Below are 57671 nucleotides of genomic sequence, written 5' to 3' on the forward strand. Positions count from 1 at the left end.
ATTTTGAAATCAGAAAGGGAGCGAAGGCCGTCGATCCGCGAAGCGTCATCAGCGGTTAAGATCAGGGCCATGTGCGCTGATTGCGGTTCGCCGAGGCAGCCTGAAAGGCGGCGGCTTTTGAAGTGGATGGCGGCGTTGCCGCTCGCCGCCGCGCTGCCCGCTGTTGCGGCCGAAGCGGGACTTGAGGATTATCGTCCGGCCTTCGCGCCGGCCCGTACGGAGGATGGCCGCCCGCTCGTCGCCATCAGGCGCTTCCGGCTTGCGGGCAAACCGCATGTGCTGACGGTCGAAGTGCCGGATTTCAGAACGAGGATCAGACCGGAAGAATGGATCTCGTGGGAGCTGGGGCCGGACGCGGCCGCATCCTACGCGGCCTTGCTCGATGCGCTGACAGGGCCGCCCCATCCGGTCGAGAATGCGGGGCTCACCCATGCAAGAGGCGCGGCCGAGGGCTTCTTTCTCACCGTCGATATGTGCCCCTCGTCGAAGCCCTTCGAGGCGGGATTCTTCGCAGCGCTGGCGGCGCGGGCCGCGCACGACGGTCGGGCGATGCCGGTCGCCATTTCGATCAGCGGATATTGGGCGCTCGATCACGCGGCAGAATTCGCCTCGCTCATCGAGCGGCAGCGGCTGGGTCAGCTCGACATCACATGGGTCAACCACTCCTATGCGCATCGCTATCTGCGGGGCGTGCCGGACCGCGAAAATTTCCTGCTTCTGCCGCATACGGATTTCGAACAGGAAGTGCTGAGGACCGAGCGGCTTCTCATCGCGCGGGGGCTGACGCCCTCCGTCTTTTTCCGCTTTCCGGGCCTCGTGTCGAATGAGCGGCTCATGGCCGCGCTTCGCCGTCTCGGCCTCGTGCCGCTCGGCGCGGATGCATGGCTCGCCAAGCTGCAGAAACCGAGGCCGGGGAGCATCGTGCTCGTGCATGGGAACGGCAACGAGCCGTTTGGCATCCATGAGGCGCGGCACTATCTCGCCGACGCGACGCAGCGCTGGCTGCCGCTCAACGAGGCACTGGCCGGCTAGTCGAGCCCTTGGCCGAGGCGTCCGGCGAGATCCTGAATGAATTGCCAGGCGACGCGGCCCGAGCGGCTGCCGCGTGTGGCGGACCACTCGATCGCCTCGGCGTGAAGCGTTTCCCGATCGACCTTCAGGCCGTAATAGTCCGCATAGCCCTCGACCATGGCGAGGAACTCGGCCTGGCTGCAATTATGGAAGCCGAGCCAGAGGCCGAAACGGTCGGAAAGCGAAACCTTCTCCTCCACGGCCTCGGAAGGGTTGATCGCCGTGGAGCGCTCATTCTCCATCATGTCGCGCGGCATGAGGTGGCGGCGGTTCGACGTCGCGTAGAACAGGACGTTGCGGGGGCGCCCCTCGATGCCGCCCTCGAGCACCGCCTTGAGCGACTTGTAGCTCGTATCGTCGTGATCGAATGAGAGATCGTCGCAGAATATGAGCGCGCGCCGGGGCTGGGCGCGCAGGAGCGCCATGAGGCGCGGCAGGCTCTCGATGTCTTCCCTGTGAATCTCGATCAGGGCGAGGCTCCCCGGTTTCTCCGCGTTTATGACCGCGTGTGCCGCCTTGACGAGCGAGCTTTTGCCCATGCCGCGCGCGCCCCAGAGCAGCGCGTTATTGGCGGGGAGGCCATGAGCGAAGCGGCGCGTATTGTCGAGAAGGAGGTCGCGGACGTGGTCCACGCCCTTGATGAGCGAGAGATCTACCCGCGCCACTTCGGCAACCGGCTCCAGAACCGCCTTTTCCGCATTCCAGCTAAAGGCATCCGCCTCGTCGAGCCGCGCGGTGCGGGCAGGGGCGGGCGAGAGGCGCTCAAGGGCCTCGGCAATCCGGCGCAAAAGCTCTGAATCGGTTCCGTTCTGTGGCATGGGGCGATGTCTCCAGGCAGGCGAGGGGCGGACCCCGGCACGGGGCGAACCATCACAGAAAATGCTCGCGGGGACAAAGGTTAAGCGCGAAAAAGGCCGTTCAGGCCGGTTTGCAAATGCTTACCCTGCCGGTATATTCGCGCGCATTCACGCTCAGGTCCGCAGGCGGGCCCGGTGCCCATACTGCCATTGGAGACGTTTAATGTTAGGCCAGACCGGCGGCAGCAGCGATTTTCTGATCTCGCTGTTTCCCTTCATCGCTCTCTTCGCAATCATGTATTTCCTCGTTCTCCGGCCCCAGCAGCGGCGGGTCAAGGAACACCAGAACATGGTGGCGAATGTCCGCCGGGGCGACATGGTTGTTACCTCGGGCGGCATCATCGGCAAGGTTTCGAAGGTGGACGACACCGAGGTTCAGGTCGAAATCGCCGAAGGCGTCAAAATCCGCGTCGTGAAGAGCACGCTGGCCGAGGTCCGCTCCAAGTCCGAGCCGGTGCCCGCCAACGCAAATACGCCTTCGTGAACCACAAGCGTATGGCTGCCGCCGGGCGGATCTGAGACCGGGGCAGCGGGGGACGAGTCGACATGCTGCATTTCGAACGCTGGAAGATCACGCTCATCCTGCTGGTGACGCTTGCGGGCTTCCTCTATACCGCGCCGAACTTCCTGCCCAAGTCGACGCTGGAAGGCCTGCCGGCCATCGTCCCGCACAAGCAGATCAATCTCGGTCTCGATCTGCGCGGCGGTTCCTATCTGCTTCTTCAGGTGGATACGGCGACGGTCAATCGCGACCGGCTGCAGCAGCTCATCAACGACGTTCGCCGGGCGCTGCGCAGCGCCGATGTGCTCTATACGGGCCTCGGCATCAGCGGCGACAATGTCACCGTCCGCATCACCCGGCCGGAGGACATGACCAAGGCGGCCAAGGCCGTCCGCGATCTTTCATCGGTGGTAACGTCCAATCTCCTCTCCGGCGGCCTGCCCGAGCGGGACCTCGCGGTCAACACGTCGGGCAACCTCATCTCCGTTTCGGTCACGGACTCGGCCAAGATGGCGCGCGCTCAATCGGCGGTTCAGCAGTCGATGGAGATCGTGCGGCGCCGTATCGACGAGCTTGGCACGACCGAACCCGTGATCCAGCAGCAGGGCTCCGACCGTATTCTTGTTCAGGTGCCGGGTCTCGACGACCCGCAGCGTCTGAAGGCGCTGCTCGGCCAGACCGCGAAGCTCAATTTCCGCCTCGTCGATGTTTCGACCACGGCGCAGCAGGCGCTTGCGACGCATAATATTCCGGCCGGTTCGGAAGTCCTCTACATGACGGAAAATCCGTCGATGCCGCTGCTCGTGCAGCGGCGCGTCATGGTGGGCGGCGACAGCCTCATCGACGCGCAGCCGGGCTTCGATCAGCGCACGAACGAGCCCATCGTCAGCTTCCGCTTCGATTCGACCGGCGCGCGGCTCTTCGGCGAAGTCACGCGCGAGAATGTCGGCAAGCCCTTCGCCATCGTGCTCGACAACAAGGTCATCAGCGCGCCGGTCATCCGCGAGCCCATTCTCGGCGGTTCGGGGCAGATCAGCGGCAATTTCACCGTGCAGCAGGCCAACGACCTTGCGATCCTGCTGCGCGCCGGTGCGCTGCCCGCGCCTCTCAACGTGCTCGAAGAGCGGACTGTCGGACCGGGCCTCGGCGCCGACTCGGTGCGCGCGGGCGCCATCGCCTCCATCATCGGCTCGGTCGCGGTCATCATCTACATGGTCGCGTCATATGGTCTCTTCGGCGTCTTCGCCAATATCGCTCTCATCGTGAACATCGCGCTGATTATGGGCGCGCTGTCCTTGCTGCAGGCGACGCTCACGCTGCCGGGCATCGCGGGCATCGTGCTGACCATCGGCACCGCGGTCGACGCCAACGTGCTCGTCTATGAGCGTATCCGCGAAGAATTGCGGTCGGGCAAATCGGTGATCGCCTCTATCGAGGCGGGCTATCACCGTGCGCTCGCCACCATTCTCGATGCGAATATCACGCATTTCATTGCGGCCGCCGTGCTGTTCGAGCTCGGGTCGGGCCCCGTTCGCGGCTTCGCCGTGACACTCGCCATCGGCGTCGTGACCTCGGTCTTCACCGGCTTCACGGTCAACCGCCTGATCGTTTCGACATGGGTGCGCCGCCGCCGCCCGAAGACGCTTGTGCTGTGAGGGGATGAGATCCATGAAACGACTGAAGCTCGTTCCCGACAATACGTCGCTGCCCTTCATCAAATATCGCCACCTTGCGATCGGCATGTCGGCGGTCATCATGGTGCTCGCCTTCGTGCTGCTCTTCACGCACGGGCTCAATTTCGGCATCGATTTCGAGGGCGGCACGGTCATCGAGATCGAGACCCATGGACCGGCGGACATTGCGGGTCTCAGGTCGAAGCTCGGCGGTCTCGGGCTCGGCGATGTGCAGCTTCAGCGCTTCGGCCAGGACAACAACGTGCTGATCCGCGTCGGCGCGGCGCATGATTCCACCATCTCCACCGACGAGGCGGGGCAGACGGTGGTGCGGAAGATCAAGGGAGCGTTGGGCTCGTCGGTCGAATACCGGCGCGTCGAAAGCGTCGGACCGCAGGTCTCGGGCGAGCTTATCCATTCGGCTGTGCTCGCGGTCCTCGTCTCCATCGCGATGATGTTCGCCTATATCTGGTTCCGCTATGAGTGGCAGTTCGGCCTCGGCGCGGTGCTGTCGATTTTCCACGACGTGCTGGCGACGGTCGCCGTCTTCTCGTTCTTCCAGCTCGAGTTCAACCTGACCACCATCGCCGCGCTTCTCACCATCGTCGGCTATTCGATGAACGACACGGTCGTCGTCTTCGACCGAATCCGCGAGAATCTGCGCAAGTACAAGAAGATGGATCTCGGCGATCTGATCGACCTCTCGATCAACGAGACGCTCTCGCGCACGATCATGACCTCGGTGACGACGCTGCTCGCGCTGGTCGCCCTCTTCATCTTCGGCGGCGAGGTCATTCGCAGTTTCACCTTCGCCATGATCTTCGGCATCGTGGTCGGCACCTATTCCTCGATCTATGTCGCGGCGCCGGTGCTGATCTGGATCGGCATCAAGCGCGACTGGGGGACGGGCGGGCTCGGGCGCAGCAAGAGCGAATCGAGCGCCCAGAACAAGGCCTGAGGCGGTGCGTCCGCGCTTCGGAGGGCAGCCGCTGATCGACGCTTACGGCGATTTCGGTTTCCGCCTCGGCGAGCAACGCTTCGAAGGCTCGATCATCGTCACGCCGCACGGCCTCTATCCCTTGCCGGCGGCGGAGATTGGCGAGGTCACGCCCGGGTCGCTTCAGTCGGTCACGGAATGCGCTGGGGAAATAGATTTCCTCCTGATCGGCTGCGGCCCGAGCTTCGGACGCCTTCCTCCGGCATCCGCCGATTTCCTCCGCTCGTTGCGAATCACCCCGGATCTGATGGATACGGGCGCCGCCTGCCGGACCTATAACGTTCTGCGAGCGGAGGACCGCCGGGTCGCTGCCGTGCTGATTGCCGTGGCCTGACGGACGAATTCACAGGAATGCTTGGCATTTCCCGCCGAAACTCCTAGCTTTGCGCAGGGGCCGCGACTCATTGTCGCTACCGGTGCTCGATGGGTGGCGGTCGCGGCGATGGGCATACGGGGAAATCTTGGAGGTATTACCCATGGCGGCCATTCTGACGTCTCTGCGAAATACGGTGATCGCGGGCTTCGTGCTCTCGCTCGTGCTGATCCTCATGTTCCTGAACTGGGGCGGTACGCTCGACTACAATTTCTGCGCCTTCCTGGTGCGCTGGCTCCATGTGATCAGCGGTGTCATGTGGATCGGTCTGCTCTGGTATTTCAACTTCGTCCAGATACCGAACATGCCGAGCATTCCGGACGACCAGAAGCCTGCGGTGAGCAAAGTCATTGCGCCGGCAGCGCTTTTCTGGTTCCGCTGGGGCGCCATGTCGACGATCGTCTTCGGCATCATTCTCGCCTGGCAAAACGGCTACCTGCTCGACGCCTACACGCTGGGCGCGGCCGAGGGCTTCTCCGTTCACAAGAACATCGCCATCGGCATCGGCATGTGGCTCGGCACGATCATGTGGTTCAACGTGTGGTTCGTCATCTGGCCGAACCAGAAGATCGCGCTTGGCATCGTCGATGCCCCGGCCGATGCAAAGCCCAAGGCGGGCCGCACGGCCATGCTGTTCTCGCGCGTGAACACGATGCTCTCTGTTCCGATGCTTTTCGCCATGGTTTCGGCGCAGAACATCTACTAAGACATTGACCGCGCCGGGCGCGGTTTTGGGGACGGGGCCGCCGCACGCGGCCCCGTTTTCATTTGAGGCGGTTGCGATGAACGCGATCTCTGCGAGCGAGAGTCTTCATGCGTGCCTGGAGAATGTGCGCCGGCTCGACCACGACCGCTTTCTGACGCTGATCTTCGCGCCCGCGGCGAAGCGCGCGCGGCTCATCGCGCTCTATGCCTTCAATGCCGAGATCGCGCGCGTACGCGAGGCGGTGAGCGAGCCGATGCTCGGGCAGATCAGGCTGCAATGGTGGCGCGAGGCAATCGAGGCGATCGGGCGGGGTGAGGCGGCGGGGCATGAGGCCGCCATCGCACTCGGGGAGTCATTCACAGCGGCGGAGCTTCATGGCGATAAGCTCGTGGCGCTCATCGACGCGCGCGAGCGCGATCTCGAGGACGAGCCCCTTGTCGATATGGACGCTCTCGAAGCCTATGCCGATGCAACCTCGGCAACGCTGATGCTGCTTGCGGGTTTCGCGCTTGCGGGGCCCCGCGCCGCGAAGGCGCTGGCGGCCATTCGCCCGGCCGGCATCGCCTATGCCTTGACGGGGCTCATGCGGGCCTTGCCGCTCCATGCCTCGCAGGGGCGGCTCTACCTTCCGCTCGATCTCATGCGGGCCCATGAGATCGATCCGCACCGGATATTCGCGGGCGAAATGTCGGAGGGCCTGCGAGCCGCCATGAAGGAAATCACCGGACGCGCGCGGGCGCATCTCGGCGAGGCACGCCGTCATGCGGCGCTCGTCGATCGCGCGCTACTGCCAGCGCTTCTGCCGGCGGCGCTTTGCGATCGCTATCTTTCGATCATGGAAGCGGCGGATTTCGACGCCTTCCATCATTCGACGGAGGTTCCGGCGCTGGTCCACCAGTCGAGGCTCGCGGCGAGAAAGCTGCTCGGCCGCTTCTGAGGCGCGGGGCTTATTCCGCCGCTTCCGCCTGCGGAGCGAGCCAGCCGGCGAGATCGCGAAGTGCGCGCGACGTGTAGGCGCGCTTGCGGGCCGGACCTTTCGCCTTTCCGCGCGGGCGCTTGCCGTTCTCATCAAGCCCGATTTCGACAGGCGGAAAGAGGCCGAAATTCACGTTCATGGGCTGGAAGGTCTCGGCCACGGCATCGCCGGTGATATGGGCGAGGAGGGCGCCGAGGGCCGTCGTGCGCGGCGGCGCCGAGGGTTCGCGGCCCATACGTTCCGCCGCCGCGAAGCGGCCCGCGAGAAGGCCCATGGCAGCGCTTTCGACATAGCCTTCGACGCCTGTCACTTGTCCGGCGAAGCGCAGGCGCGGCTCCTTCTTCAGCCGCATCAGACGATCGAGCAGCTTCGGACTGTTGAGGAAGGTGTTGCGGTGCAGGCCGCCGAGCCGCGCGAATTCGGCGCGCTCGAGCCCCGGTATGGTGCGGAAGATGCGCGTCTGCTCGCCATGCTTCAGCTTGGTCTGGAAGCCGACCATGTTGTAGAGCGTGCCGAGCGCGTTGTCCTGGCGAAGCTGGATGACCGCATAGGGCCGGACGTCCGGCATGTGAGGATTGGTGAGGCCGACAGGCTTCATGGGGCCGTAGCGCAGCGTTTCGGGCCCGCGCTCCGCCATGATCTCGATGGGCAGACAGCCCTCGAAATAGGGCGTGTTGCGCTCCCATTCCTTGAAGTCGGTCTTCTCGCCTTCAATCAGTGAGCGGATGAATGTCTCGTACTGCTCCCGCGAGAGAGGGCAGTTGATGTAGTCCTTGCCTGTGCCGCCGGGGCCCGCCTTGTCGTAGCGCGACTGGAACCAGCAGACCGACATGTCGATCGTCTCGCGGTAGATGATGGGCGCGATGGCATCGAAGAAGGCAAGCTCCTCCGCGCCGGTGAGAGAGGCGATGGCCTCGCTGAGCGCGGCGGACGTCAGCGGCCCGGTGGCGACGATCACATTGTCCCAATCGGCGGGGGGAAGGCCCGCGACCTCGCCGCGCTCGACGCTGACGAGAGGGTGCGCGGTGAGCGCCGCCGTCACATGTTCCGAAAATATGTCGCGATCGACCGCGAGCGCACCGCCTGCCGGAACCTTTGCGACGGAAGCGGCCGCCATGACGAGCGAGCCCGCGCGGCGCATTTCTTCATGCAGAAGGCCGACGGCGTTCTGCTCGGCATCGTCGGAGCGGAAGGAATTGGAGCAGACGAGTTCGGCAAAGCCGTCGGTGTGATGCGCGTCGGTTTTCACCACGGGGCGCATTTCATGCAGCACCACGGGCACGCCTGCCTGAGCGATCTGCCAGGCGGCTTCGGAGCCGGCCATGCCGGCACCGATGACATGGACGGGTTTCAGGGAGGCGGGTTTCAGGTCTTCCTTCATGGGCGAGGGGATAGCACGAACGGCCGGTCCGCGTCAGCCCCGCCGGGACGCGGCCCCGCTCAGGCCCAGAGGGTTGGCCGCCGGTCCTTCCAAGGGCATTCCTTTTCAAGCTGAGCCGCCAGGCGGAAAAGCGTTGCCTCATCGGCATAACGCCCGGTGAACATCATGCCGATGGGAAGCCCGCCCGCGCTCTGCCAGAGCGGCAGCGACATGGAGGGCTGGCCGGTGAAATTGAAAGGAGGTGTGAACGGAAACACGATGCCCTGCCGCCTGTTCACTTCCTTGGGGTCGAGGTTCACCGGATCGACATAGCCGATCTCGGGCGGCGGCGTTCCCATCACCGGCGAGAGATAGATGTCGAACTCCTCAAAGATCGAGAGGATGTCGCGGTTCAGGAGGCGCAGCGTCTGCCAGCCCCACATCACCTGATCGCCTGTGAGCCTGCGGCCGGATTTGAGCGCGGCCCAGGTGAGCGGCTCGAGTTCATGGGGTTCGGGCTCGCGGCCCTTCTCGGCAATGCGGCGGCCCATGCCGGCGGCGAAATTGGCGGCCGAGACGCAGCCTTGTGCGCGATAGAGCGTGCGGTAGTCGATGCCGAGCCCGCGCGGCACAAGCTCATGGCCGAGGCCCTTCAGCAATTCGACCGTGCCTTCGAGGGCTGCCTGAACTTCCGGGTCGATGGCGCGGCCGCTCGGCGTTTCACTCGACCAGGCGATCCTGAGCCTGCCGGGGCTCCGGGTGATTTCGTCCATATAGGGCCGCGCCTTGGGCGGCGGCGCATAGGGCGAAGCGGGCTCGGGATAGCCCGTCGCATCGAGCATGGCGGCGCTGTCGCGCACGGTGCGGCTCACCACATGATCGACGCTGAAGCCGATGGCGCGGTCGTAATCGCCGGGGCCGTTCGGATTGCGGTCGCGCGTGACCTTGAGCCCCACAAGGCCGCAGCAGGCGGCGGGAATGCGGATGGAGCCGAGCCCGTCGCTCGCATGGGCGAGCGGAACGATGCCCGCCGCGACGGCGGAGGCGGCGCCGCCCGAAGAACCGCCCGCTATGTGGTTCGTGTTCCAGGGCGAGCGGCAGGGGCCGAGAAGCGCGGACTCGGTCGTGCCGGTGATGCCGTATTCCGGGGTGTTCGTCTTGCCGACAAGGATGACGCCGCTCGCCCGGAAGCGGCGGACAAGCTCGCTGTCCGTATGGTCGATGGTGTCGGCGACGAAGCGGCTGCCGCTGGTGCGCGGCCAGCCGGTGACTTCGGAACCGAGATCCTTGATGAGGAAGGGCACACCCTTGAAGGGACCGTCGGGCAGCGGCCCTTTCGAGGCGGCGCGGGCCTCGTCATAGGCCTTGTAGACGACGGCGTTCAGCGCCGGATTGAATTTCTCGATGCGGGAAATCGCTTCGTCGACGAGTTCCGTTGCCGTGACCTCGCCCTTGGCGACGAGGCCCGCGAGGTCGAGGCCGTCATAGCTTGCGTAGTCCGCTATCCCCATCGCCTGCTCCTCAATTCCAGATTTTCGGGTGCCGGTCCTTCCAGGGCTGAGCTTCTTCCAACTGTGCCGCGAGCCTGAGCAGGATCGCTTCCTCGCCGAACCGGCCGGCGAACATCATGCCGACCGGCAGCCCATCCGCCGACCAGTGCAGCGGCAGCGAGATGGCTGGCTGGCCGGTCGCATTCTCCAGCGCGGTGAAGGGCACATAGTCGATGATCGGCGCGAATGCCTTTTGAGGATCGCGCTCGTGAATGTCGACGGTTCCGAGCTTCAGGGGCGGCGCGCCGAGCGTGGGAGTGAGCCAGGCGTCGTAGCGCTCCATGAAGCGGGCGACCTGCCGCGACATGATCTGTATCTGGGCGATCGCCATCTGGTACTGGACGGCGGTGATCTCCTTGCCGGCGCGATAAAGGCCCCAGGTGAGACCCTCCATCTCGTTGTCGTTGGGCGTGCGCCCGGTCATCATCGCGTGCGCGTCGATCTGGAGCGCGAGGCCCGCGGCCCAGAGGCCCATGAAGGCGCCGGACAGCATCTCCATCGGCAGTTGCGGCGCGGCTTCCTCGACCTCATGGCCGAGATCGCGCAGGAGCTTCGCCGTCGCCTCGACGCCCTTCACACATTCCGGATCGAGCTTGCGGCCATCGAGATTGGTGACGCTGAAGGCGATGCGGAGCCGCGCCGGCTTCCGCGCGATCTCATCGAGGAAGGGCCGCTCGACGGGCGGCGCGTAATAGGGATCACCTACCTCGTGTCCATGCGTGCAATCGAGCATCGCCGCCGTGTCACGCACCGTGCGCGAAACGATGTGCTCATGAATGAGGCCGCCCATCATGTCGCCGAGATCGGGGCCGAGCGGGTTGCGTCCGCGCGTGGGCTTGAGGCCGACGAGCCCGCAACAGGCAGCCGGAATGCGGATGGAGCCGCCGCCATCATTGGCATGCGCGATCGGCACGATGCCGGCAGCGACCGCGGCCGCCGAGCCGCCGCTGGAGCCGCCGGTCGAATAATCCGTGTTCCATGGATTGCGCGCGGGGCCGTAAAAAGCGGACTCCGTCGTCGGCAGAAGGCCGAATTCGGGCACGTTGGTCTTGCCGAGGATAACGACGCCTGACTTCTTGAAGCGCGCGGTGAGCGTGCTGTCGCGCAGCGCGGGAATGCCGCTCGTGAAGCGCGAGCCCGATTGCGTCGGCACGCCCTCATAGTCGCCCATGATGTCCTTCAGAAGGAAGGGCACCCCCTTGAACGGGCCATCGGCGGGCGTCCTGGCGGCGGCGCGGCCCTGCTCATACATCGGCGTCACGACCGCGTTGAGCGCCGGATTGTGCTTCTCGATGCGGGAGATCGCCTCCTCGGCCAGTTCAACGGGCGAGACTTCCCCCGACTTCACAAGCGCCGCGAGCCCCAATCCGTCGAAGGACGCATATTCCGAAATCCCCACCCCGAAACCTCCATGCCGGTTTGCGGGCCCCTTGCGGCCCGCATCGCAGAAAGCTTAGGACGGGAAACGGGGAAAACGCAAAGGGGGCCTCAGACGCTTTCCGGCCTGTAGGGGAAGGATGGCTCGCCCTCGAATTCCGGTCCCTGAAGGGTCGGGTCTTCGCCTCCCTGCCAGCCCGGCACGCGGAAGCGGATGCGGCGGAGAGCAGGCGCGCCCTCAAGGCCCGGATCGCGCGACACTTCGCCCACATTGACGAGTTCCACCCGCATTTCCTCCGCGGTCAGCGTCGCGACGCCGAAGCCATGCGCGTTGGAATCGAGAAAGGAAAGTCCGGGGCTTGCGCGCTCGTTGCGGAACATGGCGCCGATCTTCACCGAATTGGTGTAATTGGCGATGAGCCCGGCGCGTAGCCCGTTCACGACCGTGTTGTTGAAATTCTCGAGCGTCTTTCCGTTCTCCTCGATGATCACCGCGCGGCGGAAGAAGGCGCTCTGCCTCGAGCTGCGTTCCGCGCCGCCGAACATCGCGCCGGAGCTGATGCCAGCGGTGACGAACTCAATGGCGGCGTAGGAGCGGGCATCGGCGTCGGGATCGACGGGAAGGCGTCCCGCAATATGGGCGTGGTAGTCGCCGGAGCAGGAGACGACGTTGCCGATCTTTTCTCTCTTCAGGAAATCCATCAGTTCACTGAGTTCGCCGGGATAGCCCTGCCAGCCATCTGTGCCGACATAGCCATCCTCGAGGCCCGCAAAGGGCAGGCTCGAGAAATCGAGCCGCATGGCGAGCGCGGGCACGCTGTTCGCCCAGATGCGCCAGTGCGCCTTCGACGCCTTCATCGCGGCCTTGAACCACGCTTTTTGCGGGCCGCCCAGATGCGTGCCATGCGGCGCGTCGCGGCGCGGATTTGCGATCTCGCGGTCGCCATAAACGAGTTTTTCGGGCGGCGCGCCATCGGCGGCCGTGCGGCCCTGATCGAGCAGCTTCACGATGCGAACCGGAGGCACGGGCGCGCCCTTGGTCAGCGCCTTGATTTCTTCCGTCATCACGGGCGGGCTGCGATAGCTCCGAAGATCGGTGATGATGAGGTCGAGCATGGAGCCCCACGAAAAGGCCCGATAGATGGTCAGGCTTCGTATGGCTTTCAGATTGTCCGCGCCCTGAAAGAGATAGTTTTCGTCCGGATCTCCCATCGGCGTGTCCGAAACCCGCGCGAGCCTGAAATCCGCCGCCTCGGACTTGATGCCGCCGAGGCCTGGCGCGTCGGAGAGCAGGGCGGGCACGAATTCGAACCAGGCCTGGTTCGCCGCGAGCTTTCTCGTCTGCGCGGGCGCGCCATCGCCGAAATAGGTGTCGTGCGCCTGCCATGCGTCGTTGGTGAATTCGTGATCGTCCCAGGTATGGATGAAGGGAAAGCGCGCGCGGGCGGCCTGAAGGTCCGGGTCCGTCAGGTAAGTTTTATAAAGGTGGCGGTAGTCGGCGAGCGTCAGCGGTATCTGCCCGCCACGCTGCCACCAGGGATGTGTGCCGTCGGGCTCCCAGGGCGTCGAACCATCGGGCAGCGGGCCGACGAGACGAGCGGGCGTCTCGTCTTCGGGCACGTCGCCCGTGTGCTCGTAGATGAAATCGCCCAGATGCAGAACGAACTCGATCCGGTCTTCCGGCCGCGCGACGATGTCATCGTTCACGAGGCGGCGATAGGCGCCGTAATAGCCCTGTTCGTAATTCTGGCAGCAGAGGAAGGCGAAGCGTACCGGCCGCTTTGCGTCGCGCGGCGGCGCGGTGCGCGTGCGGCCGATGAAGGGCAAGCTGTCGCTTCCGGCAAAGAAGCGGTAGAAATAGATCGTGTCCGGACGAAGCCCATCGACGAGAACACGCACCGTGTGATCGGCCTCGGGGCTTGCGCGAAGCGCACGCTCGACCACGAGCCGCGAGAAGCTCTCATCCTCCGAAACCTGCACGAAGAGGTCGATGCTGTCTCGCGCCGAGGGGGCGGGGCCGTCCGTTCCGCCCGCAAGCGGCTCGACGCGCGTCCAGAGCATGACGGCGTTGGGCTGCGGATCGCCGGAAGCGAGCCCTTGCGGGAAATGATAGCGGCCGGGCTCTGCATGAGCGCGATTGAGGCAGGAGGCGAAAGGAAGCGGCGAGGCGCTGATGGCGAAGCAGCCAGCCGTCGCGGCAAAAAGCTTCAGAAATTCGCGGCGGTCAAACCCGGACATGGAGCCCCCTCAGGCACGGCGCAGTGATCGGCCCGGCCTTTATAGGGGGTTTGGGAGGGACGAGGAACCGGCTTCGCAGCCAGTGGCGCATCCCGATGCCGGATCATTGATCCGCATTCGCCGCAATCGCGTGCGGAACAGCGCTCCGGGCGGCGCGGGCGGTTACTTCCCCCGAGCCGCCTTCTTCGGAGCCTTCGGCGCCGCGGCCGCGCCCGTCCGCCCCGGACGGCGCTTGAAGAGTTCGGCGAGATAGCGGCCCGTATAGCTGCGGGGCTCGGCGGCCACATGTTCGGGCGTGCCTGCGGCGACGATCTCGCCGCCGCCATCGCCACCCTCCGGCCCGAGGTCGATGATCCAGTCGGCGGTCTTGATGACTTCGAGATTGTGTTCGATGACGACGACCGTATTGCCCTGCGCCACGAGTTCGTGCAGCACCTCGAGCAGCTTTGCCACATCGTGGAAATGAAGACCCGTCGTCGGCTCGTCGAGAATGTAGATCGTGCGGCCGGTGGAGCGGCGCGACAACTCCTTAGACAGTTTCACGCGCTGCGCCTCGCCGCCCGAAAGCGTGGTGGCCTGCTGGCCGACCTTGATGTAGCCGAGGCCGACGCGCTGGAGGACTTCCATTTTCTCGCGGACGGCGGGAACGGCCTTGAAGAATTCCGCCGCCTCATCGACCGTCATGTCGAGCACGTCGGCGATGGACTTGCCCTTGAACTTCACTTCCAGCGTCTCGCGATTGTAGCGGTGCCCGTGGCAAGCATCGCATTCGACATAGACGTCGGGGAGGAAGTGCATCTCGATCTTGATGACGCCGTCGCCCTGGCAGGTTTCGCAGCGTCCGCCCTTGACGTTGAAGGAGAAGCGGCCCGGCTTGTAGCCGCGCGCGCGACTCTCCGGCAGTTCGGCGAACCAGTCGCGGATGAAAGTGAAGGCGCCCGTATAGGTGGCGGGGTTCGAGCGCGGCGTGCGGCCGATGGGCGACTGGTCGATGTCGATGATCTTGTCGAGATGTTCGAGGCCGAAAATCTCGTCGAATTCGCCGGGGTGCTCGCGCGTATCGGTGAGGCGGCGGGCGACGGCCTTGTAGATCGTCTCGATGAGCAGCGTCGACTTGCCGCCGCCGGAAACGCCGGTGACGCAGGTGAAGGTGCCGAGCGGAATCTGCGCCGTCACATTCTTCAGATTGTTCTCACGCGCGCCCGTGATCTTCAGCCATTTGCCGTTGCCCTTGCGGCGCTCGGCTGGAATGTCGATCTGGAGCATGCCGGTCAGATACTGGCCGGTGAGGCTCTTCGGGTTCGCCATCACCTCATCGGGCGTGCCTTCCGCGACGACCTCGCCGCCATGAACGCCGGCGCCGGGACCGATATCCACCACATGATCGGCGGTACGGATCGCGTCCTCGTCATGCTCGACCACGATCACGGTGTTGCCGAGATCGCGCAGACGCCGCAGCGTTTCGAGCAGGCGGTCATTGTCGCGCTGATGAAGGCCGATCGAAGGCTCGTCGAGCACATAGAGAACGCCGGTGAGGCCCGAGCCGATCTGCGAGGCGAGGCGGATGCGCTGGCTCTCGCCGCCCGACAGCGTGCCCGAATTGCGCGCAAGCGTCAGATAGTCGAGGCCAACATTGTTGAGGAAATGGAGCCGCTCGCGGATTTCCTTGAGCACGCGACCGGCGATCTCATTCTGCTTCGGCGTCAGATGCGGCGTGAGTTCCGAGAACCAGCGATCGGCCTCGCGGATCGACATCTCCGCGACCTCGCCGATATGCAGCTTGTTGATCTTGACCGCCAGCGCCTCGGGCTTCAGGCGATAGCCGCCGCAATCCTCGCAGCGCGTGATGCCCTGGAAACGCTCGATCTCCTCGCGCGCCCAGGAGGAATCCGTCTCGCGCCAGCGCCGCTCGAGATTGGGGATCACGCCCTCGAAAGGCTTGGTCGTCTTGTAGGAGCGCAGGCCATCGTCATAGGAGAAGGTCACCGGCTCGTCGCCCGTGCCATAGAGAATGATGTCGCGGGCCTTTTTCGGCAGTTGCGACCAGGGTACGGTGACGGAGAATTTGTAAGCCTTGGCGAGGCTGTCCAGCGTCTGCGTGTAATAGGGCGAGGTCGATTTCGCCCAGGGCGCCACCGCGCCGTCGCGGAGCGAAAGTCCGTGATCCGGGACGACGAGATCGGGGTCCATGTAGTGCTGGGTGCCGAGCCCGTCGCAGGCCGGGCAGGCGCCGAAGGGATTGTTGAACGAAAAGAGCCGGGGCTCGATCTCGTCGATGGTGAAGCCGGACACAGGGCAGGCGAAGCGCGACGAGAAGATGATGCGCTCCGGCTCCGCGCCCTTCTTCTGATCGGCGAATTCGATCACGGCGATGCCGTCCGCAAGTCCGAGCGCGATCTCGAAACTGTCGGCGAGGCGGTTGCCGAGATCGTCGCGCACGACGATGCGGTCGACGACGACATCGATATCGTGCTTCAGCTTCTTGTTGAGCGCCGGCACGCCGTCGATCTCATGGAACTCGCCATCGACCTTCACGCGCTGGAAGCCCTTGCGCTGAAGCTCGGCGAATTCCTTGCGGTACTCGCCCTTGCGGCCGCGCACGATGGGCGCAAGGAGGTAGAGCCGCGTGCCTTCCGGCAGGGCCATGACGCGATCGACCATTTGCGTCACGGTCTGGCTTTCGATCGGGAGCCCGGTCGCGGGCGAATAGGGCACGCCGATGCGCGCCCAGAGAAGGCGCATATAGTCGTAAATCTCGGTGACGGTGCCGACCGTCGAGCGCGGATTGCGCGAGGTCGTCTTCTGCTCGATCGAAATGGCGGGCGAGAGGCCGTCGATCTGGTCGACATCCGGCTTCTGCATCATTTCGAGGAACTGGCGCGCATAGGCCGAAAGGCTTTCGACATAGCGCCGCTGCCCCTCGGCATAGATCGTGTCGAAAGCGAGCGAGGACTTGCCCGAGCCGGAAAGCCCGGTGATGACGATGAGCTTGTCGCGCGGGAGTTCGAGCGAGATGTTTTTCAGGTTGTGCTCGCGCGCGCCGCGCACGGCGAGCACCTTTGAAGACGCCGGGGAAACCGGACGCGCCGCTTCGGCCATTGAGCGTGTTCTCGTTGACGTGCGAGGGGAAGGCATTCGACCTGCAATGTATGTTATCGCGCGCGGCAGACAAGCAGTCTGCTTTGCCGGTTCCCGGCTTTCGGGGAGAGACGGCAGACGGCGAGCCAATGCGCGATTCGTATTTTGACATTGGCGAGCGCCATGTCTAGAACGAAAATAGAACAAAGCCCGCGATGGCAGATGCGGTCCCCAGGGTGCTTTTCTGTGGATATTCGGCCGCCATGGGCATACGCGAACAGCGAATCCCGTCCGGCCGGGCTATGTTGCGCGGTATAGTCGATTTGGAAAGCGGCATGGGCGCGCAGGCGCCGATGCGGAGATTTGGAGCGAACTCATGGCAGGCAGCGTCAACAAGGTCATTCTGGTGGGCAATCTGGGCGCCGATCCGGAAATCCGCCGGACGCAGGACGGCCGGCCGATCGCCAATCTGCGCGTCGCAACCTCCGAAAGCTGGCGCGACAAGAACACCGGCGAGCGCCGCGAAAAGACCGAGTGGCATCGCGTGGTCATTTTCAACGAGGGGCTCTGCCGCGTCGCCGAGCAGTATCTGAAGAAGGGCGCCAAGGTTTACATCGAGGGCGCGCTTCAGACCCGCAAATGGACCGACCAGTCCGGCCAGGAGCGCTATTCGACGGAAGTCGTGCTGCAGGGCTTCAATTCCGTGCTGACCATGCTGGACGGCAGGAGCGGTGGCGGCGGCGCGGCGGGCGGCGGTGGCGGCGACTATGGCGACGAGGATTTTGGCGGCGGCCGGAGTTCCGGCGGCTCCAGGGGCAGCTTCTCGCAGGATCTCGACGACGAGATCCCCTTCTGAGGCGCGCATAGCGGCCAGGCATCCGTGCGGAGGGTATTGTCCATATCCTCCGCCACGCCGCGCGTGATCGTCAGGATGCGAAAGATGTCTGTCCGGTGCGCGGTCGCGATCTCGGCGCCGCTGGCCTCATGCGGCGCGGGAAGTGCGCGCGCACGGAGCTGTGACGGACCGTCCGGTGGGGCGGCCGCCATCCATTTCGAGGCGACGTCGCACAGTCCCTGAGGCTCACATCGACCGCTCCAAATTATCGTTTCTTTACAATGGGTTATTGGGCGACCCATAGTGCGTTTCATGTTGCCGTTTCGGGACGGAACTGGTAGTCTGCGCAACAGTTGAATGAGGAGATTCGGCGGCTGCCGTTCCACCCATTTTTGGTCCGTTCGGGCGCCCCGCGACACTCGTTTGCCAGCGTCCTCCAGCGTTAGAAAAACACTTGTCCGACACGCCAGACAGCGACATTCCGGGAGAAGAGCCGATCCCGGGCAGCGGAGACGGTTTGGGCGGTTCCGTGCCGCCCGCAGGCGGCGCCGGTGGCCCGCCGGAGCGCGACGTCGCGCCGATCACCATCGAAGACGAGATGCGGCGCTCCTATCTCGACTACGCGATGAGCGTGATCGTGAGCCGCGCGCTGCCCGATGCGCGAGACGGCCTGAAGCCGGTGCACCGGCGCATCCTCTTCTCGATGAACGAGAACGGCTACGAGTGGAACAAGCCTTATCGCAAGTCCGCCCGCGTCGTCGGCGACGTCATCGGTAAATACCATCCGCACGGCGACCAGTCGATTTACGACGCTCTCGTGCGTCTGGCGCAGGACTTCTCGATGCGGCTGCCGCTCGTTGACGGGCAGGGCAATTTCGGCTCGATCGACGGCGACCGCGCTGCGGCCATGCGCTACACCGAAGTCCGCATGGCGAAGGCGGCGCATGCGCTGCTCAACGACATCGACAAGGACACGGTCGATTTTCAGGACAACTACGACAATTCGGAAAGGGAGCCATCGGTTCTTCCCGCTGAATTGCCGAACCTGCTCGTCAATGGCGCGAACGGCATCGCCGTCGGCATGGCGACCAACGTGCCGCCGCACAATCTCGGCGAGGTCATCGACGCCTGCATCGCGCTCATCGACAATCCGGCGATCACCATCGACGAGCTGATCGAATATGTGCCCGCGCCTGACTTCCCGACGGGCGGCATCATGCTTGGCCGGGCGGGCGCACGCTCGGCCTACCATACGGGGCGCGGCTCTATCACGGTACGCGGCCGCGTGGAGATCGAGGAGGTCAAGCGCGACAGGACCGCGCTCGTCATCACCGAGATCCCCTATCAGGTCAACAAGACGACCATGATCGAGCGCTTCGCGGAGCTGGTGCGCGAGAAGAAGGTCGACGGGATCTCGGACCTTCGCGACGAGTCCGACCGCGATGGCATGCGCGTCGTCGTCGAGCTCAAGCGCGATGCGGTTCCCGATGTCGTGCTGAACCAGCTTTATCGCTTCTCTCCGCTGCAATCGACCTTCGGCGCCAACATGCTGGCGCTCGATCACGGCCGGCCGGAGCTGATGAATCTCAAGCAGCTTCTCCACGCCTTCACGAGCTTCCGCGAGGAAGTGGTGACGCGGCGGACGAAGTTCGAACTCGGCAAGGCGCGCGACCGCGCGCATGTGTTGGTGGGCCTTGCCATCGCGGTCGCCAATATCGACGAGGTGATCCAACTTATCCGCACGGCGCCGGATCCCGGCACGGCGCGGGAACGCCTGATGGCGCGCGACTGGCCGGCGGGCGACATCGCGCCGCTTGTCGAACTCATCGCCGATCCGCGTCACACGCTGTCTCCTGAAGGTACGTACCGGCTTTCCGAAGCGCAGGCGAAGGCGATCCTCGATCTGCGCCTGCAGCGCCTCACCGCGCTTGGCCGCGACGAGATCGGCGACGAGCTGACCCAGCTTGGAAAGAAGATCGCGGACTATCTCGAAATCCTTCGCTCGCGTGCGCGCGTGCTCGAGATCATTCGCAACGAGCTTTCCGCGATCAAGTCCGAGTTCGCGACGCCGCGCCGCACCGAGATCGCGGAAGCGGAAGGCGAGTTCGAGGATGAGGACCTCATCCAGCGCGAGGACATGGTCGTCACCGTCAGCCACCAGGGCTACATCAAGCGGGTGCCGCTTTCGGCCTATCGCGCCCAGCGCCGCGGCGGGCGCGGCCGCTCCGGCATGGCGACGAAGGATGAGGATTTCGTCACCCGGCTCTTCGTGGCGAACACACATACGCCGATGCTGTTCTTCTCCTCGATCGGCATGGTCTACAAGCTCAAGGTCTGGCGCCTGCCGCTCTCGACGCCGCAATCGCGCGGCAAGGCCATGATCAACCTTCTGCCGCTGAAGCAGGGCGAGACGATCACCACCGTCATGCCGCTTCCCGAGGACGAGGAGAGCTGGGCGAAACTTCACGTGATGTTCGCCACGCGCAACGGCCATGTGCGCCGCAATGAGCTTTCGGATTTCGTGCAGATCAACCGCAACGGCAAGATCGCCATGAAGTTCGAGGGCGCCAATGCGGGCGATGAGATCGTCGGCGTGCAGATCTGCACGGAAGATGACGACGTTCTGCTGACAGTGGCCAACGGACGCTGCATCCGCTTCCCCGTGACCGACGTTCGCGTCTTCTCCGGGCGCAATTCGACCGGCGTGCGTGGCATCAGGCTCGAGGATGGCGACAGGCTTATCGCCATGAGCATCCTGCGGCATGTGGATGTGCTGCCGGCGGAGGCGCGAGCCTATCTCAAGCAGGCGAGCGCCATGCGTCGCGCGGCCTCGGGCGAAGCCGAGGAGCCGGAGACCGTCGAGGTCGAAGAGGGCGAGGAGGAGACGACCGACGAACTGACCCTCTCGCCGGAGCGTTATGCCGAACTTGGCGCGCGCGAGCAGTTCGTGCTGACGGTCAGCGAAAACGGTTTCGGAAAGCGCAGCTCCTCCTACGACTACCGGACCTCGGGACGCGGCGGCAAAGGCATCATCGCCATGACCGTGACCGAGAGGAACGGAAAGCTCGTCGCCTCCTTCCCGGTCGAGGATCAGGATCAGATCATGCTCGTGACCGACCAGGGCCAGCTCATCCGCTGCCCGGTGGACGATGTGCGCGTGGCCGGGCGCGCGACGCAGGGCGTCACCATCTTCCGCACCATGGAGGATGAGCGCGTCGTCTCGGTCGAGCGCGTCGACGAGGCGGGCGAGAACGGCGATTCCGGCGAGAGCGAGGAATAGGGGGAGACATGGCGCCCAGAAGGAAGCGTGTGGGGCTCTATTCGGGCACCTTCGACCCGATGACCAACGGGCATCTCGACATCATCCGCCGCGCGCTGACGCTGGTGGACCATCTTGTCGTCGCCATCGGCATCAACGCATCCAAGGCGCCGATGCTGACCTTCGAGGAGCGTGCGGCGCTGATCGAGGCGGAGGCAAGGCCGATCGCGAAGCGGCTCGGCGCGACGATCACGACGGCATCGTTCTCGGGCCTGGTGGTCGATGCCGCCGACGAGCATGGCGCCAATGTGATCATCAGGGGCCTGCGTGGCGCCGTCGATTACGAATACGAAGTGCAGATGGTCGGCATGAACCGGACCATGAACCCGCGCGTCGAGACGGTGTTTCTGACGGCCTCGCCCGAAACCCAGTTCATCTCGTCGACGCTCGTTCGGCAGATCGCGAGCATGGGCGGCGATATTTCGCAGTTCGTGCCCAAGCGGGTCGAGAAAAAAGTCTTGGCGCGCAGCCGAAAGCCGCGCAAATAAACCGGTCGCCATTCAGGGAGTTGCCCCATGCGCCGTCTGATCAGCCTTGCCTTCGCGTTTGTCGCTCTCGTCGCGATGTCGCGCACCGCTCTGGCGCTCGATCCCGAAAACACGATCTATATGGAGCTCAAGGACGGCCGGGTGGTCATCGAGCTTCTGCCGCAGCTCGCGCCGAAAACGGTCGAGCGCATCAAGGTGCTGACGCGCAAGGGCTTCTATAACGGGCTTACCTTCCATCGCGTGATCGACGGCTTCATGGCGCAGACCGGCGATCCGACGGGCACGGGCATGGGCGGCTCCGACCTTCCGGACCTGCCGGCCGAGTTCACGACGAGCGAGTCCTTCACGCGCGGCGCGGTCGGCATGGCGCGCGCACAGAGCGTCAACAGCGGCAACAGCCAGTTCTTCATCTGCTTTGATGATGCAAGCTTCCTCGATGGCAAGTACACACTCTTCGGCCGTGTCGTCGAGGGCATGGATTATGTCGATTACATCAGGCGCGGCGAGCCGCCGGCAAATCCGGACAAGATCATCCGGATGGACGTTGCCGCCGACGTCGAACACAATTGAGGCATGAGATGACGGATCTCGAAAACACGCTTTATCTGGACTTGAAGGACGGCCGCGTCGTGATCGAGCTTCGGCCCGATCTCGCGCCGAAGCACGTCGCGCGGATCAAGGAGCTTGCGCGTCAGGGTTTCTATGACGGTGTCGCGTTCCATCGCGTCATCGACGGCTTCATGGCGCAGGGCGGCGACCCGACGGGCACGGGCGCGGGCGGCTCCGGCAAGAAGCTGCCGGCCGAGTTCTCGATCGAGCCGCATGTGCGGGGCGTGTGCTCCATGGCCCGCGCGCAGGACCCGAACAGCGCCGACAGCCAGTTCTTTATCTGCTTCGACGATGCGCGCTTCCTCGACCGGCAATACACGGTCTGGGGCAAGGTGACGTCGGGCATGGAGTTCGTGGACAAGATCAAGCGCGGCGAGCCCGTGCGCGATCCCGATCGCATCGTGAAGATGCAGGTGGCGGCCGACGCGGCCTGATCCCGAAGGCACATGCAAGCGCCATTCATGCCCCGCCCACAAGCGGGGCATGAGCGTTAGAGGGCACCCCGATGCGCGTCGACGAATTCGACTTCGAGCTACCCGAGGAGCTGATTGCGCTGCGCCCCGCGCGGCCGCGCGACAGCGCCCGCATGCTTGTGATCGGGCCCGGGCCTCTGGCGCTTGCCGATCGCGGTGTTCGTGACCTGCCGGATTATCTCAGGGAGGGCGATCTTCTCGTCTTCAACGACACGCGGGTCATCCCGGCGCGGCTCTTCGGACGGCGGCTGCGCGGCGAGGCGGAGGCGCGGATCGAGGCGCTCCTTCACAAACGCGAGGCGGCGGACCAGTGGCGCGCCTTTGTGCGTCCCGCCAAGCGCTTGAGGATCGGCGAGACGGTGGAGTTCGCCGAGGGCCTTTCGGCAATGGTCGCGGAGCGCGGCGAGGGCGGCGAGGTGCTGCTCAGCTTTTCGGCGGCGGGCGCCGCTCTCGACGAGGCGATTGCGCGCGCGGGCGAGATGCCGCTGCCGCCTTATATTGCGCGCAAGCGCCCTGCCGACGAAGCCGATCTCGCCGATTACCAGACGCTCTTTGCGCGGGAGCCGGGGGCGGTGGCGGCCCCGACCGCGGGGCTTCATTTCACGCCGGAGCTTCTGGCCGCAGTCGAGGCGAAGGGCGTCGGCACGGTGCGCCTCACGCTCCATGTCGGGGCGGGCACCTTTCTGCCCGTGGCCGCCGAGACGACCGAGGCCCACAGGATGCACGCCGAATGGGGCGAGATCACGCCGGATGAGGCCGACGCCATCAATGCGGCGCGCGCCAAGGGCGGGCGCATCGTCGCCGTGGGAACGACATCGCTCAGGCTGCTGGAATCGGCAGCCGGACCCGATGGCCGTGTCCGCGCCTTTCGCAACGAGACGGATATCTTCATCACGCCCGGCTACAGGTTCCGGGCGGTCGACATGCTGATGACGAATTTCCACCTGCCGCGCTCGACTCTTTTCATGCTCGTCTCGGCGCTCCGCGGCCTTGATGAGATGAAGCGCGCCTATGCCCATGCTGTGGCGGAGCGCTACCGTTTCTATTCCTACGGCGACGCCTGCCTCATTTATCGAATGGATGCCGCATGAGCCAATTTCGCTTTGAGCTGAAGGGGCGGGACGGCGCGGCGCGCACCGGCCTCATTCACACACCGCGCGGGCAGATCCGCACGCCGGCCTTCATGCCGGTCGGCACGGCGGGCACGGTGAAGGCGCTCTATCCCGATCAGGTGCATGCGGCAGGCGCCGATATCATTCTCGGCAACACCTATCACCTGATGCTTCGTCCGGGTGCGGAGGAGATCGCGGCGCTTGGCGGTCTCCATCGCTTCGCGAACTGGCCTCATCCGATCCTGACGGACAGCGGCGGCTTTCAGGTCATGTCGCTGACGAAGCTGCGCAAGATGACGGAGGAGGGCGTTACCTTTTCCTCGCATCTCGATGGATCACGGCACCTGCTGACGCCTGAGCGGTCGATCGAGATCCAGTGCCTGCTCGGCTCGGACATCCAGATGGTGCTCGACGAATGCACGCCATTCCCCGCGACCGAGGATCAGGCGAGGAAGTCGATGGAACTCTCGATGCGCTGGGCGAAGCGCTCCAGGGCGGCCTTCGAGGCGCAGCCTCACCGCAAGGAAGGGCAGGCGCTTTTCGGCATCGTGCAGGGAAGCACCTATGAGCATCTTCGCGCGCAGTCCGCGGCGGGCCTCCTTGAAATCGGCTTCGACGGCTACGCGATCGGTGGGCTTGCCGTCGGCGAGGGGCAGGTCGAGATGCTCCGCGTTCTCGATTTCACCGTGCCGCTGCTGCCGCAGGACCGGCCGCGCTACCTCATGGGCGTCGGCACGCCGGACGATATCGTCGAAGCGGTGCGGCGCGGCATCGACATGTTCGATTGCGTGATGCCGACGCGGAACGGGCGGCACGGTCTTGCCTTCACGCGGCGCGGGCGCGTCAACCTGCGCAATGCGCGGCATGCGGCGGATCCGCGTCCGCTCGATCCGGAAAGCTCGTGCCCGGCCGCGCGCGACTACAGCCGCGCCTACCTCCACCACCTCATCAAATCGGGAGAGATACTCGGCTCGATGCTGGTGAGCTGGATCAACGTCGCCTATTACGAGGAACTGATGACGGGGATTCGCTCGGCGATCGCCGAGGGGCGCTTCGAGGCATTCGTGGAGCAGTTCAAGGCCGATCAGGCGAGCGGGGATATTGCGCCATTCGACGGCGGAAAATGAGTTTTTCGTCCGGGCGGCGCGGCATGGTTGACCCGGAGAGCGCGCGCCGTTAGGTTCCCGCCACTTCCGCCGGACCACAGCATCCGGCCCCGGAGCGGACACAAGCGAGGCAACAAACGGTTTGCCGCAGATACCGCGCCGGAATAAAAGGGAATCGCATTCCGGGAGCCCGTAGCTCAGCTGGTAGAGCACTCGACTTTTAATCGAGTTGTCCTGGGTTCGAGTCCCAGCGGGCTCACCACCTCCTTCAATTCAGTCACGATCCTGCGCGAGGCGGATGCACAGCCGGGGGCGGAGTGCATGTATGCCCGTGCAATGGCGCAAACGAAAAAGCCTGACGCCTCATGAGAGCGTCAGGCTTTGGGTGAATCGGGTCCGGGGCCTTCGGACGCTGCGCGCGGGGCCCTCTCAGGCTTCCGGCGCCTGCCGCGAGATGAGCTTCAGCACCTTGACCGAGCGCAAGTCGCCATGGCGCGAAGACCAGGAAATGGTCTGCCCCGGCTTCAGGCCCAGAAGGGCGACGCCTACGGGCGACGCGATCGAAACGCAACCTGCATCGACCGTGTGGTCGCCGGGATAGACGAGGCGGAGCCTGTCGACGCGGCCGCGCGGACCCATGAGGAATTCGACCTCCGAGTTCATGGTCACGACATCGGACGGGACCCGCTTCAGCGGCAGGATGTCGGCGCGCGTGAGTTCCTCGTCAAGGAAGTCCGCGACCTCGGGCATCACGGTGCGCAGGCGCTCCGCGACATCCGACAGGGCGTCGAAATCCTCTTCCGCCACGACAATCGGCGGACGCTCATCCTGGTCGATCTGCTGAATCTGTGTGTTCATTTCACGCTGCCTCCGGGCCGTCGTCATGTGGCGGTTCAATCGTTCTCTTGCGGGCTTCCGCCTCAGGTTGGAACTCGACTGCAACCAGATTGATTTTGAGCGAACCGCCATCGGCGAGTTCGACATTGAATTTTTCACCCGCCCGTCTTCCGAGAAGCGCAAGGCCCACGGGCGTCAGTACACTGATAAACTGGCCTGTCGGCCGCGAATTTTCCGGCAGCGACAGAGTGCGCCGCTCGATGGCGCCATCCGCAATGCTGTAGCGTACGACACTGCCGATGGTGGCCACGTCGGGCGGCATCTGGGCGCTGTCCTTGATATGGGCAAGCGCCAGTTTGGCCAGGATAGCCTGGCGTGTGGGGCCGCTTTCCTGGAAACCGATGATTTCCAGTCTGGCGAAATCGGAAGACGCCAGCAAGGTAGCGGTCGCATGCTCACCATTTGACCGCGCTTCGGCCGCGCTGTTCCGCTCGTCGCGATTGCTCGTAGACATGGCACACCTCATCTCCGTGGCCCGGCTTGCGCCAGCCAACTGAATCACAACTGAATTGGTGAGGTAGATCCCCCGAACCTCCAGGCGTAACTGTGCCGGGCTCGGGGCTAGACTCCTGCGAGCAACGTGCCGGGAATTCGGAAATAGGGCGCGTGATGCGTGCTCATGGTAGCTGGATGATACCGTTTGTTCCCGTTTTGTCAACCAAGGGGAAGGCTCGACGGGATGCGGGTGGGCGCTGTGCGGCGCGCCACGAATCCGTTCAGAATGACCCCGTGAGAGCGTTCAAGGGGGGAACACCATGCCGAACAGCCCGAAACTTCTGTTGATCCTCATCGCCCTTCTGGAGGGGATCGTTGGCATATTGCTGATCGTGGCCCCGGCGGAGGTCATCGCGGGGAGCATTCCCGGCATCGCAGCCGGGGTCGATGGCGTGGCGATGGCGCGCACGGCCGGCACGGCGCTCGTCTCGCTCGGCGTCCTTGCCTGGCTCGCGCGGAATATGAGCGACCCCGCCACCTTGCGGCCCGTTCTCGGCGCGCTGCTCGCCTACAATGTGCTGGCAACGCTCAACCTGATTTATCAGGCATCGACCATTGCGCCGGGATCGCTCGTGCCCGCCCTCATTCATCTCGCCTTGAGCGGGGCGCTCGTTTTCTACTGGCGGAAGACGGCCTGAGCTTCAGGGCTCCTCGTCGGGCACGTCGACGAAGCGATCGAGCTTCGGGTCGTAGATCGAGAGCACGCCGGTGGCGATGCCGTAGAACCAGCCATGCAGCCGGAGCTTGCCCGCCTTCTCGCGCTCGCTCACGAAGGGGAATGTGCGAAGCATTTCGATCGAGCGGAGAACGGCACGCTGCTCCATCTGCCGGAGCACGGCGTCGCGGTCGAGATGTGCGTGCGTCTTGCGGACGTCGTCGGCCACGTCGCGAACAAGCGACATCCACCCGGCGATGAAGTCGCCTTCATTGACCTTGCCGTTGCCGTTCTCATAAAGGGCCTGGATGCCGCCGCAGCGCGCATGCCCCATGATGATGATGTCGGCGATGTTCAAACCCTTGACCGCGAACTCGATGGCGGCGCTGGTGCCGTGGAGATAGGCGTCCGGCTGGTAGGGAGGGACGAGATTGGCGACGTTGCGGACCACGAAAAGCTCACCGGGGTCGGCCGAAAAGATCATGGCCGGATCGGCGCGGCTGTCGCAGCAGGCAATGATCATCGCCTTCGGCTGCTGACTGTGGGTGCCAAGCTCGCGATAGCGAGCTTCGTTCTGGCGATAGAGACCCGTGTGAAAGTCCCTATAGCCTTTGATGAGGCTTTGGATGGCGTCCATTTGTGCTCTTAGTGACTACGCTTCAGGCCCGCAAACCGCGTTCCGTCTTCGGATAAAGGCGGGACGGGTAGAACCATCGGGAGGCATGCTTTGCCGGTCCGGCTGCATATTGCGATGGGTCGAAAGGTATCCATTCTTCCCTGTCTTCCGCAAGCCTGTCTGCTACCGCAAGGAGGACAAGAGGGTTCACGCCCATGCCGCAATGTGAACAGACGATCTCGATGTTCTCGCGCGGCACGTCGCCCTTGACGTTGAGGAAACGGTTCGGAATTCGCGTTGTCGGAGCCGGAGCAATGCCGTCATAGAGGCTGTAGATCGAGACGAGAGGCACGCCGGGCGGCGGCTCCGAAATATTGAAATTGCGGTCGCGGACCTCGCGCAGATGCTCGTCCACCGTGCGGCCCGTGTAATAGGTCATCACGCGCGCGACCATGGCGTTCACATGCTTCGGCGCTTCGCCGAAATGGGCGGGGCTGCCGAGCGTGATGACGCGATCGACCTCATCGGGGAAGCGGCGCGCAAGCTCGCGCGCGAAGACGCCGCCAAGGCTCTGGCCGACCAGCGAAACGGCTCGTCCGTGCTCGTCGGCAATCGACCGGATGCGGTCGCCGAGGGATGCGGCGATCTCCTCCATATGCTCCATGTCGCGGATGCCGCGATTGGTGCCGAGGCCCCAGGATTGCGCGACGTAACCGTTGGCTCGCAGAAACTGATTGAGCGGCTGAAGCGAGAATTCCGGCCCTGTGAAACCGGGCAGGGTCATGACGGGTGTATTGCCGTCGCCCTTGCGCGCTATGAGCTTCAGATAGGGCTCGGTGAAGATCTTCGCCGCGAATTCGCCGCTGGCCCAGAGCACGTCGCCCTGCAGGCGGAGTAGGTCGAATCCAGTCTCAAACGCCATGTGATGCAAGCTCCCTACAGATGGAGCCCCTCTTGCGGCGGGCCGGGCGAGCCGACTCACCTGACTTCGATCTATGGTGAGTCTGCCCGAATTCAATCGGCTAAACATCCCATAAATACGAAATGCCGGCTGTTTCGGGTTCGCCCGATGGTGCCCGCGCCGCCCGCTGCGAAACCCGGCGGGCCGCTAAATCATGGTAAAAACCCGTGGGATTTTCGGGTTTTTTACCTGTCAGGCGTCATATTCGGCCTTGCCGGCCCAGCTCCATCCGGGTGCGGCTTGCGGTTATGAGGGCGGCGGCTTCGGGCTATAAGAAGGGCCTGATTCTCCGCACGATTCCTGGAGTTCGACATGAGCGTTCTCGTCACCGGCGGTGCCGGCTATATCGGCAGCCATATGGTGATCGATCTCGTCAATGCGGGAGAGGAGGTCTTCGTCGTCGATGACCTTTCGACCGGCTTCGACTGGGCCGTGCAGGTGCCGGAGAACCTTCATGTCGGCGACATCGCCGATGAGGCGCTTATCGACAAGATCATTCGTGAACATCGCGTCGAGTCCGTCATTCATTTTGCCGGATCGGTGGTCGTGCCTGAATCGGTTGCGGACCCGCTCAAATATTATTTCAACAACACGGCCAAATCGCGCACGCTCATCGAACGCTGTGTGAAGGGCGGGGTTCGCCATTTCATCTTCTCGTCCACGGCCGCCGTTTACGGAATGACAGGCAGCGAGGCGGTGAGCGAGGATGTGCCGCTCAATCCGATCTCGCCCTATGGCCGCTCGAAGCTGATGACCGAGTGGATGCTGCGCGATGTGGCGGCCGCGCATGACATGACCTATGTGGCGCTTCGCTATTTCAACGTCGCGGGCGGCGATCCGAAAGGGCGCACGGGGCAGTCCACCGCCAATGCCACCCATCTCATTAAGGTGGCCTGCCAGGCCGCGCTCGGCGCGCGCCCCTATGTCGAAATCTTCGGCGAGGATTATCCGACGCCGGACGGTACCTGCATGCGCGACTATATCCATGTGAGCGACCTTGCGGCGGCTCATTCCGCGGCGCTCAACTATCTCCGCGACGGCGGCGAGAGCATGGTCGCGAATTGCGGCTATGGGCATGGCTTCTCGGTGCGTCAGGTTCTCGACTCGGTCCAACGGGTGGCGGGCCGCGCCATAGAGGTGCGCAGCGCGCCGCGCAGGCCCGGCGATCCGGCTTCGGTCGTTTCCGATCCGGCTCGGATCAAGGCGAGGCTCGGCTGGACGCCCGTCCATGACGATCTCGACACGATCGTCGGCCATGCGCTTGCCTGGGAGAAGAAGCTGAAGGAGCGCAATCGCTAGGCGGTGTGGCGCAACATACTGAAATATAAATTCATTTCTGCACTTGGCACGCGACGTGCCAAGTTCCACGCGGCAGAATAGGCAAGCCGCCTCGCCCGGCACGCCGTAACCGACATGAGCGAAACCAAGAGCCTGATGTCAGACGCAGTAACGACCGTCATTCTTGCCGCAGGCAAGAGCACGCGCATGAAATCGAGCCTGCCCAAGGCTCTCCATCCGATCGCCGGCCGGCCGATGCTCGGCCATGTGTTGTCGACAGTCGCCGCCATCGAAGGCGGGCGCGCCGTCCTCGTCCTTGCGCCGGGCATGGACGAGGTGGCGGAGTTCGCGCGACGGTTTTATCCCGCGCTCGACATCGCCATTCAGGAGCGTGCGCTTGGAACGGGCCATGCCGTTCGCGCCGCCGAGCCGCTCGTCGTCGAGAAGACAGGCGTCGTGCTCGTCATTTTCGGCGATACGCCGCTCGTCCGCAGCGAGACGCTTTCACAGATGATCGAAGCATGCAGCGGCGGCGCGCAAGGCGGAGCCGATGTGGTCGTGCTCGGTTTCGAGGCGTCCGACCCCACGCCTTACGGCCGTCTCATCCTCGACGCCCATGGCGCGCTGACGCGGATCGTGGAGCGCAAGGATGCGAGCGCGAACGAACTGCGGATCCATCTGTGCAATGGCGGTGCCATGGCGGTGCGGACGGAACATCTCTTCCGCCTTCTCGCTCACGTCACCAATGAGAATGCCAGCGGCGAATATTATCTGCCCGATGTCGTGAAGCTCGCCCGCGCCGAGAATTTGCGCTGCGCCGTCATCCGCGCGCCGGAAGAGGATATTCAGGGCGTCAACAGCCGGATGGAGCTTGCCTCCGCCGAGGCGGTGATGCAGCGCCGGTTGCGCCGCGCGGCGATGGAGAAGGGCGTGACGTTCTCCGATCCCGAAACCGTCTATCTCTCCTTCGATACGTCCTTCGGGCAGGACGTGACCGTGGGGCAGAATGTCGTCTTCGGCCCCGGCGTCACCATCGGCAGCAATGTCACGATCAAGCCCTTCTGCCATATCGAGGGCGGGCGGATCGAGGATGGCGCGCAGATCGGTCCTTTCGCGCGTATCCGGCCGGGTTCGGAAATCGGGCGCGACGTGCATATCGGCAATTTCGTGGAGACGAAGAAGGCCAAGGTGGAGGAGGGTGCGAAGATCAATCACCTCTCCTATATCGGCGATGCGCGCGTCGGCGCGAAAGCGAATATCGGCGCGGGCACCATCACCTGCAATTATGACGGGTTCGGCAAGCATTTCACGGATATAGGCGCGGGCGCCTTCATCGGCTCCAATTCGTCGCTCGTCGCGCCGGTCAAGATCGGCGACGGGGCCTATACGGGCTCCGGCAGCGTCATCACGAAGGACGTGGCCGCGGATGCGCTTGCGGTCGAGCGCAACAAGCAGTTTGAAAAGCTGGGCTGGGCGGCGGCATTCCGCGCCAGGCACGGCGGACAGAAGAAGGCAGGCGAATAGATATGTGCGGCATTGTCGGCGTCATCGGCTCCAGGCCGGCCGCCCCGATCATTCTCGAAGCGCTGAAGCGGCTCGAATATCGCGGCTATGATTCAGCGGGCATTGCGACGCTCGCGGACGGCGCCATCCTGCGCCGCCGCGCCGAAGGCAAGCTCTTCAATCTGGAGAAATCGCTCGACGGCGCGCCGCTCGACGGCACGATCGGCATCGGCCATACACGCTGGGCAACACATGGCGCGCCGACCGAACGAAACGCGCATCCCCATGCGACGGAGCGCGTCGCCATCGTGCATAACGGCATCATCGAGAATTTCCGCAGCCTGCGCGACAGGCTGACGGCCGAGGGAGCGAAGTTCGAGACGGAGACGGACTCGGAAGTGGTCGCGCATCTCGTGACCAGCTATCTCGACAAGGGGCTGGAGCCGCGCGCCGCCGCCGCTGCCGCGCTCAGGGAGCTTGAAGGCGCGTTCGCGCTCGGGATCATTTTCCGCCGCGACGAAAATCTCATCATCGGCGCCCGGCGCGGCAGCCCGCTTGCCGTGGGCCATGGCGACAATGCGATGTATCTCGGCTCCGACGCTTTCGCGCTGGCGCCGATGACGAACCGCGTCTCGTTTCTCGAGGAGGGCGACTGGGTCGAGATCACGCGGGAGGGCGCCGTCTTCCATGACGCACAGGGCCGCGTGGTGGATCGTCCCATCCGCATCACCGATGTTTCGACCGCGCTCGTGGACAAGGGCAACCACCGCCACTTCATGGCGAAGGAGATTTTCGAGCAGCCCGAAGTGATCGGGCACACGCTCGCCGAATATGTGAATGCGGTGGACGAGACGCTGCGCCTTCCCGCATTGCCGATCGATCTCGCATCGGTTCCGCGCATCACCATCATCGGATGCGGAACGGCCTATTACGCGGCTTCGGTGGCGAAATACTGGTTCGAGCGGCTTGCGCGGATTTCGGTCGATGTCGATATCGCCTCGGAATTCCGCTATCGCGAGGCGCCGCTGCCAAAGGGCGGGCTTGCCGTCTTCATTTCGCAATCGGGTGAGACGGCGGACACGCTGGCCGCGCTGCGCTACTGCAAGGCGGAAGGGCAGACGATCCTCTCGATTGTCAACGTGACCGAGTCCTCTATCGCGCGCGAGTCCGACGTCATCATGCCGACCTATGCCGGGCCGGAAATCGGCGTCGCCTCGACCAAGGCGTTCACCTGCCAGCTCATCGCTCTCGCGGCGCTCGCCATCAGAACCGGGCTCGCGCGCGGCGCGATCGCGGCGGAAGACGAGCCGCGCCTCGTGCGGGCACTTCTCGAAACGCCGCGGCAGGTCGCGGACACGCTGTCGAAGAACAGCGATATTCTCACCCTCGCGGCGGAGATCGCGAAGGTACGCGACGTGCTCTATCTCGGGCGCGGCCATTTCTATCCGCTGGCGCTCGAAGGCGCGCTGAAGCTCAAGGAGATTTCCTACATCCATGCCGAGGGCTATGCGGCGGGCGAGCTGAAGCATGGGCCCATCGCGCTCATCGACGAGGCGGTGCCCGTCATCGTGATCGCGCCGGTGGATGCGCTTTTTGAAAAGACGGCCTCCAACATGCAGGAGGTCATTGCACGCGGTGGCAAGGTCGTGCTGATCTCGGATGCGGAGGGGATTTCGCGGGCGGGGAAAGAAGCCTGGGCGACCATCGAAGTGCCGGCCGTGCCCGCGCTCATCGCGCCCATCGTGGCGGCGGTGCCGATCCAGCTTCTCGCCTATCACGCGGCAGTCTCCAAGGGCACGGATGTCGACCAGCCGCGCAACCTCGCCAAGTCGGTGACGGTCGAATAGGCGATTCGAGCGCGGTCAGCTCGATCAGAGGTTGAATTCAGGCGCTCAAGTACCTGATTTTTACATCATTTTGGAGATGTATGGCTTGCCCTCCCGTGGCTCGTGGTAAACTTGGCCGCGGGGAGGACAGGGCATGCGGCGAGATTATCTCAGACGGCTGACGGTCGGCGCGGCGCTCGCCATGCTGACGTTTCTGCCCGGCTCGGTCATTTCGGCTCCCCCCGATACACCGCCCGCGTCGGCCGCCGCGGATGCCGAAGCTCTCCGCATCGTCGACGAAGCCGCCGAGGCGATTGCGGCGGGACGACATGAGGAAGCGATAGCGGTGCTCGATGCCGCCATTAATGGCCACAAGCTCACAGGCATGCCATTGGCCGTCGCATATCATCATCGCGGCATGGCCCATCAGAAGTCCGGCGACGGCACGGCGGCGATCGCCGATTACACGAAGGCGATCGATCTCGGCACGCTACCCGAAGAGATGAAGGTGCGGGTCCACTACAACCGCGCGCTCGCGGAAGCGGCAACGGGAAACAAGATGGCGGCCGAACTCGATTATTCGCGCGCCATCGAACTTGCGCCGAGCTACGCGCCCGCCTGGCACAACCGCGCCAATCTCGAACGCGAGCGCCGCGACTATCCGACGGCGATCCGCGATTACGGCGAGGCCATGGCAAGGCTCGATGGCGACAAGCGCAAATTTCCGCTGCTCGGCCGCGCTCTCGCCTATGAGCGGAGCGGAAATCTGCCCGCGGCCGTGGCCGATCTGAGGGAAGCGCTGGCCATCGATCCGCAGTTTCAGCTGGCGCAGGCGAAGCTCGATGAATTCGAACCGATGCTGGCGGAGGCAGAAGCGGGTGCGGAGGGGCAGGAGAATCTCGCCACCGGCTCGATCGGCTCGGGCGAAATGGCGCCAGCCTCCCGGCAGGTGCCAGTCTCCCGACAGGTGATCGAGGTGGCACCGAAAAACGGCTGGACCACGCAAGCGCGCCGCTACGGGGCGGAACCAGTGGCTGAAACGGAGACGGAGAAGCCCCGGCGTCTCGCCTCCCTTCCGCCGGCGGAGCCCGTGGCGCGGCAAGCGGCGGCGAGCGGGAAGGGAACTTATCGCATCCAGCTCGGCGCCTTCCGCGCGCAAGGCGACGCCAGCAAGGCGTGGAACGACATGCAGGCCCGCCATCCCATCCTCGCGCCGCTCGATCATCGGATCGAGGAAGCCGATCTCGGCGAAAAGGGCGTCTTTTTCCGGCTTCAGGCGGGCAGTTTCAAAACCCGCGCCGAGGCCCGCGCCTATTGCGAGAGACTCAAGGCAAAGCGCCTCGATTGCCTCGTCGCGGGCGGGTGAGCCAGAATTGACGTAGCGGCCAGGCGGCTAAAGCCCCTCGCGCAGACGGGCTGTTGTCCCGCATGGCTTTTGGTCGCTAAACTCGGGCCAACAACAACACTTCGCAGCAAGGGGAAATGATGGCCCAGCAGTCAATCGGGCTTACAGCCTTTGGCGGTTACGTTCCGCGGCTTCGTCTGCAACGCAAGGCAATCGCGCAGGCCAATGCCTGGATCGCTCCGAACTTTCTCGGCAAGGGGAAGGGCGAGCGTTCCATGGCGAACTGGGACGAAGACGCGATCACCATGGCGGTGGAAGCGGCGCGCGACCTGCTCGGACCGGATGACGATCGCTCGCATGTCGATACGCTCTATTTCGGCTCGACGACATTTCCCTTCGTGGACCGCCTCAATGCGGGCATCGTGGCAGCCGCGCTGACGCTCGACGAGAATGTGCGCGCGGTCGATGTGGCATCGACGCAGCGCGCGGGCACCTCGGCGTTGCTTCAGGCGCTGACAGCGGTGAAGGCGGGAGAGGCGAAACACGCGCTCGTCCTTGCCTCCGACCATCGCAAGGCGCGGGCGGCAAGCGCGCAGGAGCTCGACTTCGGCGACGGCGCGGCGGCGGTTTCCATCGGCAGCGAGAATGTCATCGCCACCTATCTCGGGGGCACGAGCCTGACGGTCGATTTCGTCGATCACTATCGCGGCCAGGGCGAGGACTTCGACTACAACTGGGAAGAGCGCTGGATTCGCGACGAGGGCTACTCGAAGATCGTGCCGCGGGCGGTGAAGGCGGCGCTCGAGAATGCGGGCGTCAAGGCCGAGGACATCAAGCATTTCGTCCTGCCCTGCATGTTCGGCGACAAGTTCGTGCAACAGCTCGCCAAGCGCTGCGGCATCGCGCCGGAAGCGGCCCGCGACACGCTGGCGACAAATTGCGGCGAGACGGGCACCGCACATTCTCTCGTCATGCTCGTGCATGCCTTGCAGAAGGATGTGAAGCCGGGCGAGAAGGTTCTCCTCGTCCATTTCGGCGGCGGCTGCGACGCGCTCGTCTTCGAGGCGACCGACAAGCTCTCGAGCATGGCCGACAAGCGCGGCATCGTCGGGGCGCTTGCGAACCGCAAGGAGGAGACGAACTATCTCAAGTTCCTCACCTTCAACGGTCTGATCGAGTGGGAGCGCGGCATGCGCGGCGAGCAGGACAAGAAGACCGCGCTCACCACGCTCTACCGCAACGAGGACATGATCATGGGTCTCGTCGGCGGACGCTGCAAGGAAACGGGTGTTGTGCAGTTCCCGCGCTCGCGCATTTCGGTCAACCCGAACAATCACACCGTGGACACGCAGGAGCCTTACAAGTTTGCCGAGCGCAAGGCCAAGATCCTGTCCTGGTCAGCGGACTTCCTTTCGTTCAGCATGAACCCGCCCAATCATTACGGCATGGTCGTTTTCGACGAGGGCGGCCGGATCATGATGGACTTCACCGATGTGGAGCAGGGCAGTGTCGATAGCGGCATGGATGTGCGCCTCGCCTTCCGCATCAAGGACTTCGATGAGAAGCGCGGCTTCCGCCGCTATTTCTGGAAGGCCGTTCCGGTTACCGGCAGCAAATCGTCAGCGAAATCAGGGCAGGCCGCCGAATAGGTGCAGCCGAAGCGATCAGGGAAGGACAAAATCATGGCTTCAGGTATCAAGGACAAGGTTGCGATCCTCGGCATGGGCTGCTCGAAATTCGGCGAGCGCTGGGACGCGGGCCCCGAGGAACTGATGGTCGAGGCCTATCTCGAGGCGATGCAGGATGCGGGCATCGAGCCGACGCAGATCGATGCGGCATGGTTCTCGACGCATATCGACGAGGTCGGCACCGGCAAGGGCGGCACGCCGCTCTCGCTCGCGCTGCGCCTGCCGAACATCGCGGTGACGCGCGTCGAGAATTTCTGCGCTGGCGGATCGGAAGCGCTGCGCGGCGCCGTCTATGCCGTCGCATCGGGCGCGGCCGACATCGCTCTCGCGCTCGGCGTCGAGAAGCTCAAGGATACCGGCTATGGCGGCCTGCCGGTGGGTGCCGCCGGCACGCTCATTCCGCAATGGGCGCCTTCGGGATCGGCGCCGGGCAACTTCGCCCAGCTCGCCTCCGCCTATCGCGCGAAGCACGGCGTCGCCAAGGAAGACCTCAAGCGCGCCATTGCGCATGTCTCGGTCAAGAGCCATGCCAATGGCGCCAAGAATCCGAAGGCGCATCTGCGCAACGTCGTGACCGAAGAGCAGGTCATGAACGCGCCGATGATCGCCGAGCCGCTCGGCCTCTTCGACTGCTGCGGCGTCTCCGACGGCGCGGCGGCGGCCATCGTCACGACGCCGGAAATCGCCAAGGCGCTCGGCAAGAAGGACATCGTCACGGTGAAGGCGATGCAGCTTGCGGTGTCGAACGGGCTTGAGTCCCAGCACAATTCCTGGGACGGCAGCTATTTCCACACGGCGCGGATCGCGGCACGGAAAGCCTATAACGAGGCAGGCATCCAGAAGCCGCGCGAGGAAGTCAGCATGATGGAAGTGCATGACTGCTTCTCGATCACCGAACTCGTCACCATGGAAGACCTCTTCATCTCGCCGGAAGGCGGCGCGGTGAAGGACGTCATGGACGGCTTCTACGATGCCGATGGCAAGGTGCCTTGCCAGATCGACGGCGGCCTCAAGTGCTTCGGCCACCCGATCGGCGCTTCGGGCCTGCGCATGGCCTATGAGATGTATCTTCAGATCCTCGGCCGGGCGGGCGAGCGGCAGCTCAGGAATCCGCGGATCGGCCTGACGCACAATCTCGGCGGCGCGCCGTCGTCGAATGTGTGCTCGGTGACGATCATCGGCGCCTATGGTGCGTGATCGTATGATTGCGTGATGAGCGAGGGCCGGGAGAAATCCCGGCCCTTTTTTTGTTGCGGGGACGAATGCTTTTCAATTCGCCTGTCTTTCTCTTCGCCTTCCTGCCGGCAGTGACGCTGCTCTGCTTTTTCATCCGCTCCCGTCTCGGCCGGGAGGCGGCGCTCGGCTTTCTCGTCCTTGCATCCCTCTTTTTCTACGGCTGGTGGAACCCGGTCTATCTGCCGCTTCTGATCGTCCTCGCGATCTTCAATTTCGTTCTGGCGCGTTTCATTCTCGCCGAGCGGATAAAACCGGAAGGCGGGCGTGCGGCCGCTCTCGTGGCCTTCGGTGTGACGGTCGATCTCGCTGCGCTCGCCTATTTCAAATATACGGATTTCTTCATTGGTACGCTGAACAATATGGTGGGGACGGAATTTCCACTCCAGCACATCGTCCTGCCGCTCGCGATATCCTTCTTTACCTTTCAGAAAATCGCCTATCTGGTCGATGCCGGGCGTGGCCGGGTAGAGAAGCACAGCTTTCTCGAATATTGCTTCTTCGTGATGTTCTTCCCCCAGCTCATCGCCGGACCCATCGTTCATCATCACGAGATCTTCAGCCAGACGAAGCGGGAGCGGAGCTTTCGTTTCGACCGCATGAACCTCGCCGTCGGCCTCACGATCTTCTTCATGGGGCTCTTCAAGAAGGTCGTCATCGCGGACAATCTGGCGCCGCTCGCCAGCGCCGTATTCGGCGATGCCGGAAGCGGCCATGAAATCTCGTTCCTCCGCGCCTGGGAGGGAATGTTCGCCTACACCTTCCAGCTTTATTTCGATTTTTCAGGCTATTCGGACATGGCCATCGGCGCGGCCCGCATCTTCGGCATCAGGTTGCCGCTCAATTTCAATTCGCCCTATCAGGCCGTGAACATCACCGAGTTCTGGCGGCGCTGGCATATGACGCTGTCAAGGTTCCTGCGCGACTATCTCTATATCCCGCTTGGCGGCAACAGGCGCGGCAAGGCGCGGCGCTATCTCAATCTCTTCCTGACGATGGCGATCGGTGGACTCTGGCACGGCGCGGCATGGACCTTCGTCCTCTGGGGCGCGATGCACGGCCTCATGCTCATCGTCAATCATGGCTGGCGAGCGATCTGGACGAAGCCCATCGACAAATGGTGGTCGCGGGGCATCGCGCGCGCGATCACTCTGCTCTTCGTTGCGCTGGCATGGGTTCCCTTTCGCGCACCTGACCTCGATGCGGCAATCGCTATCTATCGCGGTCTGGTCACATGGTCGCCGGACGCGTCGTTTCAGGCGCTCGGAGGCGATCTCTTCTGGCTCATGTTCTGGGTGAGCGTCGCCTGGTTCTGGCCCAATACGCAGCAATGGATGGCCATGGCGCGGCCTGCCTTCAACTATTCGCTGAAGGAAAGGCGCAGCGACCCGCTGTTGCTGCCGTTGAAGGGTGCCGTTGCGCGGCGTCTCACCTATTGGCGGCCGGGCGCTGCCTATGCCGCCGCCATTGGCCTTTGTGCGGCGGCTTCCTTTCTCAGTCTCCAGCGTGTCAGCGAGTTCCTCTATTTCCAGTTCTGAACGATGACGAAGTTGCCGCTCGAAGCCAGATCCTATCTTCTCATGCTTGGCAGCGTGATCGCGCTCTCTCTTGGCGCTGTCCTCGCGCTCAACGCCCTGGTCGATCCGCTCTGGTATTTCGGCGGCAACAGGCTCGGATCGGTCAATTTCGCCTTCAACGAACGTATCTCGAAGGCGAACCGCATCGCCGGCCATGAAAGGGACTATGACTGCATCATCTTCGGCGACAGCCGCGTGACGCTGCTGCCGGAGCGCCTGATCGAAGGCTATCGCTGTTACAACATGGCCTTCTCGTCCGGCACGGTCAGCGAATTCGTGGACTACGCAAACTGGCTCCGCGGGCGCGGCTTTTCACCAAGGCTCGTCATCGTCGGATTGAGCGCGACCGATTTCCGCGTGTATGTATCGCCGCGCAATACGCCGGACTTCGTGCGCGAAGGGCGCGCGCCGCCATCTGCGGCCGTCTCCTATCTCTCGCTCGACGTGGCGGGCATGTCGCTTCGCTCGCTCTTCGGACGCTCCCCGGTCGATCGCGTCTATGATCGGGAGTTCCGCTGCCATGCGGCCTTTCCGGCTCTTCGCTACGATCCGCAAGTTCCTGTCCGCGATCTGCTCAAGGGGCGGTTCGACGAGCGCGCCCCTGTCGATCTCTACGGAAAATTGCGGGCGGTCTTTCCCGAGGCGCGGTTCGTGGGCTATGCGCCGCCCATCTCGGCCTGGGCTATCGCGACTTACGCGCGGATCGGCTGGCTCCAAAGCTACACCGCCGCGCTCCATGATGCGGCAGAGCCGTTCGATCGGTTTCTGGATTTTAGCGCGCCGTCGCCCATGACGGCCGATGCTTCCCAGACCTATGACGGGACGCATTATTCGGAGAGGGCGAATGAGGAGATCGCTGCGTCCCTGCTTGCGTGGCAGGGTGATGTCATCGACCTCAAGCAGGTGACGGCAAAGGAAATGCTCGCCATCTATCGCGAGCGGCTGGCGGCGCTTGCTCCGGCGCTCAGGCTCGCAGAGGAAGCGCAGCCATGAGCGCGCTTTCCTTCCGGCGCTGCGCCTCATGCGCGGCGACGACGAAGATGCGATCGGCCTCTCCGCCAGCGGTCGTCACCGGGAAGACGCCGCGATAGATGTGGATAAAGTCGCGCCCCTGAATGGGAACCTCGGTCCAGGAATAGATCGGCTCGCCGCTTGCCATGACTTGCAGAAATTCATTCCGCCTGATCTCGGCGCCTTCGGCCGTGAGCGCTTCGCCGAGAAGCTTCCCCGTATAGTCGACGCCGAAGATCTCGCGGCAGCCGGTGCCCGCGAGGCGGTAGCGGAACTCGGTGCGGCCATCGAGGCGCAGGGGCTCGAGAAGCAGCAGCCAGGGCACAAGGTCGGGGATGCTGGACGGGCCGAAGTCGGACCGGAGAGGCAGAGCGCCCGTTTCTCGCCCCCGGCTGTTCCAGTATCGGCCGAACAGGGCAACAGGGTGGCTTTCGGGAATGTCGATTGCGGAGAGTTGGCAATATGGCACGGTCGGCTCACCCGGCTGCTGGACGTAATTCGGGATGAGCCTAGGTGAAAAGCCTTACCAACTATCGCCTGCAAACCCTTCAAGTTTTAACAAAACCGGCGTCCGGCGACGAAGGCCGGGACGGAGGAAACGGGGGAGGGGGCGATGCCCGCGCCGCCGCCGGGTCCTTCAATTCGCCATTTCCTCGAGCGCGCGGCGATAGCCGGAATAGTTCGGCTGGTCGATGGCGAGCTTCGTCATGGTGATCGCCCAGAGATGATCGGCAAGGCCGGGCGTTGCCAGCGTGATTCCGCCGGATTCGATCCGTGCACAGAGTTCGCGATTAAGCTCCTCGAGCGAGCCGTCATGGCCGAGGAGCGCCTTCAGCCTTTCGTGCTCTTCGGCATTGGCCTTGGCTGCGACCTGCAACTCACGCTTCACGATGTCGAGCGCATTGGCGGCGACCCGCGCGTGAAAGGCCGCATGGCCCTGAAGCTGGGGCATCGCATGGTTGCGAATGAAATCGGCGACGATGTCGATGAGTTCGGCTGCTGTCGGCTGATCCTGCATGGCTCATTCCTTTCCGAGCGGCGCGAGAAGGCGCATCAGATCGACTTCGGTTTCGGAGGCGCGTCGCCCGATGGTGGCGCGTTCGACCGAGCGGTCGCCGGCCTTGAAGGCCATCACCATGGTCGTGCACATGACGCCCCATTTGAGCGTTCCGAGCACCTCCCAGAACTTCACGCGTTCGGGGTCGACCTTGTGGCCTCCCGCGGCTTCATAGCCTTCGTAGAGATCCTCGCGCCGGCCGAAGCCGCCGACCGGATTGTCGATATTGCCGAAGCGCCAGGAGTTGACGCAGATCCAGCCCAGATCCTCCATGGGATCGCCGATATGGGCGAGTTCCCAGTCGAGAACGGCGCGCACGCCGTCGGGACCGATCATCAGATTGCCGTGGCGAAAGTCGCCATGGACGAGCGTCAGTTCAGTCGTCTCCGGCGGCACGCGCTCCTTCAGCCAGCGGAAGGCCAGCTCGAAGACGGGATGCGGATGGTTGTGGGTCTTGTAGGTCTGGAAGTACTGGTCGATTTCCGCGCGAGCCGGGGAGACGCGGAGCGGCGGCAGCTTCGACTTGTCGACCTTGTGAAGGCGGGCGAGGATTTCGCCGCATTGGCGGGCGAGCTTCGGCCGCGCTTCGGCGAATTCGGGATCGCGGAGGATCTTGCGGGCGATGGTTTCGCCCTCGATCCGGTCCATGACGAAGCCATGGCCCATGGCATCCTTGTCGTCGAGGACGAGGCGCACGGGTGGCACGGCGACGCCAGCCTCACCGGCAAGCCGGATGAGTTCAGCCTCCGTTTCGAGCCCCGCCGCCGTGCCGGAGCGCCCTTGCGTCTGGCCGCCGCCGGGCGCGCGGCGCAGAATGAGGGGGATCGGCTCGCCTTCCGTCGTCGCGTCGAAAGACCATGTCTCCTGGCTCGCGCCGCCGGAGAGCCGGCGCAATCCGGCTATGCCGGTCGCGCCTGGAATCCTTCTGCGCACGGCGTCCGCGAGAGGGGCCGCGATCGGATTTGTCTCTGCACTCATCTCAACCCCCGATGCTCACCGGCTTGCCGTCGACGATCTGGTCGAGATACTCGGAAAGACCGTATCCTACCATGCCGTTGCAGCGATATTCGGTCATGCCTTCGGTGATCCGGGTGTGAAGCTCGCTTCCATCCGGCGCCTGACGGCGATTGCGAAGCGGGATGAGCGACAGAACCTTGCCCTCGACGTCATAGCTCGCGCCCGACTCGGTAACGACATGGGCGCGCAAGGCAGTCTGATACCAGTTCTCGTCCCAGTCGCTGTCGATCGAGACTTGCTTGATGAGATCGTATTTGCCGTCCTTGAGCACCATGCCACCCTGGCGCGGCTCGCCTTTTTCTCCGGCGACGATCGAAAGCATCATGCCGAAGTCGCGGCCGAAATTCATCGGACACCAGCGATACCAGTGGATCGCCTGCCAGTAGCGCGGTCCCCAGCTCTTGTCCCGAAGCCCGTAGCCTGAGGCATCGAATGCCTCATCGCCGATGATGAAGCGGCCGGTTGCCGCCACATGCTGCTCGTAATGCGCCTTGGCGAAGGATTTTTCCGGGTCGATGTCGAGCGCGGAGCCGTCTTCCTTCACGGTCTCGCCGCCGAACATGGGCGAGACGCCCTCATAATCGAGCTCGACCTTGCAGGCGACGACGGGATTGTTCCTGAAAGCGCGCGAAGGTTCTGCCATGTCGTTCGGATTCGAGAGCACGACGACCTTGCCGTCATAGGTCACGCGGAGGCGCTTGAAGGGTTCGATCACCTCGACGCGCAGACCACCGGCATTGAGTTCGCGGTTATGCGTGATCGCAGGCTTCGCATACATGAAGGCGACACGCCCGTCCGGTAGATAAAGGCAGACGGACATTTCGGCATAGCCTTCATTCGGCCGGTTGCCGATGCGGAACCAGCCGCCGATCTTTCGCGCCGGATCGAACATGTTGAAATACATGCTCTCGTTATAGTTCGTCGCGGCGTCGGGCGTGTGCGTGTACTCGTCTTCGGGAGCAAGTCTGATCTTGAAGCCTGCCGGGGCCTTGGCCATGGTTGTCCTTCCTGATCCTGCTTCGCGCGGGCCTTGTCTGGCCGGTCCGCCTGAAATGATAAATACCGGTTACTAATCCTGCCATGAGTGAAGCATGATAGTAAGGGAAACCTCTGGCGCGCGCGTCTTACGCAGCGTGCCGTAACGTCAATCATGGACCGTGGCCGAACATGACCGAACCGAGCAGCCCATCGCCTGAGGAACAAGGCCAAGGCGGCGGCGAGGCGCCGCTGATTCTGCCGCCGCGCAAGCACGGCCTCATGTTCCGCGTGAGGAACTATTTTCTGACGGGCCTCGTCGTCGCCGCGCCGATCGGGCTCACCGTCTACATCACGAGATGGTTCATTGATCTCGTCGACACATGGTTCGTGCCGCTCATCCCCGCGCCTTATCAGCCGGATCACTATCTTCCATTCGAGATCCCGGGCCTCGGGCTCATCATCGCCTTCGTGCTGCTGACAGTGCTCGGGGCGCTGACCGCAAATATTTTCGGCCGGGCGATCCTCGGCTACGCGGAACGGCTCGTCGATCGCATGCCCGTCGTCCGCTCTATCTATGGCGCGATCAAGCAGATATTCGAAACCGTCATCTCCCAATCGAACACATCGTTCCGCGATGTCGGCATCATCGAATATCCGCGCAAGGGAATTTACACGCTGGTCTTCGTGACCTCGCAGGCGAAGGCGCAGGTGGGCGAGCAGATGGACAAGGACCTCATCAGCGTCTTCCTGCCGACGACGCCCAATCCGACATCGGGCTTTCTGCTCTATGTGCCGCGCGAGGACGTGACAATTCTCGACATGACGATCGAGGAGGGAGCGAAGCTCATCATCTCGGCGGGTCTTGTCGAGCCGCCAAGGAAAGACCACGGAGACGCCGGGCCTATCCGGAACGCAGATATCTGATCGCCTCGTCGCGCTCGAAAAGATAGAGCAGGACGCGCAGCGCCTTGCCGCGCGGGCTCTCTAGTTCCGGATCGCGCTCGAGAATGAGCCGCGCATCGTCATAGGCAGCCGAGAGAAGTTCTCCGTGGCGCTCGAGATCGGCGAGGCGAAAGCTCGGCAGGCCGCTTTGCCGCGTGCCGAGCAGCTCGCCCGCGCCGCGCAGCCGCAGATCCTCCTCGGCGATGCGGAACCCGTCCTCCGTCTCGCGCATGATCTTGAGCCGCGCCGAAGCCGTCTCCCCGAGCGGCGACTGGTAGAGGAGGAGGCAGCTCGATTTGTCGAGCCCGCGCCCCACGCGGCCACGCAACTGATGGAGCTGGGCAAGGCCGAAGCGCTCGGCATGCTCGATGATCATGACCGTCGCGCTCGGCACGTTGACGCCCACCTCGATCACCGTCGTCGCGACGAGGATGCGCGTCTCGCCCGCCTCGAAGCGGGCCATGGCCGCGTCCTTCTCGGCCGCCTTCATCCGTCCATGCACGAGACCCACCGAGTTGCCGAAGACGGTCTGGAGGTGGCGATGGCGCTCCTCCGCGGCGGTCACGTCAAGTTCCTCGGATTCTTCCACGAGCGGGCAGACCCAATAGACCTGGGCGCCGCGGGCGAGCGCGCGGTGAAGCCCGTCCACGACCTCGTCGATGCGTTCGAGCGGCAGGGCGCGGGTGTCGACAGGCTTGCGGCCGGGCGGCTTTTCGGTGAGGCGCGATACGTCCATGTCGCCATAGGCGGTGAGGGTCAGCGTGCGCGGGATCGGGGTCGCGGTCATCACGAGAATGTCCGTGCCGGTGCCGCCCTTCGACTGGAGCTGTAGGCGCTGATGGACGCCGAAGCGGTGCTGCTCATCGACGATGGCGAGCGCGAGCGCCTTGAAAGCCACATCCTCCTGAAAGAGCGCATGGGTGCCGACGAGAATGTCGATCTCGCCATTCGCCAGCGCGTCCAGAATTTCCGCGCGGCGCTTTCCCTTTTCGCGGCCGCTGAGAAGGGCGAGCCGGACACCCGCGGCCTCACAAAGAGGTTCCAGCGAGGCGTGATGCTGGCGGGCGAGGATTTCCGTCGGCGCCATCATAGCAGTCTGAAAACCGGCCTCGACGGCCGACAGCATGGCGAGGAGCGCCACCACCGTCTTGCCGCTGCCGACATCGCCCTGGAGGAGCCGGAGCATGCGCCGGTCGGACGCCATATCGGCGTCGATCTCGCGCAGCGCCTGTTCCTGAGCGCCTGTGAGGGCGAAGGGAAGGGCGGCGATCACCTTGGCGCGGAGGCGGCCGTCGCCCTTGACCGGGCGGCCGGGCAGCTTCCGCATGCGGAGACGGACGAGGCCGAGGGCAAGCTGATTGGCCAGCAGCTCGTCAAAGGCGAGGCGCGCCCGCGCCGGGCAGTCCGGCGAGAGATCGGCATCGGATTGCGGTTCGTGGGCAGCCTTTAGCGCCGCGCGCCATGGCGCGAAGCCGCGCGCTTTCAGCCAGGCGCCGTCCTGCCATTCGGGGAGGTCGGGCGCGCGCTCCACCGCCGCCCGCGCCGCCTTTTGCAGAACCTTGAGCGGCAGGCCCGCCGTCAGCGGATAGATCGGTTCGAGGAGCGGCAGCGCGGCGAGGTCTTCCGGCGCGACGATGTGGTCGGGATGCGTCATCTGCGGCTCGCCCTGATAGAACTCGACCTTGCCGCTCACGATGCGCGTCGAGCCTTCCGGCAGGGCCTTCGCCGGATAGTCGCCATGCACGCTGAAGAAGACGATCTGCATCTCGCCGGTTTCGTCATGCACATGGACGCGATAGGGCAGCCGCTTGCTGCGCGGCGCGACGTGCAGCCCCACCTTGACCTCGATCGTCGCGATCTCGCCGTCGCGCGCCTCGGCGATCTTCGGCCGCTGGCGGCGATCGACGAGGCCGGCCGGCACATGCCAGCAGAGATCGACGACCTTCGTTTCGCCCGGCTTCGCGCCGACGAGTTTCGCCACCAGCGTCTCTATGCGCGGGCCGATGCCGGGCAGCGTACGGGCGGGGGCGAAAAGGGGGAAAAGGATTTCAGGGCGCATCGGGTCTTCGGGCTCGCGCTCTGAAGAAATCCGGAGCGCGACGGAGCCGCCACGGACCACGGCCTTGGGGCGGGCGGCAAGTGAGGGCGGCGGATGCGGCCGGGAAGGGGGATTCGCGCATGAAATCAGTCTATCGCGCCCGCCGCGATCCTTCGAGCCGCGCGATCAGGGTCCCCTCGTGATGGGTGAAGATTAGAAAAACGTGACAAACCATTGAGTTAAAATAAATAAATACAATTTTATGAGAATTGAGATTAAGTGCCGAGGGTGGGCTGACAGACGGAGCCCGCCGGTCTATACCCCCTTTCAAACGGGGATATGTGGAAATGACCGACAACGCATTGGATGATCGTGAAATTCGCCTGCGGCGCCTCAAGTTCCGTTCATGGCATCGCGGCATCAAGGAAATGGACCTGATCCTTGGCCATTTTGCCGATGGCGAGCTGGCGGGGCTTTCGCCCGAAGATCTCGATCTCTACGAGCATCTCATCGAGGTCGAGGACACAAGCCTTTACAACTGGATCACGGGACGCGAAAAAACACCCCCTGAATACGACACGGCCCTGCTTGAACGCATCCGAACCTTCAATCATCTGGAAGGGGCGCTCTGGCAGCCGAAGAGCTGAGCGTCACCCATTTGCGAGAACTGAACAGGATCACGACCGCGCCCGGGCGGCTTACGCTTGGCGAAGCGCCTGAAGGGTTCGACGCGCTTGTGCTCGCCGATATGGCACGCGCGCGCGCCGAGGCGGGCGACGGGATCGTGTTTCATATCGCGCGGGACGACGCGCGGCTCGCAGCGATGGAGGAGGCGCTGGCCTTCTTCGCGCCCGATGTGGAGACGGCATCCTTTCCGGCCTGGGACTGCCTTCCCTACGACCGCGTTTCGCCGAATTCGGAGATTGCCAGCCGTCGCATGGCGACGCTCTCCAGGCTTGCAAACCGGAAGGAGAGTTCGCGCCCGCTCATCCTGCTCGCAACCGTCAACGCAACTCTCCAGCGCGTGCCGGCGCGCCAGACCGTCAAGACCTGTGCGTGGTCGACCCGGGCCGGCAATCGCATCGACCTCGAGGCGTTGACGGCCTATCTCGCCGCCAATGGCTATGAACGGACGGGCACGGTGCGCGAGCGCGGCGAATTCGCGGTGCGCGGCGGCATTGTCGACATCTTCCCGCCGGGCTTCGAAGCGCCCGTCCGGCTCGACATGTTCGGCGACACGCTCGAAGCGGTCCGCACCTTCGATCCCGAGAGCCAGCGCACGACCGGGACGCTGCACGGGATCGAACTCGTGCCTGCGAGCGAAATCCATCTCGATGCCGAAGTCATCCGCCGTTTCCGCGCCGCCTATGTCGCGACATTCGGCGCCGTCACCGACAATGATCCGCTCTATGCGGCGGTGAGCGAAGGCCGCAAGCAACAGGGCATGGAGCACTGGCTGCCGCTTTTCCACGAGACGCTGGAAACGATCTTCGACTATGTGCCCGGCGCGCTCATCGCGCTCGACAGCCTCGCGGAAGAATCCCGCGCCGCGCGATGGGACCTCATCCGCGACTATTACGAGGCGCGTGTCGCCGCGCGCGAGGTCAAGACGCTGGAGGCCAGTTCATACAAGCCGCTGAAGCCGGAGGCGCTTTATCTCGCCGATGACGATTGGGCAGCCGCGCTCGAAAGCCATCCGGTCCGGCTTTTCTCGGGCTTCTCCGTACCCGCGCAGGACGCCGTCAATCTCGGCGGTCGGCAGGGTCGTAATTTCGCGCCCGAGCGCGCCCAGGAGGGCGTCAACATTTTCGCTGCGCTCGGCGCGCATATTGCCGGGCTTCGTCAGGCGAACAAGCGCATCGCCATTGCGAGCTGGAGCGAGGGCGCGCGCGACCGGCTTTCCCATGTGCTCGGCGATCACGGCATCAAACATGTGGCGATCGCCGATAGCTGGAGCGATGTAAACGCTGTTAACAAGGTCACGATTTCGCTGATTGTTCTCGGTCTTGAGGCCGGTTTCGAAACGGACGATCTCGCGGTCATCAGCGAACAGGACGTGCTGGGCGACCGGCTGGTTCGCCAGCGGCGCAAGAAGAGAGCGGAGAATTTTCTCACCGAGGCGTCGAGCCTCAGTCCCGGCGACCTCGTCGTCCATGTCGATCACGGCATCGGCCGTTTCGACGGATTGCAGACGATCGAGGTCATGGGCGCGCCGCATGACTGCCTGCTGCTCCTCTATCACGGGGGCGACAAGCTCTATCTGCCGGTCGAGAATATCGAGCTTCTGTCGCGCTACGGCTCCGACGAAACGAATGCGCAGCTCGACCGCCTCGGCGGCACCGGCTGGCAGGCGCGCAAGGCGAAGCTCAAGAGCCGCATCCGCGAGATGGCGCAGGAGCTGATCAAGATCGCGGCGGCGCGCGAGCTGAAAACCGCGCCGGTCATGGAGCCGCAGCCCGGCGTTTACGACGAGTTCTGCGCGCGCTTTCCCTTCCAGGAGACGGAAGACCAGGAACAGGCGATCGCTGCCGTTCTGGAGGATGTCGGAAAGGGGCGGCCGATGGACCGGCTCGTCTGCGGCGATGTCGGCTTCGGCAAGACCGAGGTTGCGTTGCGCACGGCCTTCGTCGCCGCCATGTCGGGCTATCAGGTTGCCGTCGTCGTGCCGACAACGCTGCTGGCGCGGCAGCATTTCAGGACCTTCGCCCAGCGCTTTCAGGGCTTCCCGCTCAAGATCCGGCAGATGTCGCGGCTCGTTTCCTCCAAGGAGATGTCGGAAACCAAGGCCGGGCTTGCGAGCGGCGATATCGACATTGTCATCGGCACGCATGCGCTTCTCGGCAAGACGATCAAGTTCAGGAATCTCGGTCTGATGATCGTCGACGAGGAGCAGCATTTCGGCGTCGGCCACAAGGAGCGGCTGAAGCAGATGCGCGCCGAGGTGCATGTGCTGACGCTGACCGCGACGCCGATCCCGCGCACGCTGCAGCTTGCTCTTTCCGGCGTACGCGAGCTTTCGATCATCGCGACGCCGCCGGTCGACCGGCTCGCCGTCCGCACCTATGTTTCGCCCTTCGATGCCGTGGTCATTCGCGAGGCGCTGCTGCGCGAGCATTATCGCGGCGGCCAGAGCTTCTATGTCGTGCCGCGCATCGCCGATCTTCAGGAGGCGGAAGAGTTCCTTTCGGCCTATGTGCCGGAGGTTAAGACCGTGACCGCGCATGGGCAGATGGGGGCGGGCGAGATCGAAGACAAGATGACGGCATTCTATGACGGCAAGTACGACGTGCTCGTCTCGACCACCATCGTCGAATCCGGCCTCGATATTCCGACCGCGAACACGCTCGTCGTGCATCGGGCGGATATGTTCGGCCTCGCGCAGCTCTATCAGCTTCGCGGTCGCGTCGGCCGCTCCAAGGCGCGCGCCTATGCCTATCTCACCGTGCCGCAGAACCGGACAATGACGTCGACCGCCGAGCGGCGCCTCAAGGTGCTGCAATCGCTCGACTCTCTCGGCGCGGGGTTCACGCTCGCAAGCCACGACCTCGATATTCGCGGCGCGGGCAATCTCCTTGGCGACGAGCAATCGGGCCATATCAAGGAAGTCGGCTTCGAGCTTTATCAGGAAATGCTCGAGGAGGCCGTTGCCGCGCTTCGCGGCGGTGGAACGGCTGCCGACGAGGAAGGCCAGTGGTCGCCGCAGATCAATGTCGGCGCGCCGGTTCTCATCCCCGAGAGTTACGTGCCCGATCTCGATGCCCGCATGGCGCTTTATCGCCGCCTCTCCGATGTCGAGACGAGGACCGAGATCGACGGCTTCGCGGCCGAACTCATCGACCGCTTCGGCAAGCTGCCGGAGGAAGTGGAGTTCCTGCTGAAGATCGTCGAGATCAAGGGCATGTGCCGCGCGGCCAATGTGGAGAAGATCGATGCGGGGCCGAAGGGCATCGTGCTCACATTCCGCGGCAACAGCTTCCCCAATCCCGGCGCGCTGGTCGAACTCATCAATGACGAGCGCGGCAATGCAAAGCTGCGTCCCGATCACAAGCTCGTCTTCAAGCGCGATTGGGAGACGGCCGTGGAGCGGCTTTCAGGCACCTATCGCCTCATGAAAACGCTGGCGACGCTCGCCCAGCCTGCCAAGGCAGCCTGAAACGGCATTTCTCTTCACGCGAACGCGATTTGTCGTGAGCCGCGGCTTTCTGCGATACTTGCGGGTGAAGGAGCGTTTCGCATGTTGATCGGAAAGAAGCCTGACATCGCCTCTTCGGAAATTACGCCGAAATCTCTCTGGCTCGATCGCCGCCGCTTCATCGCGGGCGCCGCGGCGCTCGGCGCGGGGCTCGCCATTCCTCGCGGTGGGGCGAATGCCGCGCCGCTCAAAGCGATGAAGAGCCCGCTTTCGACGCAAGGCGAAGAGCTGACGCCCTTCAAGGACGTGACCGGTTACAACAATTTCTATGAGTTTGGCCCGGACAAGGGCGACCCGGCTGCCTATGCGGGCGCGATGAAGACGCGGCCTTGGACGGTCGAGATTTCGGGCGAAGTCATGAAGCCGATGACGCTCGGCATCGAGGACATATTGAAACTCGCGACGATCGAGGAACGCATCTATCGCCATCGCTGCGTGGAAGCCTGGTCGATGGTGGTGCCCTGGAACGGCTTTCCGCTTTCGGCGCTTATCAAGCGCGCCGAACCGACCTCGAAAGCGAAATTCGTCGAGTTCACCAGCCTTGCCGACCGCGAAACGATGCCGGGTCTTGCCTATTCCTATCTCGACTGGCCCTATCGCGAGGGGCTGCGCATGGACGAGGCGATGCATCCGCTGACCATTCTCGCCGTCGGTCTTTATGGCGAGACGCTTCTCAATCAGAACGGCGCGCCACTGCGTCTCGTCGTGCCGTGGAAATATGGCTTCAAGGGCGCGAAGTCGATCGTTCGGATCAGGTTCGTCAGCGAGCAGCCGGCCACAGCGTGGAACACGGCAAACCCGCGCGAGTATGGCTTCTATTCCAACGTCAACCCGGAAGTCGATCATCCCCGCTGGACGCAGGCCAAGGAGCGCCGCATCGGCGACTTCTTCCGTCGCCCGACGCTGATGTTCAACGGCTATGGCGACGAGGTGGCGAGCCTTTACAAGGGAATGGACCTCAAGGTCTTCTTTTGACAGTGACCGAGAGAAACCGCCGCATACTCTGGTTTACGATCTTCGTCGGATGCCTGTTGCCGGCAGCGGATCTGCTGTGGCGCCTCATTGCCGGCGATCTCGGCGCCGATCTGGTCGAAACGCTGATCCGCACGACCGGCGACTGGGCGATCAAACTCCTTGTGGCGGGGCTTCTGCTGACGCCTTTGTCACGCATTCTAAAGAATCCGCTGCCGGTGCGCTTCCGGCGCATGGTCGGGCTCTATGCGTTTTTTTATGTCTGTCTGCACCTGACGCTCTATCTCGGCGTCGATCAGGGGCTCGATCTTTCCGCGATCATCAAGGACGTTCTCAAGCGGCCCTATATCACCGTCGGCATGAGCGCCTTCGTGCTGCTCGTCCCGCTCGCCATCACATCGACGAAGGGCATGGTCGCGCGCCTTGGGCCGAGAAGGTGGCGGCGGCTCCACCGCGCCGTCTATGCGGCCGCGACGCTCGGCGTCATTCACTACTATCTGCTGGTGAAGCTCGATGTCACCTGGCCGCTCATCTATGGCGCGATCCTCGCGGCGGCTCTGGGCTGGCGCGCCTACAATGCCATTCCGCAGCGGAAGGCGATGCGCGCCAGCGCGTGATGTCCGCTATTGCGCGGCGTCCTCGGCTTCCTTCGCGAGGAGCTTCTCGAACATGCGGACGAGCGCCTGCGTTTCCTGCGCGCCGACCATCACCCATTTCGAGTTGATAACGAAGCTCGGCACGCCCTGAATACCCATCTGCCGGGCCATGGCGTCTTCACGCTGAATGAGTTCGCGATCGGCGCCTTGCTCCAGCAGGTCGTTGACGATGTCTGTGTCCATGCCCGCTTCGGCGGCGGCGTCTATAAGCACGTCACGCCGTCCGATGTCTTCGGCATCGGTGAAGTAACGGCGGAAGAGGATATCGACCATCTCGCCCTGGCAGCCGGCCGTGCCCGCCCAGCGGATCAGGCGGTGGCTGTCGAGCGTGTTCGGAGAAATCTCGATCCGGTCGAAGTTGAAGGTGATGCCGAGCGCGTCGCCATATTCGCGGATCGCCTTGACAACGCCCTTCGCGCGGTCGGGATCGGAGCCAAACTTCTTCTCCATATAGGCCTTGCGGTTGACGCCCCCGTCGGGAATGGAGGCATCGAGCTGGAATGGGCGCCAGCGCAGCGTAATTCCTTCGCCGCCATGCAGCGCCAGAGCCTGATCGAGCCGCTTCTTGCCGATGTAGCACCAGGGACAAACCGTGTCCGATACGACGTCAAGCTGCATGGGGCCGCTCCCTTCTTTGATTATCGTTGGCCCGATTATGCGCCGCACCGGGCAGGGCGCAAGAGCGCCGTCTGCTTGACCCGGACGAGTTCGCTTCTAGGATGCGCTCAACCTCGGAATTGTCACATCGAAGCAACATCGGAAGACCCCATGAGCGACGCCAGCGAAATCGCACTTCCCTCGTTCAATCTCAGCGGCAAGACGGCCCTTGTCACCGGCGCGACAAGCGGGCTGGGGCGGCGCTTCGCGCTGGTTCTGGCCAAGGCCGGCGCTCAGGTCGCCATTACGGGCCGGCGCGTCGAAAGGCTTGCGGCGCTGAAAGACGAGATCGAGGCCAATGGCGGGCGGGCGCTCTCACTGGCGCTCGATGTGACCGATGCAAAAAGCATTTCGCAATGCGTCGAGGCTTGCGAGCGCGACCTCGGGCCGGTGGACATTCTTGTCAACAATGCCGGCATGAATGTGGAGGCGCTCCCGCATCAGGTGACGCCGGAAGGTTTCGACACCATGTTCGACACCAATGTCCGCGGCGCTTTCTTCATGGCGCAGTCGGTCGGTGTACGGATGATCGAGCGCGGCGCTGGCGGACGGATCATCAATATCGCGTCCATCGGCGCGCATACGGTTCTGCCGGGGCTCACCATTTACTGCATGACGAAGGCGGCGGTCGCGATGATGACGAAATCGCTGGCGCGGGAATGGGCGCGGGCGAACATCAACGTCAATGCCATGTGCCCCGGCTTCATCGAGACGGAACTCAACTCCGACTGGTTTCATTCCGAGGGCGGCCAGAAGCAGATCAAATCGTTCCCGCGCCGCCGCCTCGGCGTCGAATCGGACCTCGACGGAACGCTGCTTCTGCTCGCTTCCGACCATTCGAGATTCATCACGGGATCGCTTTTTACCGTCGATGACGGGCAGTCCTTGCGGCCCGCGTAAGGTCATGTGACCAATACCCAAGTAAAAAGCGCGTTTTTGTTTCAGTTTGATACGGGGAAATACAAACTACACAATCGCTTGCTTGTTATTTCCGCGCCCCAGCCGCAGACTGGAAACGTTGTTTCGTCCGTGAGTTCTTGGGTTGAGTGGCATGACCAATTTTGTGATTGGCGCCATCGTCGGGTTTCTGATCTGCGTGTGGGCGGTCGATACGACGCCCAATGCCGCGTTTTCGGCGCTGTGGACGAAGCTCGAGCGTGTGCAGGCGATGAGCGCGGCGGCCAACCAGGCTTATGATGCGATGAAGTCAGCTACGCAGGATGAGCGGCAAGGGACGCATCCCTTGCTTCTTCCTGCCGAGCCTAGGGCCGACCCCGCGGTCTATCGCTGAGGATTTCCGGCGCTCAAGGCGCGGCGCATGACCTTGCCGTTTGCCGTGCGTGGAAGCCCATCGACGAAGATGACTTCTCGCGGCCGTTTGTAGGCGGCGAGCTTCCTCTCCGCATGGGCGAGAATGGACGCCGCATCCGGCTCGGAGGCATCCTTCGGCACGATGAAGGCGGCGATGACGCTGACATCGTCGCGCACGCGCATCTCCGTCACCGCAACTTCAGCAACATCCGGATGATCGGAAAGCACCGCCTCGACCTCCGCTGGCGAGACGCGATAGCCCATCGCGTTCATCACATCGTCGGCGCGGCCATGGTACCAGAGATATCCGTCCTCATCGAAAGAGGCGAGATCGCCGCCGATGAACCAGTCGCCACGATAGACCTCGCCTTCTTCCTCCGGGCGCTGCCAGTAGCCGAGCATAAGGCCGGGATCGCTGCGGTGGACAGCGAGGAGGCCCGTTTCTCCGGCGGGCAGAGGTTCCGTTCCGCCTTCGAGAGGCAGGGCGGCGACAGAGCGGCCGGGCTGCGGCCTGCCGGGGCTGCCGGGGCGTATCTCCATGTCGGGCCCGGTCGAGATGTAGGTCGAACACTCGCTCATGCCGAGCGCTTCATAGAGGTTCTTGCCGGTCGTCTTTCGCCACAAGTCGAGTAGCGCGGGCGAAAGCGCCTCGCCCGCCGTCAGCCCGTGGCGCAGCGCTGAAAGGTCGTATGCTGACAGATCGCAATATTTGAGGATCTGGCGGTAGAGCGTCGGCACGGCGGCAAAGAGCGTCGCCCTTGTGTGCTCAAGAAGCTTCGGCCAGATCTGCACGTCTTTCGGGCCGTTATAGAGAACCGTCGTCGCGCCGTTCGCCCACGGATCCGTGAGTCCGACGCCGAGCGTATAGGTCCAGTTGAAGGCGCCCGCGTGAAGCACGATGTCGTCGGCGCTCATGCCGTACCAGCCCCGATACATGGGCCTGCGCCCCCAGGCGCTTCGCTGCGCGTGCAGCACGCCCTTGGGCCGGCCGCTCGTGCCGGAGGTGTAGACGAGAAAGGCCGGATCGTCCGCTTCCGTATCGGCATAGTCCGACATCGGCGCGTGCGATTTGAGGCGCTCGACCATCCGCTCGTCGATGACGCGCGCGGCGCCGGGCGCGACCGCCATGCCGCTTGCGACCGCCACGGCCGACGCGCGCGAATCCTTCAGCAGAAACTCCGCTTCCGCCTCGGTCAGTTGCGAAGACGAAGGCAGCGGCACGAGGCCCGCGGCGATGGCACCGAAGAAGAGAAGCGCATAGTCGCTCGTATTCGGCATGCGGATCATCAACCGCTCGCCGGGGAGAAATCCTTCGGCGAAGAGCCCGGCCGCAATCCGGCGAACGGCATCGTCAAGCGCGGCATAGGTCCAGCGCTCGGCTCCCTCGAGCGGCGCATCCGCGTCGGAAACGACGACGAGCGCAATCTTGTTCGGATGCTCGGCCGCGCTCCGCGCAAGGCAATAGCGCGCCATGTTGAAGTGCCGGGGCGGCTGCTCGCCGGTGAACCCGCGAGCCTGTTTCGGAGCGGAATGGGACATGAATGTCTTCATACGGTCGGCCGCCGATGGAGGCAAGCATATCCCCTCAAGGCCGACCCTACGTCAGTCCACCGGGCGTTTACGCCCCGCGCGTCTGCGGCTAAAAGAACGGACTACGAATAGCCAACCAAGGGAGCGAGATAATGGGTAGCGGGCCGCTGTCAGGCATCAAGGTCGTCGAATTCGCAGGCATTGGGCCGGGCCCGTTCTGCGGCATGCTTCTGGCGGATATGGGCGCGGAGGTCGTTCGCATCGATCGCAAGGGCACGCGCGGCGGCTCGAAGTTCGACATTGCCAGCCGCGGCAAGCGCTCCATCGCGCTTGATCTGAAGAAGCCCGAAGCGGTCGAAACCGCGCTCAAGCTGATCGAGAAGGCCGACATTCTCCAGGAAGGATTCCGCCCCGGCGTCATGGAACGCCTTGGCCTCGGGCCCGATGTCTGCCTCAAGCGCAACCCGAAGCTCGTTTACGGCCGCATGACCGGCTGGGGCCAGACGGGCCCCCTCGCGCCGACGGCGGGCCACGACATCAACTATATTTCGCTGACGGGCGCGCTTCACGCGATCGGCCGCCCGGGCGAGAAGCCGGTGCCGCCGCTCAACCTCGTCGGCGATTTCGGCGGCGGCGCGCTCTACCTCGCAATGGGTATGCTCGCGGCGCTTGTCGAGGCGAACAGGACCGGCAAGGGGCAGGTCGTCGATGCGGCGATGACGGATGGCGCCACCTCGCTGATGGCGATGTTCTACGGCTTCACCGCTTCGGGCATGTGGCAGGAGCCGCATGGCACGAACATGCTCGATGGCGGCGCGCATTTCTACGACACCTATGAGACGAAGGACGGCAAGTGGATTTCGATCGGTTCGATCGAGCCGCAGTTCTACGCCATCCTGCGCGAGAAGGCCGGGCTCACCGACGCCATCTGGGACGCGCAGATGGACCGGGCCAAGTGGCCGGAGCTGAAGGCGAAGATCGAAGCCGTCTTCAAGACCAGGACGCGCGACGAGTGGTGCGCGATCATGGAGGGCACGGATATCTGCTTCGCGCCGGTTCTCTCGATCACGGAAGCGAAGGATCATCCGCACAACAAGGCGCGTGAGACGATCGTCGTCGTCGATGGCGTGGCGCAGCCCAACATCGCGCCGCGCTTCTCGCGCACGCCCTCCAAGATTCAGGGGCCGGTGCCGCAGGTCGGCGAGAACACGCTCGAGGTGCTGAAGGGCTGGGGCTTCTCCGACGGCGACGTCGAGAGCCTGAAGAAGGCGGAAGCAATTTGACCGCCACGCCGGGGCTGACGGGCCGGCGGCGCATCTATCTGATGCGCCACGGCCATGTCGATTATTTCGGACCGGAGATCGCCGCCGCCGGCGGAGATACAAAGGTCGTTCCGTTGACATCGCGCGGTCAGGAGCAGGCGATCGCGGCAGGCCGGGCCCTGTCGCAAGTCCGCTTCGACCGGGCGATTTCATCCGGTGTTCCGCGCACGAGGGAGACGGCCGGTTTCGTGCTGGCCGAACAGCCCGCCGATGCGTGCCCGCAACTCGAGACGGAAGGCGAACTCGTCGAGATTCACGGCGGCCGCTTCGCCAATGTGAAGAGCCGCGCGGAGCTTGCCGCGCAGATGGCCTTTCATTTTTCCTATGCGTCGGACCCCGGCGCGCGAATGCTCGAGGACGGCGAGCTTTTCACCGAGGCCGAGCGTCGCGCCGTCGGCGTCATCAGGCGGCTTCTCGCGGAGCCGGGCTGGCAGACCATGCTGATCGCGGCGCATGAGGGCATCAATCGGCTGATCCTCGGCTGGGCGGCGCTTGGCGCCCGCGGCAGCGGGCTTGCCGCCGTTCACGCTTTCGAGCAGGACCCGGCCTGCATCAATGTCATCGATTTCGACATGGTACCGAATGCCGACGGAAGCCCCGGCACGGAGATCGAGCGGGCGCTCATCAAGGCCGTCAATGTCACGCCCTATAACTACGTGAAGCACGGCATGAACATGACGAGCCTCGAGGCGATCTTCGCACGCACGCCGCGCTGAGAAAGCGCGCCGCTTTCATCTCACGGCTGCGTCCCGATCCACCAGGCGTCGATCCGGTAGCCATAGAGCGATATGCGCGGGGGAACCTTCACCCGGTTCCAGAGCGCAACCCATTGCGTCGGCGAATAGAAGAGGGGAATGACGTAATTCCCGGCCATGAGCACGCGATCGAGCGCGCGGACGGCGGCCACGAATTCCTCATGCGTCCGGGCCGCCAGCATCGCCTCGATCATGGCGTCGACGGCCTTGCTCTTCACGCCCATATAGTTGCGCGTGCCGTTCTCGTCGGCGGCGGCCGAGCCCCAATAGAAGCTCTGCTCGTTGCCCGGCGACAGCGACTGCGACCACTCATAGAAGATCATGTCGTAATCATAGGCATCGAGGCGGCCCTGATACTGGCTCGCATCGACGTTCCGCACGCGCGCATCTATGCCGGCGCGGCGGACCATATTCGCATAGACGAGGGCGAGCCTCTCATCGGCCGGCGTCGCCACGAGG

50 protein-coding genes and 1 tRNA gene (1 of these 51 running past the window's edge) are annotated in these 57671 nt (G+C 64.0%); 33 read left to right on the forward strand and 18 right to left on the reverse strand.

Going from position 1 to position 57671, the window contains the following annotated elements; genetic code table 11:
* Positions 1-126 precede the first annotated feature (126 nt).
* Positions 127-1032, forward strand: a complete 906-nt coding sequence (locus PKA57_RS08990) for a polysaccharide deacetylase (RefSeq protein ID WP_324299702.1) — start codon at positions 127-129, stop codon at positions 1030-1032.
* Here PKA57_RS08990 and PKA57_RS08995 read toward each other — a convergent pair.
* Positions 1029-1889 (reverse strand): ATP-binding protein, encoded by an 861-nt coding sequence (locus PKA57_RS08995; RefSeq protein WP_324299704.1) that lies wholly within the window; start codon positions 1887-1889, stop codon positions 1029-1031. The genes PKA57_RS08990 and PKA57_RS08995 overlap by 4 nt on opposite strands.
* A 202-nt stretch (positions 1890-2091) precedes the next feature.
* Here PKA57_RS08995 and yajC point away from each other — a divergent pair, with 202 nt between their 5' ends.
* From yajC to PKA57_RS09025, 6 genes are all read left to right on the forward strand, one after another.
* Positions 2092-2412 carry a preprotein translocase subunit YajC gene (gene yajC / locus PKA57_RS09000; RefSeq protein ID WP_324299706.1) on the forward strand — a complete coding sequence of 107 codons (321 nt, stop codon included), beginning with the start codon at positions 2092-2094 and terminating at the stop codon, positions 2410-2412.
* Positions 2413-2474: 62 nt separating this feature from the next.
* Positions 2475-4085: a protein translocase subunit SecD gene (gene secD, locus PKA57_RS09005; protein WP_324299708.1), complete on the forward strand. Its 1611-nt coding sequence runs from the start codon at positions 2475-2477 to the stop codon at positions 4083-4085.
* Positions 4086-4098: 13 nt separating this feature from the next.
* Complete coding sequence (gene secF / locus PKA57_RS09010) at positions 4099-5061, forward strand: protein translocase subunit SecF (protein WP_324299710.1); 963 nt, start codon at positions 4099-4101, stop codon at positions 5059-5061.
* 4 nt (positions 5062-5065) lie between these two features.
* A complete protein-coding gene (locus PKA57_RS09015; protein ID WP_324299712.1) occupies positions 5066-5434 on the forward strand; it encodes an Mth938-like domain-containing protein in 369 nt (122 codons plus the stop codon).
* Positions 5435-5576: 142 nt separating this feature from the next.
* On the forward strand, positions 5577-6179 hold the full coding sequence (locus PKA57_RS09020; RefSeq protein ID WP_324299714.1) for a urate hydroxylase PuuD: 603 nt from the start codon (positions 5577-5579) through the stop codon (positions 6177-6179).
* A gap of 76 nt (positions 6180-6255) precedes the next feature.
* On the forward strand, positions 6256-7116 hold the full coding sequence (locus PKA57_RS09025) for a squalene/phytoene synthase family protein (protein WP_324299716.1): 861 nt from the start codon (positions 6256-6258) through the stop codon (positions 7114-7116).
* Between the two features lie 10 nt (positions 7117-7126).
* Here PKA57_RS09025 and trmFO read toward each other — a convergent pair whose 3' ends face one another.
* The 5 genes from trmFO to uvrA all read right to left on the reverse strand — a co-directional run bounded on the left by trmFO (position 7127) and on the right by uvrA (position 16779).
* A complete protein-coding gene (trmFO, locus tag PKA57_RS09030) occupies positions 7127-8536 on the reverse strand; it encodes a methylenetetrahydrofolate--tRNA-(uracil(54)-C(5))-methyltransferase (FADH(2)-oxidizing) TrmFO (protein WP_324299718.1) in 1410 nt (469 codons plus the stop codon).
* A 59-nt stretch (positions 8537-8595) separates the two neighbouring features.
* The gene (locus PKA57_RS09035) at positions 8596-10026 is read right to left on the reverse strand and encodes an amidase family protein (RefSeq protein WP_324299720.1); all 1431 of its coding nucleotides are present in this window, start codon (positions 10024-10026) and stop codon (positions 8596-8598) included.
* Between the two features lie 10 nt (positions 10027-10036).
* A complete protein-coding gene (locus tag PKA57_RS09040; RefSeq protein WP_324299722.1) occupies positions 10037-11464 on the reverse strand; it encodes an amidase in 1428 nt (475 codons plus the stop codon).
* An 89-nt stretch (positions 11465-11553) separates the two neighbouring features.
* A complete protein-coding gene (locus PKA57_RS09045; RefSeq protein ID WP_324299724.1) occupies positions 11554-13680 on the reverse strand; it encodes an alkaline phosphatase D family protein in 2127 nt (708 codons plus the stop codon).
* A gap of 162 nt (positions 13681-13842) precedes the next feature.
* Positions 13843-16779, reverse strand: coding sequence for an excinuclease ABC subunit UvrA (uvrA, locus tag PKA57_RS09050; RefSeq protein WP_324299726.1), 2937 nt, complete (start codon positions 16777-16779; stop codon positions 13843-13845).
* 355 nt (positions 16780-17134) lie between these two features.
* Between uvrA and PKA57_RS09055 the strand changes: the two genes are divergently transcribed.
* The 8 genes from PKA57_RS09055 to PKA57_RS09090 all read left to right on the forward strand — a co-directional run bounded on the left by PKA57_RS09055 (position 17135) and on the right by PKA57_RS09090 (position 24962).
* Positions 17135-17614 carry a single-stranded DNA-binding protein gene (locus PKA57_RS09055; protein WP_324299728.1) on the forward strand — a complete coding sequence of 160 codons (480 nt, stop codon included), beginning with the start codon at positions 17135-17137 and terminating at the stop codon, positions 17612-17614.
* Positions 17615-18122: 508 nt separating this feature from the next.
* Positions 18123-20873 carry a DNA gyrase subunit A gene (gene gyrA / locus PKA57_RS09060; RefSeq protein ID WP_324299834.1) on the forward strand — a complete coding sequence of 917 codons (2751 nt, stop codon included), beginning with the start codon at positions 18123-18125 and terminating at the stop codon, positions 20871-20873.
* An 8-nt stretch (positions 20874-20881) separates the two neighbouring features.
* On the forward strand, positions 20882-21400 hold the full coding sequence (gene coaD, locus PKA57_RS09065; RefSeq protein ID WP_324299730.1) for a pantetheine-phosphate adenylyltransferase: 519 nt from the start codon (positions 20882-20884) through the stop codon (positions 21398-21400).
* 27 nt (positions 21401-21427) lie between these two features.
* A complete protein-coding gene (locus tag PKA57_RS09070; protein ID WP_324299732.1) occupies positions 21428-21970 on the forward strand; it encodes a peptidylprolyl isomerase in 543 nt (180 codons plus the stop codon).
* A gap of 8 nt (positions 21971-21978) precedes the next feature.
* The gene (locus PKA57_RS09075) at positions 21979-22443 is read left to right on the forward strand and encodes a peptidylprolyl isomerase (protein ID WP_324299734.1); all 465 of its coding nucleotides are present in this window, start codon (positions 21979-21981) and stop codon (positions 22441-22443) included.
* 71 nt (positions 22444-22514) lie between these two features.
* Positions 22515-23573: a tRNA preQ1(34) S-adenosylmethionine ribosyltransferase-isomerase QueA gene (gene queA / locus PKA57_RS09080; protein ID WP_324299736.1), complete on the forward strand. Its 1059-nt coding sequence runs from the start codon at positions 22515-22517 to the stop codon at positions 23571-23573.
* Positions 23570-24721 carry a tRNA guanosine(34) transglycosylase Tgt gene (gene tgt / locus PKA57_RS09085; protein ID WP_324299738.1) on the forward strand — a complete coding sequence of 384 codons (1152 nt, stop codon included), beginning with the start codon at positions 23570-23572 and terminating at the stop codon, positions 24719-24721. Before queA ends, tgt begins: the two co-directional genes overlap by 4 nt.
* A gap of 165 nt (positions 24722-24886) precedes the next feature.
* Positions 24887-24962, forward strand: a tRNA-Lys gene (locus PKA57_RS09090).
* 167 nt (positions 24963-25129) lie between these two features.
* Here the strand turns inward: PKA57_RS09090 and rnk are convergent.
* Entirely contained in the window at positions 25130-25558 is a 429-nt protein-coding gene (gene rnk / locus PKA57_RS09095; RefSeq protein WP_324299740.1) for a nucleoside diphosphate kinase regulator, read from the reverse strand.
* Position 25559: 1 nt separating this feature from the next.
* On the reverse strand, positions 25560-26051 hold the full coding sequence (locus tag PKA57_RS09100; RefSeq protein ID WP_324299742.1) for a GreA/GreB family elongation factor: 492 nt from the start codon (positions 26049-26051) through the stop codon (positions 25560-25562).
* Positions 26052-26352: 301 nt separating this feature from the next.
* On the opposite strand from PKA57_RS09100, the gene PKA57_RS09105 reads away from it, so the two are divergent.
* On the forward strand, positions 26353-26730 hold the full coding sequence (locus tag PKA57_RS09105) for a hypothetical protein (protein ID WP_324299744.1): 378 nt from the start codon (positions 26353-26355) through the stop codon (positions 26728-26730).
* 3 nt (positions 26731-26733) lie between these two features.
* Here the strand turns inward: PKA57_RS09105 and PKA57_RS09110 are convergent, their stop codons facing one another.
* A complete protein-coding gene (locus PKA57_RS09110; protein WP_324299746.1) occupies positions 26734-27384 on the reverse strand; it encodes a carbonic anhydrase in 651 nt (216 codons plus the stop codon).
* A 22-nt stretch (positions 27385-27406) separates the two neighbouring features.
* Positions 27407-28285 carry an alpha/beta fold hydrolase gene (locus PKA57_RS09115; RefSeq protein ID WP_324299748.1) on the reverse strand — a complete coding sequence of 293 codons (879 nt, stop codon included), beginning with the start codon at positions 28283-28285 and terminating at the stop codon, positions 27407-27409.
* Between the two features lie 351 nt (positions 28286-28636).
* Between PKA57_RS09115 and galE the strand changes: the two genes are divergently transcribed.
* The 8 genes from galE to PKA57_RS09155 all read left to right on the forward strand — a co-directional run bounded on the left by galE (position 28637) and on the right by PKA57_RS09155 (position 39767).
* Positions 28637-29623: a UDP-glucose 4-epimerase GalE gene (gene galE / locus PKA57_RS09120; RefSeq protein WP_324299750.1), complete on the forward strand. Its 987-nt coding sequence runs from the start codon at positions 28637-28639 to the stop codon at positions 29621-29623.
* A 135-nt stretch (positions 29624-29758) separates the two neighbouring features.
* A complete protein-coding gene (gene glmU / locus PKA57_RS09125; protein WP_324299752.1) occupies positions 29759-31126 on the forward strand; it encodes a bifunctional UDP-N-acetylglucosamine diphosphorylase/glucosamine-1-phosphate N-acetyltransferase GlmU in 1368 nt (455 codons plus the stop codon).
* Between the two features lie 2 nt (positions 31127-31128).
* Positions 31129-32952: a glutamine--fructose-6-phosphate transaminase (isomerizing) gene (glmS, locus tag PKA57_RS09130; protein ID WP_324299754.1), complete on the forward strand. Its 1824-nt coding sequence runs from the start codon at positions 31129-31131 to the stop codon at positions 32950-32952.
* A gap of 133 nt (positions 32953-33085) precedes the next feature.
* The gene (locus PKA57_RS09135) at positions 33086-34297 is read left to right on the forward strand and encodes an SPOR domain-containing protein (RefSeq protein WP_324299756.1); all 1212 of its coding nucleotides are present in this window, start codon (positions 33086-33088) and stop codon (positions 34295-34297) included.
* A gap of 119 nt (positions 34298-34416) precedes the next feature.
* The gene (locus tag PKA57_RS09140; RefSeq protein ID WP_324299759.1) at positions 34417-35925 is read left to right on the forward strand and encodes a 3-oxoacyl-[acyl-carrier-protein] synthase III C-terminal domain-containing protein; all 1509 of its coding nucleotides are present in this window, start codon (positions 34417-34419) and stop codon (positions 35923-35925) included.
* A 33-nt stretch (positions 35926-35958) separates the two neighbouring features.
* Complete coding sequence (locus PKA57_RS09145) at positions 35959-37161, forward strand: acetyl-CoA acetyltransferase (RefSeq protein ID WP_324299761.1); 1203 nt, start codon at positions 35959-35961, stop codon at positions 37159-37161.
* Positions 37162-37226: 65 nt separating this feature from the next.
* A complete protein-coding gene (locus PKA57_RS09150; RefSeq protein ID WP_324299763.1) occupies positions 37227-38735 on the forward strand; it encodes an MBOAT family protein in 1509 nt (502 codons plus the stop codon).
* A gap of 3 nt (positions 38736-38738) precedes the next feature.
* On the forward strand, positions 38739-39767 hold the full coding sequence (locus PKA57_RS09155; RefSeq protein ID WP_324299765.1) for a hypothetical protein: 1029 nt from the start codon (positions 38739-38741) through the stop codon (positions 39765-39767).
* Here the strand turns inward: PKA57_RS09155 and PKA57_RS09160 are convergent.
* The 4 genes from PKA57_RS09160 to PKA57_RS09175 form a co-directional block, all read right to left on the reverse strand.
* Positions 39739-40254, reverse strand: coding sequence for a PAS domain-containing protein (locus tag PKA57_RS09160; RefSeq protein WP_324299767.1), 516 nt, complete (start codon positions 40252-40254; stop codon positions 39739-39741). The two genes, PKA57_RS09155 and PKA57_RS09160, sit on opposite strands and share 29 nt — an antisense overlap.
* Positions 40255-40422: 168 nt before the next feature.
* On the reverse strand, positions 40423-40803 hold the full coding sequence (locus PKA57_RS09165; RefSeq protein ID WP_324299769.1) for a DUF6285 domain-containing protein: 381 nt from the start codon (positions 40801-40803) through the stop codon (positions 40423-40425).
* 3 nt (positions 40804-40806) lie between these two features.
* Complete coding sequence (locus PKA57_RS09170; RefSeq protein ID WP_324299771.1) at positions 40807-41820, reverse strand: phosphotransferase family protein; 1014 nt, start codon at positions 41818-41820, stop codon at positions 40807-40809.
* A gap of 1 nt (position 41821) precedes the next feature.
* Positions 41822-42856: a hypothetical protein gene (locus PKA57_RS09175; protein WP_324299773.1), complete on the reverse strand. Its 1035-nt coding sequence runs from the start codon at positions 42854-42856 to the stop codon at positions 41822-41824.
* Positions 42857-43026: 170 nt separating this feature from the next.
* Here PKA57_RS09175 and PKA57_RS09180 point away from each other — a divergent pair, with 170 nt between their 5' ends.
* Complete coding sequence (locus PKA57_RS09180) at positions 43027-43761, forward strand: DUF502 domain-containing protein (protein WP_324299775.1); 735 nt, start codon at positions 43027-43029, stop codon at positions 43759-43761.
* Here PKA57_RS09180 and recG read toward each other — a convergent pair.
* Positions 43739-45838 carry an ATP-dependent DNA helicase RecG gene (gene recG, locus PKA57_RS09185; protein ID WP_324299777.1) on the reverse strand — a complete coding sequence of 700 codons (2100 nt, stop codon included), beginning with the start codon at positions 45836-45838 and terminating at the stop codon, positions 43739-43741. The genes PKA57_RS09180 and recG overlap by 23 nt on opposite strands.
* A 326-nt stretch (positions 45839-46164) precedes the next feature.
* Here recG and PKA57_RS09190 point away from each other — a divergent pair, with 326 nt between their 5' ends.
* The 4 genes from PKA57_RS09190 (at position 46165) to PKA57_RS09205 (ending at position 51598) form a co-directional block, all read left to right on the forward strand.
* Entirely contained in the window at positions 46165-46464 is a 300-nt protein-coding gene (locus PKA57_RS09190; RefSeq protein WP_324299779.1) for a succinate dehydrogenase assembly factor 2, read from the forward strand.
* Between the two features lie 11 nt (positions 46465-46475).
* On the forward strand, positions 46476-49970 hold the full coding sequence (gene mfd / locus PKA57_RS09195) for a transcription-repair coupling factor (RefSeq protein WP_324299781.1): 3495 nt from the start codon (positions 46476-46478) through the stop codon (positions 49968-49970).
* Between the two features lie 81 nt (positions 49971-50051).
* On the forward strand, positions 50052-50984 hold the full coding sequence (gene msrP, locus PKA57_RS09200) for a protein-methionine-sulfoxide reductase catalytic subunit MsrP (RefSeq protein WP_324299783.1): 933 nt from the start codon (positions 50052-50054) through the stop codon (positions 50982-50984).
* Positions 50985-51040: 56 nt separating this feature from the next.
* Positions 51041-51598, forward strand: a complete 558-nt coding sequence (locus tag PKA57_RS09205; RefSeq protein WP_324299785.1) for a protein-methionine-sulfoxide reductase heme-binding subunit MsrQ — start codon at positions 51041-51043, stop codon at positions 51596-51598.
* Between the two features lie 6 nt (positions 51599-51604).
* Here PKA57_RS09205 and PKA57_RS09210 read toward each other — a convergent pair whose 3' ends face one another.
* Complete coding sequence (locus PKA57_RS09210; protein ID WP_324299787.1) at positions 51605-52255, reverse strand: DsbA family oxidoreductase; 651 nt, start codon at positions 52253-52255, stop codon at positions 51605-51607.
* Between the two features lie 150 nt (positions 52256-52405).
* Between PKA57_RS09210 and PKA57_RS09215 the strand changes: the two genes are divergently transcribed.
* Entirely contained in the window at positions 52406-53194 is a 789-nt protein-coding gene (locus PKA57_RS09215) for a glucose 1-dehydrogenase (protein ID WP_324299789.1), read from the forward strand.
* A gap of 142 nt (positions 53195-53336) precedes the next feature.
* Positions 53337-53585: a hypothetical protein gene (locus PKA57_RS09220; protein WP_324299791.1), complete on the forward strand. Its 249-nt coding sequence runs from the start codon at positions 53337-53339 to the stop codon at positions 53583-53585.
* Here PKA57_RS09220 and PKA57_RS09225 read toward each other — a convergent pair.
* Positions 53576-55144, reverse strand: a complete 1569-nt coding sequence (locus PKA57_RS09225; RefSeq protein WP_324299794.1) for an acyl-CoA synthetase — start codon at positions 55142-55144, stop codon at positions 53576-53578. The genes PKA57_RS09220 and PKA57_RS09225 overlap by 10 nt on opposite strands.
* A gap of 143 nt (positions 55145-55287) precedes the next feature.
* Here PKA57_RS09225 and PKA57_RS09230 point away from each other — a divergent pair, with 143 nt between their 5' ends.
* Both PKA57_RS09230 and PKA57_RS09235 read left to right on the forward strand, forming a co-directional pair.
* A complete protein-coding gene (locus PKA57_RS09230) occupies positions 55288-56418 on the forward strand; it encodes a CaiB/BaiF CoA-transferase family protein (protein ID WP_324299796.1) in 1131 nt (376 codons plus the stop codon).
* Positions 56415-57173, forward strand: coding sequence for a histidine phosphatase family protein (locus PKA57_RS09235; protein ID WP_324299798.1), 759 nt, complete (start codon positions 56415-56417; stop codon positions 57171-57173). Before PKA57_RS09230 ends, PKA57_RS09235 begins: the two co-directional genes overlap by 4 nt.
* A gap of 20 nt (positions 57174-57193) precedes the next feature.
* Here PKA57_RS09235 and PKA57_RS09240 read toward each other — a convergent pair whose 3' ends face one another.
* Positions 57194-57671, reverse strand: the 3' portion of a protein-coding gene (locus PKA57_RS09240; RefSeq protein WP_324299800.1) for an extracellular solute-binding protein. Its footprint extends 1340 nt past the window's final position; the window shows 478 of its 1818 coding nt (coding positions 1341-1818); its start codon lies beyond the right edge, outside the window — the gene reads right to left on this strand; it ends in the stop codon at positions 57194-57196.

Source organism: Parvibaculum sp. (assembly GCF_035325945.1).
GTDB lineage: Bacteria > Pseudomonadota > Alphaproteobacteria > Parvibaculales > Parvibaculaceae > Parvibaculum.

What these genes read in the sequence shown, in the direction of transcription:
- PKA57_RS08990 (WP_324299702.1), top strand. Translation starts at nt 127, where the DNA reads ATGGCGGCGTTGCCGCTCGCCGCCGCGCTGCCCGCTGTTGCGGCCGAA.
- PKA57_RS08995 (WP_324299704.1), bottom strand. Translation starts at nt 1,889, where the DNA reads ATGCCACAGAACGGAACCGATTCAGAGCTTTTGCGCCGGATTGCCGAG.
- yajC (WP_324299706.1), top strand. Translation starts at nt 2,092, where the DNA reads ATGTTAGGCCAGACCGGCGGCAGCAGCGATTTTCTGATCTCGCTGTTT.
- secD (WP_324299708.1), top strand. Translation starts at nt 2,475, where the DNA reads ATGCTGCATTTCGAACGCTGGAAGATCACGCTCATCCTGCTGGTGACG.
- secF (WP_324299710.1), top strand. Translation starts at nt 4,099, where the DNA reads ATGAAACGACTGAAGCTCGTTCCCGACAATACGTCGCTGCCCTTCATC.
- PKA57_RS09020 (WP_324299714.1), top strand. Translation starts at nt 5,577, where the DNA reads ATGGCGGCCATTCTGACGTCTCTGCGAAATACGGTGATCGCGGGCTTC.
- PKA57_RS09025 (WP_324299716.1), top strand. Translation starts at nt 6,256, where the DNA reads ATGAACGCGATCTCTGCGAGCGAGAGTCTTCATGCGTGCCTGGAGAAT.
- trmFO (WP_324299718.1), bottom strand. Translation starts at nt 8,536, where the DNA reads ATGAAGGAAGACCTGAAACCCGCCTCCCTGAAACCCGTCCATGTCATC.
- PKA57_RS09035 (WP_324299720.1), bottom strand. Translation starts at nt 10,026, where the DNA reads ATGGGGATAGCGGACTACGCAAGCTATGACGGCCTCGACCTCGCGGGC.
- PKA57_RS09045 (WP_324299724.1), bottom strand. Translation starts at nt 13,680, where the DNA reads ATGTCCGGGTTTGACCGCCGCGAATTTCTGAAGCTTTTTGCCGCGACG.
- uvrA (WP_324299726.1), bottom strand. Translation starts at nt 16,779, where the DNA reads ATGGCCGAAGCGGCGCGTCCGGTTTCCCCGGCGTCTTCAAAGGTGCTC.
- PKA57_RS09055 (WP_324299728.1), top strand. Translation starts at nt 17,135, where the DNA reads ATGGCAGGCAGCGTCAACAAGGTCATTCTGGTGGGCAATCTGGGCGCC.
- coaD (WP_324299730.1), top strand. Translation starts at nt 20,882, where the DNA reads ATGGCGCCCAGAAGGAAGCGTGTGGGGCTCTATTCGGGCACCTTCGAC.
- PKA57_RS09070 (WP_324299732.1), top strand. Translation starts at nt 21,428, where the DNA reads ATGCGCCGTCTGATCAGCCTTGCCTTCGCGTTTGTCGCTCTCGTCGCG.
- PKA57_RS09075 (WP_324299734.1), top strand. Translation starts at nt 21,979, where the DNA reads ATGACGGATCTCGAAAACACGCTTTATCTGGACTTGAAGGACGGCCGC.
- queA (WP_324299736.1), top strand. Translation starts at nt 22,515, where the DNA reads ATGCGCGTCGACGAATTCGACTTCGAGCTACCCGAGGAGCTGATTGCG.
- tgt (WP_324299738.1), top strand. Translation starts at nt 23,570, where the DNA reads ATGAGCCAATTTCGCTTTGAGCTGAAGGGGCGGGACGGCGCGGCGCGC.
- rnk (WP_324299740.1), bottom strand. Translation starts at nt 25,558, where the DNA reads ATGAACACACAGATTCAGCAGATCGACCAGGATGAGCGTCCGCCGATT.
- PKA57_RS09100 (WP_324299742.1), bottom strand. Translation starts at nt 26,051, where the DNA reads ATGTCTACGAGCAATCGCGACGAGCGGAACAGCGCGGCCGAAGCGCGG.
- PKA57_RS09105 (WP_324299744.1), top strand. Translation starts at nt 26,353, where the DNA reads ATGCCGAACAGCCCGAAACTTCTGTTGATCCTCATCGCCCTTCTGGAG.
- PKA57_RS09110 (WP_324299746.1), bottom strand. Translation starts at nt 27,384, where the DNA reads ATGGACGCCATCCAAAGCCTCATCAAAGGCTATAGGGACTTTCACACG.
- PKA57_RS09115 (WP_324299748.1), bottom strand. Translation starts at nt 28,285, where the DNA reads ATGGCGTTTGAGACTGGATTCGACCTACTCCGCCTGCAGGGCGACGTG.
- galE (WP_324299750.1), top strand. Translation starts at nt 28,637, where the DNA reads ATGAGCGTTCTCGTCACCGGCGGTGCCGGCTATATCGGCAGCCATATG.
- glmU (WP_324299752.1), top strand. Translation starts at nt 29,759, where the DNA reads ATGTCAGACGCAGTAACGACCGTCATTCTTGCCGCAGGCAAGAGCACG.
- glmS (WP_324299754.1), top strand. Translation starts at nt 31,129, where the DNA reads ATGTGCGGCATTGTCGGCGTCATCGGCTCCAGGCCGGCCGCCCCGATC.
- PKA57_RS09135 (WP_324299756.1), top strand. Translation starts at nt 33,086, where the DNA reads ATGCGGCGAGATTATCTCAGACGGCTGACGGTCGGCGCGGCGCTCGCC.
- PKA57_RS09140 (WP_324299759.1), top strand. Translation starts at nt 34,417, where the DNA reads ATGGCCCAGCAGTCAATCGGGCTTACAGCCTTTGGCGGTTACGTTCCG.
- PKA57_RS09145 (WP_324299761.1), top strand. Translation starts at nt 35,959, where the DNA reads ATGGCTTCAGGTATCAAGGACAAGGTTGCGATCCTCGGCATGGGCTGC.
- PKA57_RS09150 (WP_324299763.1), top strand. Translation starts at nt 37,227, where the DNA reads ATGCTTTTCAATTCGCCTGTCTTTCTCTTCGCCTTCCTGCCGGCAGTG.
- PKA57_RS09155 (WP_324299765.1), top strand. Translation starts at nt 38,739, where the DNA reads ATGACGAAGTTGCCGCTCGAAGCCAGATCCTATCTTCTCATGCTTGGC.
- PKA57_RS09165 (WP_324299769.1), bottom strand. Translation starts at nt 40,803, where the DNA reads ATGCAGGATCAGCCGACAGCAGCCGAACTCATCGACATCGTCGCCGAT.
- PKA57_RS09170 (WP_324299771.1), bottom strand. Translation starts at nt 41,820, where the DNA reads ATGAGTGCAGAGACAAATCCGATCGCGGCCCCTCTCGCGGACGCCGTG.
- PKA57_RS09175 (WP_324299773.1), bottom strand. Translation starts at nt 42,856, where the DNA reads ATGGCCAAGGCCCCGGCAGGCTTCAAGATCAGACTTGCTCCCGAAGAC.
- PKA57_RS09180 (WP_324299775.1), top strand. Translation starts at nt 43,027, where the DNA reads ATGACCGAACCGAGCAGCCCATCGCCTGAGGAACAAGGCCAAGGCGGC.
- recG (WP_324299777.1), bottom strand. Translation starts at nt 45,838, where the DNA reads ATGCGCCCTGAAATCCTTTTCCCCCTTTTCGCCCCCGCCCGTACGCTG.
- PKA57_RS09190 (WP_324299779.1), top strand. Translation starts at nt 46,165, where the DNA reads ATGACCGACAACGCATTGGATGATCGTGAAATTCGCCTGCGGCGCCTC.
- msrP (WP_324299783.1), top strand. Translation starts at nt 50,052, where the DNA reads ATGTTGATCGGAAAGAAGCCTGACATCGCCTCTTCGGAAATTACGCCG.
- PKA57_RS09210 (WP_324299787.1), bottom strand. Translation starts at nt 52,255, where the DNA reads ATGCAGCTTGACGTCGTATCGGACACGGTTTGTCCCTGGTGCTACATC.
- PKA57_RS09215 (WP_324299789.1), top strand. Translation starts at nt 52,406, where the DNA reads ATGAGCGACGCCAGCGAAATCGCACTTCCCTCGTTCAATCTCAGCGGC.
- PKA57_RS09225 (WP_324299794.1), bottom strand. Translation starts at nt 55,144, where the DNA reads ATGTCCCATTCCGCTCCGAAACAGGCTCGCGGGTTCACCGGCGAGCAG.
- PKA57_RS09230 (WP_324299796.1), top strand. Translation starts at nt 55,288, where the DNA reads ATGGGTAGCGGGCCGCTGTCAGGCATCAAGGTCGTCGAATTCGCAGGC.